Below are 55769 nucleotides of genomic sequence, written 5' to 3' on the forward strand. Positions count from 1 at the left end.
TCGGCATCCAAGGATTCCCACACCGCCGGGTCGGTGGTGGCGGTGCGGGTGATCAGCATCCGCACCACCCGATAGTCGATATCCCCGACCGCGAACCGCGCCGCCACCTGAGGCAGTTTGTCCCGCAGCACCCGGGCATGATGGATCTGGGTGCCGGCCCGACCGCGGCTGATCCGCATCGCCGCCGAAATCTCGGCCCCCACCGCTTCAAACGGATCGGTGGTCCAGAAAATCGACTCGGCCAACTCCTGTTCGCGTAGCGTGTCCAGCGCCCCGATCGCGGCCAACCGGGCCGCGATCGCCACCGACTCGGCCCGCGCCGCAGCGCTGACCGCATCGATCAGGTCGGCAGCGGAACGTTCGAACATATGATCGAGTATGCCACCCCGGTACGACACGCATGGAGGAATCTGAGCGAGAAACCGGCCGCGGATCAGTGGCGGAACACCCGGACCCGCGTCAGACTCACGTCTCCGCTACCGGCGAACCTGCGGCACAATGAAGCCACACTGTCACCATGGGACTCTTCCGCGACGATGGCGAATCGAGCAACGACCTGCGGCGACGCGTCGAGGAACTTGAGCGACGGGTGGCGGCCCTGGAGCGGGCGGCCTCGGTCGCGGGACACCCGGTGTCGGTCTCGTCGGCGGTGCAGCCGATGCAGGGCAACAAGATCGCCGCGATCAAGCTGTTGCGCGATGAGACTGGGCTGCGGCTCAAGGAAGCCAAGGACATCGTCGACCGGCTGGCCTAACCGTCCAGTGCCGCCCGCCAGGCCGCCAGCTTGTCCTCGTAGCGCATCGTCTGTGCGGGGCTGGTCGACGGGGCCCGCACCCAGGGCACGGGAGGAGGGCCGACCAGCCGGCGATAGTTGGTTTCGGCGGCGGCGCCGTTGAAGACCAGCCGCTCCAGCGTGGGATGTCCGGTGAAGAACACCTCAAAGTCGTTGGGCACCATGCTGTCGCGCTCGACAGCCGAGTCGAGGCTGCCCACCCGTCGGCAGGACCGCAGCACGTCCCACACCGCGACGCGGTGGGTGCACAGCGCGGCCACCCGCTCCGGGTACGGCGCATCCGCTCCGAATCCGAAGAGCGAGCCGGTGATCCGCCAGAACGCGTTGCGTGGATTGCCGTAGTACTGGCCGGAATTCAGCGACATCACGCTCGGCATGTTTCCCAGGATCAGCACGCGTGGCGACGCTCCGACGATGGGGTCCAGCCCGTGCAATAGCTCGGTCATGGTGTGGCCAGTAGTTCGGACACGGTGACGAATCGGTAACCAGCCGAGCGTAATTCGCCGATGATCCGGGGCACGGCGGCACGCGAAGCGGTGCGACTGTCGTACATGGCATGCAACAGGATGATCGAGCCCGGTCGCACCTGCGCGCCTGTCTCGGCAACGATTGCGTCGGCATTCGTCTCGGTGGCGGAATCGGGTTCGACGTCCCAGGTGACCATCGTCCGGTCGTGGGTGGCCAGGTATCGCGGCAGGGTCCAGAGCTTCTTTCCGTAGGGCGGACGGAAGGTGATCGGGCCCTGGTAACCGGTGGCCCGGATCATGGCATCGGTGCGTTCGATCTCGTCGGCGACGGTGCCCGGCGACATCAGCACCATCCGCCGATGCGTGTAGCTGTGATTGCCGATCTCGTGGCCGGCGGCGGAGATCGCCGCCCCGTACTGGGGCGCGGCGCTCAATTCGGCGCCGGTGAGGTAGAAGGTTGCTTTGATTCCGGCGTCACCGAGCATCCGCAGCACCTCCGGGGTGTACCCGGTCGGGCCGTCGTCAAAGGTCAGTGCGACCACTTTGGCCGGGGTGTCGACTCGGTCGACCAGTTGTCCGGCAAGGGCGAAGCTGCGTGACTTCGACACCCAGTATCCGGCGGCGAGCACGGTCAGCAGGACGGTCAGCAGGACCGCGAGACTCCACAACCATCGACGCACCCTCGCATGTATACCCCGCAGACACGCGGGCGCCCCGAACGGCAGTGGGGGATTCACGTTCGGGGCGCCATGTCGTGGGTCTTCAGCTCAGGTGATGGACCTCCTGCAGTCCGTACACCGGCGTTGCCAGGCCCTCATAGCGGGCCTTGAGCTGCAACGCCAAATACAGCGAGTAGTGCCGGGATTGGTGCAGATTGCCGCCGTGCAGCCAAAGGTTGGGCTGCTGGGTGGGCTTCCACATGTTGCGCTGTTCGCCTTCCCACGGCCCGGGGTCCTTCGTGGTGCCCGAGCCCAGGCCCCACACCTTGCCGATCCGGTCGGCGACTTCCTGGCTGATGAGATCGGCCGCCCAGCCGTTCATGGAGCCGAATCCGGTGGCGTACACGACTACGTCTGCGGGCAATTCGGTGCCGTCTGTCAGGACCGCCGAGTCCTCGGTCAGCCGGTCCACCTCGCCGTGGGCGAGTTTGATGCTGCCGTCGGCGATCAGCTCACAGGCGCCGACGTCGATGTAGTAGCCCGAGCCGCGACGGAGGTACTTCATGAACAGGCCGGAGTCGTCGTCCCCGAAGTCCAGATCGAATCCGGCGGCTTCCAAACGCGCATAGAAGTCCTTGTCGCGCCGCCGGATTGCGTCGTAGACGGGTCGCTGGAAATCGGCCATGATGCGGTACGGCAGGGATGCGAAGGTCAGATCGGCCTTCTCGGTGGTCATCCCCGCCGCGACGGCCCGCTCCGAGTACAGGTCACCGAGGCCCAGCTCCATGAGCGATTCCGATCTCACGACGTGTGTCGAGGAGCGCTGCACCATGGTGACGTCGACGTAATTCTCGTACAACGCTTTACAGATGTCGTGGGCCGAGTTGTTGGATCCGATCACCACCACGCGTTTGCCTACATACTGATCGGGTCCGGGGTGGTGGCTGGAATGGTGCTGCTCGCCGCGGAAGATCTCCTGGCCCGGCAGCGTGGGGATGTTGGGCTTGCCCGACATGCCCGTTGCGAGGACCAGCTGAACTGGGCGCAGCGTCACCGGCTCGCCGTTGCGGTTCACCTGGACGGTCCATCGCTGTTCGTCTTCGTCGTAGGCCGCCGACAGACAGGCCGTCGAACTCCAGTACGGCACTTCCATGACCCGGGTGTAGAACTCCAGCCAGTCGCCGATCTTGTCTTTGGGCGCGAACACCGGCCAGTTGGCCGGGAACGGCAGATACGGCAGGTGGTCGTACCACACCGGGTCGTGCAGGCACAGCGACTTATAGCGGTTGCGCCACTGGTCGCCGGGGCGCTCATGTTGGTCGACGACGATCGCGGGAACGCCGAGCTGGCGCAACCGGGCACCCAGTGCGATACCCCCCTGGCCACCGCCGATCACCACGATGTAGGGCTGCTCGGTGTAGCCGAGCGTGAGGTCCTCGTCGAGGCGCTTCTCGGCCCAGGACCGCCGGTCCGGATCGGAGCCGTGCACCGCGCCCAGTGGCCGGCTCGCGCCCTTGGGCTCTTCGTGGCCCTTGAGTTCCTGCAAGGTCGTCAGGAGGGTCCAGCCGAGCTCGTCGCGTAGCCGCAGGTGGCCCTTGCCTCGGCCCACCGCGGTCTCGAACTCGATGAATGCCGAGGTGACGACGTGTTCTCCGTCGAACTCCTCGGTGGGGGTCTCCGCCATGCGGAACCTGCAGGGGTCGGTGTCGTGCAACCGTGCGGTCAGCATGTCGGCGATGCCTTCGCGGCCCTCGACGGTCTTGAGGTTCCAGGTGAAGGCGACCAGGTCACGCCAGAAGCTGTCGATCGCGAACTTTCCGACGACGCGTGCGACGTCCCGGTCGGCAAGTGCGGATTCGAAATCGGCCAGCCAGGCGTCCACCCGTTCTTGTGGTGACAGTGTGGCCAGCGGTGCGGCGGTGGTCTGCGTCATGTGGCCCAGCCCACACCGTGTCAAACGCCGCAACAAGGGTTGCACGGGGTTGCAATCCACCCGACGTTTGCCTGTGCAAATTGCGGCCGCAACGTGTTGCAACCCTTACCGCGCACACCTTCGGGCGCCTAGAACATCCCTATGAAAGCTGCCGTGTACTACGGACCGAACAAGGTCGAGATCGCCGATGTCCCTGAGCCTGACCCCGCCCCGGGGACCGTCAAGATCAAGGTGGGATTCAATGGCATCTGCGGCACTGACCTGCATGAATACTATGCGGGTCCAATCTTCGTGCCGACCGGGCCGCACCCGTTGACCGGCCGGCAGCTGCCGCTGACCATGGGCCACGAATTCTCCGGAACCATCACCGAGACCGGCGCGGGCGTCACCGACTATGCCCCGGGCGACCGGGTCGCGATCGAGCCGATTTACCGGTGCGGACAATGCGCACCCTGCCGCGCCGGCGCTTACAACATCTGTCAGCAGATCGGCTTCCACGGCCTGATGTCGGATGGAGGCATGGCCGAATACACCGTGGTGCCGGTGAATATGCTGCACCGCCTTCCTGACAACGTCTCCCTGGAGCTCGGTGCGCTGGTCGAGCCGATGTCGGTGGCCTACCACGCCGCAACGCTCGGTGAGGTCGGGCCGCTGCACACCGCCGTGATCTTCGGGGCCGGGCCGATCGGAATCGGGCTGTGGTTCGCGCTGCGAGGCAAGGGCCTCGATGACGCGTTTGTTGCCGAGCCCTCGCCCACCCGCAGGGCAGCGATCGAGTCACTTGGTGCCCGAACCCTGGATCCGACCACCATCGACGTCCCGGCCTTCATCGCCGATCACACCGCCGGACGCGGGGCCGACGCGGCGTTCGACGCCGCCGGGGTGGCCCCGGCGATCGCGGCGGCCACTGCGTGTGTCGGTGCGCGAAAACCGACGGTCAGCGTCGCGATATATGAAAAGCCGCTGGCGACACCGTTGCTCAATCTGGTGATGAACGAATCCAGGATCCAGGGTTCCCTGTGCTACACCTCGGCGGACTTCGAGGCGGTTATCGAACTCATGGCGGTGGGCAGGTACGAAACGAGGGGATGGGTCACCCCGATCGCGCTCGACGACGTGATCGATGAGGGATTCGAGGCCCTGCACGCGGGCGAGAAGATGAAAGTGCTGGTCGACCCGAGCGGGGTGCCGATTGGCGCCCAGATGTGATGTGGAGCACAATCGGCGGTGATGGCAGGTTCCTCAGTACCTGAGCCCGCGGTGTCACCTGGTGAGGACCCGCGGCAGTACGCCATGCTCTTGTCGGCGGTTTACGACGCCACGATGTCGGGTGATCGTGCGCCGGCCCGCCCCCGGGCAGTGATCGAAGATTCCTGGAACAGGCTGCGGGCCAAGGGGATTAACCCGGATCACCACATTCCGCCACAGGTCGAGACCACTGGGCTGGACTTGCTGCGGCAACAGTCCGGTCTGATCGCGGTGCTCGAGGACGTGTCGCACGGGCTGGATTCGGTGATCGAAGAGGGCGACAACATCCTGGTGGTGGCCGATGCTCGGGGCCGGGTGCTGTGGCGCTCGGGTTCACCGCGTGGGCTCAGCCTCGCCGATCGCCTCGGGTTCGTCGAGGGCGCCACCTGGAGCGAGAACGCGGTGGGAACCAACGGGATCGGTACCGCGCTGGCGTCTCATCGTGCGGTGCAGATCTTCTCGGCCGAGCATTTCCTGCGCAGCCATCATCCGTGGACGTGTGCCGGGGCGCCGATCAAGGATCCCCGCACGGGTCAGGTCATCGGCATCGTGGATGTGTCCGGCCCGGCCTCCACTGTGCATCCGACGACGGTGGCGCTGGTGGATCTGGTGGCGCGACTCGCCGAATCGCAACTGCGCGAGTCGCATGACAGAACTTTGAACCGGCTGCGCACGGTGGCGGCGCCCATCCTGGCCCGGGTCGGCAGCCCGGCGCTGGCTGTCGATGCCGAGGGATGGGTCGCTGCGGTGGACTCTTTACCGTTGCACAACCGGATCTTGTTGCCCGAGAACGGGTTACCCGGACGGGTTTGGATCCCCGCGTTGGGAATGTGTGATGTCGAGGCACTGCCGGGCGGGTGGCTGGTGCGGGTGGTCGATGACGCTGAGCCGACTGCGTCGCCGTCGCGGGTCATCCTCGATCTGCGTGACGGCGAGCCGTCGCTTCAGATGGCCGGCCAGTTCGGCAGCTGGCGTCGCAGCATCTCCAGCCGCCACGCCGAGATCCTGTTGGTCCTGGCCACCAACCAGCAGGGCCGGACCGCCCCGGAGCTGGCGGAGGATCTCTATGGGGATCGGTCCAGAGTGGTGACGGTGCGCGCCGAGATGTCGCGGCTGCGTAAGCAGTTCGGTGGCCTGGTGGCCGGCAAGCCGTACCGCTTCGGAGATTCGGTGATCGTGGACGTGCGTTATCCCCGGGACATGTCGGCATTGTTGGCCGCCTCGACCGCTCCGGCCGTCCATGCGGCTCGTGGGTATACCTTGACCTGATGGTCGCGGACCCCACGCTCCTTGACGGGCTCGACGGCGAGGCCGCTGCCCAGCGTGCCGAGCTGGTGGAATGGCTTCTGTCCCGCGGCATCACGGCCGACCAGATCCGCCAGGCAGTCACCCCGATGTTGCTTGCCTCACGCCGTGTGGCCGGGGACGACGGCACGTACGTTTCGACTCGCGACATCAGCGATGAGACCGGCCTGGACGTCGCGTTGGTGCAGAGGCTGCAACGCGCGATGGGGCTGGCGACCGTCGACGACCCCGACGCGGCGGTGCTGTTGCGGGCCGACGCGGAGGCGGTGGGCTTCGCCGAGCGGTTCCTGGAACTCGGTATCGCGCCTGACCAGATCGTGTTGATCACGCGAGTGCTCTCCGAAGGGCTGGGGCGCGCCGCGGAGGTGATGCGTTACGCGGCACTGGCGGCGGTGTTGACGCCCGGTGCCACGGAATTGGAGACCGCCCAGGCCAGTGAGGCGCTGGTGGCCGAGGCGGCGCCGCTGATCGGGCCGATGATTCGGGACATGCTGTTCGTGCAACTGCGCCACACTATGGAGACCGAGGCGGTCAACGCGTCCGAGCGGGCCGAGGGGGTTCTGCTGCCAGGCGCGCGATTGGTCACCATCGCGTTCGCCGACATTGTCGGGTTCACCCGGTTGGGCGAGGTGGTGCCGCCCGAAGACCTTGAGCGGCTGGCGAATCGGCTGGCCGACGCGGCCCGCGAGGTGGCTGTCGGCCCGGTCAGGCTGATAAAGACCATCGGCGACGCGGTGATGTTCGTCAGCGCTGATCCGGCGGCCCTGCTCGAGGCGGCCCTGCGGTTGGTTGCCGCCACCGAAACCGATGAGGAGTTCCCGCGGTTGCGGGTCGGCTTGGCGACCGGGCCAGCGGTAAGCCGGGCCGGTGACTGGTTCGGAAGTTCGGTGAATCTGGCCAGCCGGGTTACCGGCGCGGCCCGGCCGGGCAGTGTGCTGGTGGCCGAGTCCACCCGGACGGCGATCGTCGAGGGGCAACGGGGCGGGGATCGCTTCGGCTGGTCGTTCGCCGGGGCCCGGCACCTCAAGGGCGTCAAGAGCGACGTGAAGCTCTTCCGCGCCCGGCCGGCATAGAGCTTTATCGAATCTTCATCGAACGACTAGGACAGCCACATCGAGTCCCGGGACGCTAGAGGCATGTCCAAACTGATGATGCTGAGTGCCGGCGCGGCCGTCGCGACGGCCCTGGTGGCCGGCTGTAGCAACCAATCCACCGATGCGGCGACGACGAACACCTCGACCACCTCGGCCGCGGCCAGTTCTCCGGCAGCCACCGAGGCCCACAACGATGCGGACGTGATGTTCGCCCAGCACATGATTCCGCACCACCGGCAGGCCGTGGAAATGAGTGACGTGCTGCTGGCCAAGCAGGGCATCGATGCGCGGGTGATCGATCTGGCCACCCAGATAAAGGGTGCCCAGGCCCCCGAGATCGAGCAGATGCAAGGCTGGCTGAAGCAGTGGGGCAACCCGCCGATGCCGCCGATGCCGCAGCAGGGTCACGGCGACATGGGACACGGCATGCAGGGCATGCAAGGAATGGTGTCGGAGACCGACATGACCGCGCTGCGCAACGCCCAGGGCCCCGAGGCGGCCAAGCTGTACCTGACGCACATGATCGCTCACCATGAGGGCGCGATCACCATGGCTCAGGATGAGATCAACGACGGTCAGTATCCGGCTGCGGTCGAGATGGCCCATGCCATCGTGAAGACGCAACAGCAGGAGATCGACACCATGCGCCAGATCCTGGGATCGCTCTAACCGGTCGGCAGGATGATCGTGAAGGTGGCGCCGGTGCCCGGGCTGCTGACGGTGATGCGGCCGCCGTGTGCCTCGACCAACGCCTTCACGATCGCCAGCCCGATGCCGGACCCGCCGTGGTCACGGTCGCGGGCCGCGTCGGCCCGGTAGAACCGTTCGAAGACGTGGGACAGATGCTCGGCAGGGATGCCTTCACCGCTATCGGTCACCGTGAGCGTGACGTTCCGGTCGGGGCCCGCGGTGGCGTCGATCGTCACTCGCCCCCCGGCCGGGGTGTGGCGCAGCGCGTTGTCGAGCAGGTTGCCCAGGATCTGAGCCAGCCGGTGCGGATCGGCCCACAGCGACGGCAGGCCCTCGTCCACTCGCCAGCTCAGTGTGACGCCCTTGTCGTCGAACCGGTCTTGAGCCGCGGCGGCGGCCGCGGCCACCACAGCTTTCGCTGCCAGGGGTGCCGGGGTGATCGTGGCCGGGCTTTCCTCGGCCTTGGCCAGGGCTGCGGCGTCCCCGGCGAACCGTACCAGCCGGTGGGTCTGTTGGCGCAACATCGAGACGGTCTCGGGGTCAAGGGTTCTCACACCGTCCTCGATGGCTTCGAAGTAGGCCTCCAGAACCGAAACGGGAGTGCGGATCTCGTGAGCAAGGTCGCTGAACAGTCTGCGTCGGCTGGCGTCCACGTCTTCCAGACGTCCGGCCATCTGATTGAAAGAACTCGCCAGCGAGTCGAACTCGTCGCCGAGGTGGGCCGGTGGCACTCGCGAGTCGTAGTGGCCGTCGGCGATGGCCGTCGCGGCCTGCGAGACCTCGGTCAGCGATCGCTGCAGGCGCCTGCCGACATACCAGGTGACCACCAGGGCTGCCAGGATCGCGACGCACGAAGCCACCCCGATCGAGATCACCGTGGCGTAGACGTAGGCCTCCTCGGCGTGCATCTGCTCGGCCGAATCGCCGGATACCCCTGCGCGGTGCAGATGTTCACGGAACAAGGGCGGCCCCACGATGGCGGCCACGAGTCCGGTGGTGCCCGCTCCGGCGAGCAGTACCAGGGCCTGGGCGGAGAGCAGTCGGGTGCGCAGGCCGACGGTCATCGCTGGGCTTCCTGCCCGGTGCCCATCCGGTACCCGACCCCGCGCACCGTGATCACGTACAGCGGGTCGGCGGGGTCGTCGCCGAGCTTGCGGCGAAGGTGACCGATATGGACGTCGACGAGGTGTTCGTTGCCGACATAGGTGGTTTCCCAGACCGATTCGAGGATCTGTCGGCGGCTGAGCGCAACCCCGGGCCGGGCCGACAAGGCGGCGAGTACGTCGAATTCGGTGCGCGTCAGCATGATCGGCTCGTCGTGCAGGAAAACCTGGCGTCCGTCGACGTCGATGCGCAGCGCGCCGACCACCCGGCCGTCGGTCGCGGTGGGGGAGGAGACGCGTGGCCGGCGCAGCATGGCCCGGATCCTGGCCACCAGCTCGCGTGGGCTGAAGGGTTTGGTCATGTAGTCGTCGGCGCCCACCGACAAGCCGACGATGGTGTCCATCTCGGTGTCGCGGGCGGTCAGCATCACCACGTAGGCGTCGGAGAACGTGCGCAGCGATCGACAGACTTCCACGCCGTCGATGCCGGGCAGACCGAGGTCGAGGATCACCACGTCGGGGTCGACTTCGCGGGCCACCCGCAGGGCTTCGGGGCCGTCATGGGCCAGTGCCACCTCGAAGTGTTCGCGGGTGAGATAGCTGGCGACCACCTCGGCGAGCGGGGCTTCGTCATCGACCACCAGGGCCCGGTAGCCGCCCGGATTGTGCTCCATGAGCCCATAGTGCAGGAGTGGGCCGGGGCACATAGAGATTTAATACCCTAGGGGGGTATAGTATCGAATCGAGAACGAAGCCGATCGAGGAGGAACTTGCATGAGCACCCAGACTGTCACCGTCAGCGGCATGACCTGCGGACACTGTGCGACTTCGGTGCGTGAAGAGGTGGGTGCCCTTCCTGGTGTGCGCACCGTCGAGGTCGATCTGGCGACCGGTCTGGTGACCATCGACAGCGACAGCCAGGTCGATGCCTCCGCCATCATCGACGCCGTCGCCGAGGCCGGCTACGCGGTCGCGAGCTGAGCGGCCTGAGTAGGAGCCGATCATGAGTGCACCGCGGAAACTCATCGGGTTCGTCTTCGGGCTCGCCCTGGTGTTCGCCGTATCCTTCGGGATCGGTGCTGCGGTCACGCCGAGCAGTGCCCCGGCCGAGGGGCACGCCTCCGGCCACGATGAGACGTACACGCTTCAACTCGACGAGACTGCGCTGCCCTCCGGCACCTCGGTGCCGCTGCGGTTCCACATCTTGGACGGCTCTGGCGCCCCGGTCGCCGACTATGTCGAGAGCCACGAAAAGCTTCTGCATCTCATCGTCGTGCGTCGCGATCTCGCCGACTATCAGCACGTGCATCCGGTGCTCGATGACTCCGGCACCTGGAGCGTGCCCCTGAACCTGGCCAAACCCGGTGAGTACCGGGTGTTCGCCGATTTTGCGCCTGCCAATGGCCACGCGGTCACGGTCGGTGCGGACCTGACGGTCGCCGGGAACTACCGGCCGCAGCCCCTGCCCGCACCGTCGGCCACGGCGATGGTCGACGGCTACACCGTCACGCTCGACGGAGTGGGCAAGGCAGGGCAACCATCCGAACTGACACTGTCGGTAAACCGGGCCGGTAAGCCCGTCACGGACCTGCAGCCGTACCTGGGCGCCTATGGGCACCTGGTCGCCGTGCGCGCGTCGGATCTGGAATATCTGCACGTCCATCCGATGAGCGACGCGGCCGACCCGGACACCGCGTCGGGTCCGCAGATCGCCTTCCACACCACGCTTCCCAGTGCCGGCACCTACCGGCTCTTCCTGGATTTCAAGCACCGCGACGCGGTGCACACCGCCGAATTCACCGTTGAGGGGGCATCGTGAGTACCGCCACCGGCCATGTCGTACTCGAGATCGGTGGGATGACGTGTGCCTCGTGCGCCGGACGCATCGAGCGCAAGCTCAACAATCTCGACGGCGTCACCGCGACGGTGAACTTCGCCACCGAGAAGGCCACCGTCGACGTCGCGGGTGAGGTGACACCCGAGGAGCTCATCGAGGCCGTCGAAACCGCCGGCTACACAGCGCAATTGCCTGCCGGCGAATCGGACGACAATCACGTCGAAGACGATCCGACCGCGGCATTGCGCACCCGGCTCCTCGTTTCGGCGGCGCTGACCGTTCCCGTGGTGGTCATGGCGATGGTGCCGGCGCTGCAATTTACGTACTGGCAATGGCTCTCGCTGACCCTGGCCGCGCCGGTCGTGGTGTGGGGCGCGCTTCCGTTCCACCGGGCAGCCTGGACGAATCTGCGGCATGGCGCCGCCACCATGGACACCCTCATCTCGATGGGCACCATTGCGGCGTTCGGCTGGTCGCTGTATGCACTGTTCTGGGGAACCGCCGGGACGCCGGGGATGACACACCCGTTCTCGCTGTCCATCTCGCACTCCGACGGCACCGGCAACATCTACCTGGAGGTCGCCGCGGGCGTCACCACCTTCATCCTGGCCGGCCGGTACTTCGAGGCCCGGTCCAAGCGGCGTGCCGGAGCCGCTCTGCGCGCGTTGCTCGAACTCGGCGCCAAAGACGTTGCCGTCATGAGAAACGGTGTGGAACAACGCATTCCCATCGACTCGCTCTCGGTGGGGGATGAGTTCGTGGTCCGGCCCGGCGAGAAGATCGCCACCGACGGTGAAGTGGTCGAGGGCGCCTCAGCCGTGGACGCCTCGATGCTGACCGGCGAATCGGTACCGGTCGAGATCGGCCCCGGTGATCAGGTCGTCGGCGCCACGGTCAACGTCGGCGGCCGGCTCGTGGTGCGGGCCAAGCGAATCGGTTCCGACACCCAGCTGGCCCAGATGGCCCGATTGGTCGAGGATGCCCAATCCGGCAAGGCCCAGGCGCAACGCCTGGCCGACAGGGTTTCCGCGGTCTTCGTGCCCATCGTCATCGCGCTTGCGGTCGGGACCCTCGGCTTCTGGCTGGGCACCGGGGGATCGGTGGCCGCGGCGTTCACCGCCGCAGTGGCGGTGCTGATCATCGCTTGCCCGTGTGCGCTGGGCCTGGCGACCCCGACGGCCCTGCTGGTCGGCACCGGGCGCGGGGCCCAACTCGGCATCCTGATCAAGGGGCCGGAGGTGCTGGAGTCCACCCGCCGCGTGGACACCGTGGTCCTGGACAAGACCGGGACGGTGACGACCGGTGCGATGACGCTGCTGGACGTGATCACCGCGGACGGTGAAGATGCCGCCGACGTGCTGCGATTGGCCGGTGCTGTCGAGGACGGCTCGGAGCATCCGATCGCACGGGCGATCGCCAAGGGCGCCCGTGACAAGGTCGGGAACCTGCCCGCGGTCGAGGATTTCGCCAATGTGGCCGGAGTGGGGGTGCAGGGCGTCGTCGACGGCCATGCGCTGGTGGTGGGACGGCGCCAGTTGCTGGCCGACTGGGGCCAGCAGTTGCCGTCCGGTCTCGATACCGCGATGCACGAGGCACAGGCGCTGGGCCGCACGGCCATCGCGGTAGGGTGGGACGGACAGGCGCGCGCGGTGCTGGTCGTCGCGGACGCAGTCAAGCCGACCTCCAAGGAGGCGATCGAGCAATTGCGCGGCCTCGGTCTGGAGCCGATCATGCTGACCGGGGACAACGAGGCGGCAGCGCATGCGATCGCCGAACAGGTTGGTGTGCAAGAGGTTTACGCCGAGGTGCTGCCGCAGGACAAGGTTGACGTGGTCAAGCGCCTACAGGACGAAGGCCGGGTGGTGGCCATGGTCGGCGACGGCGTCAACGACGCCGCTGCGCTGGCCCAGGCCGACCTGGGCCTCGCGATGGGGACCGGTACCGACGTGGCGATCGAGGCCAGTGACCTGACCTTGGTGCGCGGTGATCTGCGGGCGGCCGCCGATGCCATCCGGTTGTCGCGGCGCACCCTGGCCACCATCAAGGGCAACCTGTTCTGGGCCTTCGCCTACAACGTCGCCGCGTTGCCACTGGCCGCAGCGGGGTTGCTCAACCCCATGCTGGCCGGCGCCGCCATGGCGTTTTCCTCGGTGTTCGTGGTCAGTAACAGCCTGCGCCTGAGGCGATTCCGATGAAGCGGCCGGCAGCCGTGATGGCGTTGTTCCTGTGGGCGACGGCGGTTCTCGGGCTGGTGCAGACGACGGATCGCGATCACCCGGTGCATCTGCCGCATCCGGTTGCCGCAGCGATCGGCGCTGACAGCGCCGACCTGATGCTCGACCATCCACATGTCGGGGTTGATCCGGCAACGCATATGCCGGATGGATTCACCGCCGCCGTGTTGCCCAGGACGTCCCTTGTCCTGCCGGTTCTCTCGATGGTGGTGTTCATCGTCGGCTGCGCGGTGTTGTGTGCGTGCGCTGCGGTGCGTACACCGCGCGGTCCACCCGACCGCCGGATTCCACTCGCCGGACAGCAACTTCTGCTCCGGTTCTGTATCGCGCGCCGCTGATCTGACAGTGCCCCGACGCTGTCCAGATCAGTTGCCGTGCGCGGCGCGGCACCGAGATACAGAAACGACGATTCCATGAACCATGCACTGTCCTCCCGTTCGTTCCACGTGCTACGCCGAAACCGTGGGCCCGGCACCATGGTCGGGCACACACCCACCCTGTGGGTCACCACTCCGTTCGCCGATGCCGGCCGCGGATTCTGGGCGAAACTCGAAGGTTTCAACCCCGGCGGCATGAAGGATCGGCCTGCCATGCACATGGTGGAACAGGCCCGTGCCCGCGGTGACCTGAATCCTGGCGGGCGCATCATCGAGTCCACCAGTGGCACTTTGGGTCTGGGGCTCGCGTTCGCGGGCACGATGTACCACCACCCGGTGACCTTGGTGACCGACCCAGGCTTGGAACCCATCATCGAGCGGATGCTGACCGCTTACGGTGCCCAGGTTTCGATGGTCACCGAACCAAATCCCACCGGGGGCTGGCAGCAGGCACGGCGGGACCGCGTGTCCGAACTGCTCGCCGCTGACGAGACGGCCTGGTATCCGGACCAGTACAACAACCCCGACAATGTCGAGGCTTACCGGCCGCTGGCGCTGGAACTCAATGCTCAGATCGGCCGTGTCGATGTGCTGGTCTGCTCCGTGGGCACCGGCGGGCATTCGGCCGGAGTGGCCCGGGTACTGCGCGAGTTCAACCCGGAGATGCGGCTGATCGGGGTGGACACGATCGGCTCGACGATCTTCGGGCAACCGGCTGCGACGCGCGTCATGCGGGGTCTGGGCTCGAGCATCTATCCCCGCAACGTCGACTACGGCGCTTTCGACGAGGTGCACTGGGTTACGCCGGCCGATGCGGTGTGGGCCGCCCGGACGCTGGCGTCGACGTACTACTCGAGCGGCGGTTGGAGCGTCGGGGCGGCCGGCCTGGTCGCGGGTTGGGCGGCCCGAAACCATCCGGCCGGCACCACGATTGCCGCAGTGTTCCCCGACGGTCCGCAGCGCTATTTCGACACGGTGTACAACGACGACTATTGCCGTGAGCTCGGTCTGCTCGACCACCGACCGGCCGATGAACCGGAGACCATCGCCGATCCCGGTGACCGAGTGGTGCAATCGTGGACCCGATGTGAGACGGTCGCTGACCCGATGGGGTTGGCCGGATGATCGGGCTGATCAGACAGTTCCGCAGTTTCGACCTGCCCAGCCGGCTGTTGATGGTCAACCAGTTCGGCATCAATCTCGGCTTCTACATGTTGATGCCGTACCTGGCCGGCTATCTGGCCGGGCCGCTCGGTCTGGCGGCGTGGGCGGTGGGCCTGGTACTGGGTGTGCGCAACTTCTCTCAGCAGGGCATGTTCATCGTCGGCGGCACCCTGGCCGACCGCCTGGGTTACAAGCCGCTGATCGTCGCGGGGTGCCTGTTGCGCACTGCCGGATTCGGACTGCTCGTCGTTGCCGACTCCCTGCCTGCGATGCTGATCGCCTCGGCGGCAACCGGTTTCGCCGGAGCGCTGTTCAATCCTGCGGTGCGCGCCTATCTGGCCGCCGATGCCGGTGACCGGCGGGTCGAGGCCTTCGCCACGTTCAACGTGTTCTACCAGGCCGGCATTCTGTTGGGCCCGCTGGCGGGAATGGCTTTGTTGGTCTTCGATTTCCGGGTGACCGCTGCCGCTGCGGCTGCTGTTTTCGCGGTGCTCACGGTGGCCCAGTTGCTGGCCCTCCCGCGACACCGTGCCGAGCCCGCGGCGCAGCCGAGTTCGGTGCTCGAGGACTGGCGCAGCGTCGTCGCCAACCGCGGGTTCGTGTTGTTCGCGGTGGCGATGATCGGCTCCTACGTGCTGTCGTTCCAGGTGTACCTGGCGCTACCACTTCAGGCCGCGGTGTTGCGTCCCGGGAACGAAACAGCTTTGGTAGCGGCCGTATTCGTGGTGTCCGGGCTTATCGCGGTGGGCGGTCAGCTTCGCATCACCAGGTGGTTCTCGGACCGCTGGGGGCCGCGTCGCAGTCTGGTGGTCGGCTTGCTGGTACTGGCCGCGGCCTTCGTCCCACTGGCTGTGGTTCCTGATGGGGACAGGTTCGGCACCACCGCCGCGGTGGCCGCGCTGATCGGCTCATCGGCGCTGCTCGCTCTCGGATCGGCCGCGGTGTTCCCGTTCGAGATGGACACCGTCGTGGCGCTGTCGGGGGATCGGCTGGTCGCCACGCACTACGGCTTCTACAACACCGTCGTCGGGGTCGGGATCCTGGTGGGCAACCTGGCCACCGGCTCACTGATCGGCGCGGCGCGCGCCGCGGGCCTGCCCGAATTGGTGTGGCTGGGGCTCACGGCAATCGGGCTGGTGTCCGCGGCGGCGCTCTACCTGCTGGTGCGGGACGGTGGAAAGCTGGCGCCGAGTGCGCCGCTCACTGCATCGGAACCGTGACACCCTCCGACGGCTGCACGATCACAAAGCCGTTGCCGTGGAACGCAACCTGAAGGGCCTCTCCGGAGCCTCGCCCGATCAGCGCCCCTGCCTTGAAGCTGGTCTTCAGCTGGGTTTGCAGGTGTGCCGACCAGGCCACCACGGCGTTGGTGTCGGCGAAGGTGGGGGCCTCGGCGGCATCGAGCACCACGGGCGGGCCGTCGGTGGTCAGCGCTACCCACCCGGTGCCGCGCAGTGTGGTGTTGAACAGGCCGCCGGTGGCGATGCTGCCGCCGCGGACCCGTTCGATGTTCCAGTCCAGGCTCGATGAGAAGGCCAGCACGTTCTTGCCACTGATCGACAGACCCGAGTTGGACAGCTGGAGCAGGTGGACGTCGAAACCCTGATCTGCCAGGAACACATCGCCTGAGCCTTGGCAGCGCATCAGCGGCAGGCCTTCGCCGGTGAGGGCTTTCTTGATGAACTTCGACGCGCCGCCGCCTTCGAAGGCGAAGTCGACATTGCCCTGGTAGGCCACCATCGAGCCCTGCCGGGCCATGAACGGTTCGCCGAGGCGTACCCGCAGCATCTTCCTGTTCTGGTTGGCGATCGGGGTCGCCTCTTTCTCGCTGAACCGGCCGTCGACGAGATCTCCGCTGATGCCGTTGAAACCGTCACCGGTGGGCTGGGCCTGCGGCTGCGGCTGTTGCTGCTGCGGGGGCTGTTGCGGCTGTTGTGGCGCACCGCCGAGCGGCGCCCGGCCGGGCTGGCCCTGATGTGATACCTGATCAGTCCAGGATTGCCCGTCCCACCAGCGGTATTCGTAGCGGCCTTCGGGATCGGGCAGCCAGCCGGGTTGCCAGTTTCCGTTCACAGTCATTCCTCGGATCGTCGGGAGGGAGAAGTCGCCATCAGGCTACAAGTCGCCACTGCGCTACGAATGGGGCGAACCCCTGGCATTCTGATGCCATGGCAAAGGAAATCGACCCGCTCCGCGCCCAAGGTGCGTTGGCGGTCTTGAAGCAGCATCCCGGCATGGCGCTGTTCGCGGTGTCGCCGGCGATCATCCTGCTGGGTGCCGTGTGGTGGATCGCCGGTCCGGGGTGGGCGGGCCTGCTGCTGGTCGTGCTGGTGCTGGCCGGCGGCGCGGCGCTGCTGCTCAAGCGCAACTGACCGCGGCCGCCGAAAAGCGACGTTCGCCGGTGGTGAACGCCACTCCATCAGCGGTGTAACGGTGTAATCATGTAATCATGACTAAACATCAACACCATCGCCGGTCCGCGGACGAGGCCGCCGAATGGTTCGCGGGCAGGCTGCCCGATACGTGGTTCGCCGGCGATCCGACGGTGATCGTCGACCGCGAAGAGATCACCGTCATCGGCAGGCTGCCGGCTCTAGAAGACTCCGAGACCGCAGCCCGCGCCTCCGGTGGGGCCGCGCGATTCCGGGAGGAAACGCGTGGCGAGCGCATGCGCATCGCCGACGAGGCGCAGGGGCGATTCGATCGCAAGGTGTCCTGGGGCGTCGAGGTCAGCACGGGAGTCGACACCGACAATGACGTGGAGCGAATCCTGTTCACGCACATCGCCGTACCGGTGATGACCCGTCTCAAGCAGCCCGAGCGTCAGGTACTCGACACCTTGGTCGACGCGGGTGTGGCGCGGTCCCGCTCGGATGCGCTGGCCTGGTCGGTGCGCCTGGTGGGTCAGCACACCGACGAGTGGCTGGGCAAGCTGCGTGACGCCATGAAAGCCGTCGACGATCTGCGTGCTGAAGGGCCTGGCGTCTAGACCCGCTCGATCGCGACGTATACCGAGCCAAGCGTCGAGGTCTGTGACAGCGGATCGATGGCGGCGCGGTCAGCCAGCAGGTTGCGGTTGACCCCGTAGGACTCAGGTGCGCCACCGTGGCGCGGGTCGAACACCCGTGAGCCCCAGCCGTGGTCGAGCACCACGACCCCGCGGCGCGGTCGGTCGCTGAGGGTGGCTGTCACCTCCAACTGTCCTGTCGGGGAGAACAGCCGGACCCGGTCACCGGCCGCGATGCCCAGCGCCGCGGCGTCCTCGGGGTGCACCAGCATCTCGTTGCCCCTCCCGGCCGGGTGTAGGCCCGGCAATTCGTTGAGCCACGAATTCATCGAATGCCGACGGCGGCGGTTCCCGAGCAGGAACGGGAAACCCTCGGGCGCCACCGGATCCGGTGCCGCGAGCAGTTCCCGGGCTCGCGTCACGAATTCCTCGGGCGCCGCACGCACCTTGTGGTCCGGCGTCCGCAACGCATCGCGGAAGCGGCCGAACCGCCGTGAGCCGAGTACCAGGCCATGTGGGTGGGCTTTGAGCTCGCGCCAGCTGAGCTTGTGCCCGTCGACCTTCCGCGAGGTGAGGATGATCAGGCGGTCCATCCAGTACGGGCCGAACCGCATACCGGGACGCCCGACGCGCGCCGCCAGCCACCGGGTTCCGCGGATGAAACTGTTGAATCCCTTGGCGCCGAACAGCGGCCGGCGCATCGCCAGCGCCAGATCGGTGAACACCCGCCACTCCTCGCGGGCGCCGTCCGGCGCTTCCACAGCCTTCACGCCGTACTGCACATAGGGCTCGTCGTGCATGCCACTGGTGAAGGCCAGCAGGTCGTCGCGTTCGAGCCAGTGCACCGCGGGCAATAGCCAGTGCGCGTGCCGGTGGCTCTCGCGCTGCACCAGATCGATCGCCACCAGCAGGTCCAACTGTGCCAGGGCCGCGTCGAGGCTGTCCCCGTCGGGTCCGGAGACCACGGGGTTGCCCGAGTTGATCAGCAGCGCGCGGATCTGACCACGGCCGGGTGTGGTGATCTCGTCGGGCAGTTCGGCCAATGCGTGCGCACCGGCCACCAGATCACGTCCGGCCAACCGGCTGACGTGCGGGCGTGTGCCGGCCAGGCCGGCCAGCCGCAGCGTGTCGACGTAGCCCGGCTCGAAGCGGCGGCCACCCGGGCGGTCCATTCGTCCGGTGACCAGGTTGAGCACATGGCCCAGCCATTCGGCCACCGTGCCTGCGGCGTGCAGCGACACCCCGGTGCGGGTGATGACCATCGCCCCTGGCGCCGAGGCGAATTCGCGGGCCACCTGTTCGATCACGTCGCGGGCGATATCGCAGCGGGACGCCAGGTCGTCGAGGTCGGCTTCGGTGGTCAGGGTGCGTAGATCGGCGATACCGGTTGCCAGCTCGGTGCAATCGCCGCGGTGTTCGCGCCCCTCGTCGAGGATCACCTTGAGCATCGCCAGCAGCAGTGCCCAGTCCTGGCCGGGACGCACCGGCAGATGCAGATCGGCGGCCTGCGCACTCTCGGTACGGATCGGGTCGACCACCACGATGCGCGCGCCCTGCCGCTGGCGCGAGAGCGCGCGACGCCAGCCGCCGGGCACCGATTCCACCCAATTCCAGGCGCTCACAGCGGGATTGGCTCCGACGATCAGGAAGTAATCGCAATTGTCGACATCGGAAACCGGCACCATCAACGGTGACCCGTACATGGCCTCGGCCACCACATGCAGCGCGTTCTGGTCCACAGATCCGACCGCGTATCGGTTGTGCGTTCCGACGGCGTCCAGCCAGGCATTCATGAACACCAGGTTCGACGACGAGTAGCCGGCCGGATTTCCGTAGTAGGCCGCGACGGCGTCCGGCCCACCGGCGTCGATGATCCGGTTCATCCGCTCGGCGATGTCGGTGATCGCCTCGTCCCAGCTGGCCTCGACGTAGGTATCGCCGACGCGGCGCATCGGTGACAGGATCCGGCGGGGATGCTCCACCATCTGGCCGGCGGTGCGGCCTTTGGCGCAGAAATCGCCCCAGGTGTGGGGATTGAGCTTGTCGGCGGCGATCTTGCGCACCCGGTTGTCCTCGACCGTCACCTCGAGGCCGCAGGAGGCCAGGCAGTACCGGCAGAAGGTGTGCACGGTCCTGGTCGTCATTACACCAACACTACAATTTGTAATGGTGTTTCGGGTGCTAAACCCGGGTCATCTCCCAGTACCGGCCATGCCGCGACATGAGCTCCCCGTGGGTACCGCGTTCGATGATCCGTCCGGCGTCCATCACCAGGATCAGGTCGGCATCGCGGATCGTCGAAAGCCGGTGCGCGATGATGAAACTCGTGCGGTCCCGACGCAACTCGGCCATCGCCTGCTGGATCAGCAGTTCGGTGCGGGTGTCCACCGCGCTGGTCGCCTCGTCGAGCACCAGCACCCGCGGCCGCGCCAGCACCGCCCGCGCGATCGTGATGAGCTGTTTCTCACCGGCACTGATGGCGCCGCCATCGTCGTCGACCCGGGTGGCATATCCGTCCGGCAGGGTGTGCACGAACCGGTCCACGTACGCCGCCCTGGCCGCCGCGAGCACCTCGTCCTCAGAGGGATCCGGGCGGCCGTAGGCGATGTTGTCGTAGATGGTGCCGCCGAACAGCCAGGTGTCCTGCAGCACCATCCCGATCGAGGACCGCAGCGATTGCCGGTTCACCGTCGAGATGTCCACGCCGTCGATCAGGATGCGCCCGGAGTCGACCTCGTAGAAGCGCATCAGCAGGTTCACACACGTGGTCTTGCCCGCACCGGTAGGGCCGACGATGGCCACGGTGCTGCCCGCCTCGGCCACCAGCGAAAGGTCTTCGATCACCGGCGTGTCCGGGAGGTAGCCGAAGTTGACCCGCTCGAACTGGACGCGGCCCGCGCCGATCGCCAGGGCGGTGTCCGGTTCAGCGGACTGCTCCTCGGCGTCGAGCAGGTCGAAAACGCGTTCGGCACTGGCGATCCCGGATTGCAGCGTGTTGTACATCCCGGCCACCTGGCCCAGCGGCTGGTTGAACTGGCGCACGTACTGGATGAACGCCTGGATGCTGCCCAGGGTGATCTGGCCGCCGGCCACCTGCAGACCGCCCACCACGGCGACGGCCACATAGCTGAGATTGCCGATGAACATCGTCGACGGGCCGACCAGGCCCGAGAAAAACTGTGCCCCGATGCTGGACTGGTAGACCTCGTCATTGAGTTCGTCGAAGCGACGCTGCGCGGCCTCGCGGTGCCCGAACGTTTTCACGATCGTGAAGCCGCTGTAGGTCTCCTCGATGTGGGCCGCCAAGCGGCCGGTGTTGCGCCATTGCGCGACGAACAACGGCTGGGAGCGACGGGTGATCCAGCGCGTCACCCACAGGGACAGTGGCACGGTGACGACCGTCAGCAGTGCCAGCAGGGGTGAGATTGTCAGCATCATCACCAGGACGGCGAATACCGTCAGCACCGAGGTCAGCAGCTGGCTGATGGTCATCGACACCGAGCCCTGGATGTTGTCGATGTCGTTGGTGACGCGGCTGAGCACCTCGCCGCGCTGACGGGAATCGAAGTAGGACAGCGGCAGCCGGTGCAGCTTGTCCTCCACCTCGGCGCGCAGCGCCACCATGGTGCGTTGCACCGTCACGTTGAGCAGCCGGGCCTGAAGCCAAACCAGCAGCGCGGCAAGCAGGTACAGTCCCAGCGCCAGGGCCAGGGTGCGGGCCACCGCCGCGAAGTCAACCCCCTGGCCGGGCACCACGTTCATCCCCGAAAGCAGGTCGGCGAACGCGTTGTCGCCGCGGGCCCGGGCTGCCTCGACGGCCTGCTCCTTGCTCAATCCCGCGGGCAGCTCCCGCCCGATCACACCGTTGAACAACAGGTCGGTCGCATGTCCGAGAATCCGCGGGCCGATTACTCCGAGCGCGATCCCGGCCACACCGAGCAGTATCACGGAGATCGCCAGGCCCCGTTGCGGTATCAGGCGTCTGAGCAGCCGCAGGGCCGAGCCACGGAAGTCCCGGGTGCGTTCGGCGGGTGCAACCGGGGTTCCACTGCGGCGCAGCGCGGGCCCGGTCATCGCGGCTCTCCGGCGGTGATGGCCTGCGAGGCGGCGAACTCGGCGTAGGTGGGACAGTCGGTGAGCAGCGACTCGTGGGTGCCGATGCCGACGATGCGGCCGTCTTCGACCACGACCACCTGATCGGCCTCGATCACCGTCGAGATCCGCTGCGACACGATCACCACGGTGGCGTCGGCCGACACTTCGCGCAGGGCGGCCCGCACCCGTGCATCGGTGTGCACGTCGAGTGCCGAGAACGCATCGTCGAACAGGTAGATGGCGGGTCTGCGGACCACGGCGCGGGCGATCGCGAGCCGTTGCCGCTGCCCGCCCGAGAAATTGATGCCGCCCTGGGCCACCGGACGGTTGAGGCCGTCGGGGTGGGCGGCCACGAAGTCGTCGGCCGCCGCGATCCGCAGCGCCTCCCACATCTGTTCGTCGGTGAGCTCCTGCCCCGGTACCGCGCCGTAGCGCAGGTTCTCGGCGATCGTCCCGGAGAACAGGTACCCGCGCTGGGGGACCAGGCCGATGGTCGCCCACAGCTGTTCGAGGTCGAGTTCGCGTACATCGATGCCGTCGACGCGCACCGCACCGGAGCTGACGTCGTAGAACCGGCAGACCATTGCGAGCAGGGTGGACTTGCCCGACCCGGTGGATCCTACGACCGCGGTGGTGGTGCCGCGCCGGGCGTGAAACGAAACCTGCTGCAGCACAGGTCGATCCGCGCCGGGGTAGCTGAACGATGCGTCTTCGAAGGTGATCTCGCCGTCCAGCGTCTGCGGTCGGACCGGATCGACCGGGGTGGTGATGCGGGGTCGAGTGGCCAGCACGCCGCTGACACGTTCGGCGCACACGGAAGCGCGCGGCAGCATGACCGCCAGAACCGCGGCCATCAGCACGGCCATCAGGATCTGCATGAAGTAGGCCAGGAACGCGATGAGAGAGCCGACCTGCATGTGGCCGGCATCGATGCGTAGCCCGCCGAACCAGATCAGCGCGACACTGGACACGTTGATCACCAGCGTGGTGGCCGGCAGCATCAGCGCCTGCCACCGCCCGGCTTCCAGTGCGGTCGCCGACAGGGCCTGGTTGGCATCGGCGAACCGGCGCCCTTCGACGGGTTCGCGGGCGAATGCCCGGATCACCCGGACGCCGGACAGCTGATCGCGCATCACGCGGTTGATCCCGTCGATCAACCGCTGCATGCGACGGTAGATCGGCATCAGGTGTCTGATGATCGCGTAGTTGGTCAGTGCCAGGACCGGCACGCTGACGACGAGCAGCCACGACAGCCCGGCATCCTGGTGCAGCGCCATCAGGATGCCGCCGACCGACATGATCGGGGCGGTGATCAGGATCGTGGCGGTCATCTGCAGCAGCTGCTGGATCTGACCGACGTCGTTGGTGGTACGGGTCAGCAGCGAGGGGGCGCCGAATCTGGCGGTCTCTTCGGCCGAGAAGGAGGTGACGTGGTGGAAGATCGCCGACCGCAGATCGCGACCGAAGCCCATGGCCGCACGTGACCCGAAGAACACCGCTCCGATGGCGCAGGCCACCTGCAGACCGGTCACGGCCAGCATCACCCCGCCGAGTTCGATGATCCGCTGGGTGTCGCCCTTGGCCACCCCGTCATCGATGATGGCCGCGTTGACCGTCGGCAAATACAGCGTGGCCAAGGTGCTGATCACCTGAAGTGTCGCGACGACCGCGAGCAGCCGCCGGTATGGCCGCGCGTACTGTCGCAGCAGCGCCCAGAGCATCTGGCTACTCTCGCACACCTGCCTGTGTGGTTCCGTGTCCCGCAGTCATCGTGTCCGTGTTGGAGAAAGGCCAGGTCAGTCAGCATGTCGGGATGGGGCGTAGGTGTTGCAGCTACAGTGCATGGCGTGACTGCCCGCACGTCCACCAAGCCACTACACCGCAATGCCAGAACCTTGGCGGTACTGGCTGCGGCGATGGTCCCGGTGTTCGCCGGGTGTTCGACCGACGAGCCCGCATCCCCCGAGGTTCCCCAGACCCAGACGCAGAGCGCAGGCGGTGCCGCCAAGCACGGCCCGCATTTTCCGCACTGCGGCGGCGTGACGGACCAGACGGTGACCGAGTTGACGCAGGTGCAGGGGCTGGTCAACACCGCGACCAATTCGTCGGGTTGCCAGTGGCTGCAAGGTGGCAGCATCTTGGGACCGCACTTCTCGTTCACCTGGTTCCGGGGCAGCCCGATCGGCCGCGAGCGCAAGACCGAGGAACTGTCGCGGACCAGCGTGGAGGACATCAACATCGAGGGCCACGGCGGTTTCATCGCGATCGGCGAGAACCCGCTCAAAGCCGGCGACGTGAATCTGTGTGAGATCGGTATCCAATTCGACGACGATTTCATCGAGTGGTCCGTGAGCTTCGACCAGAAGCCCTATCCCGATCCGTGCGAAGTCGCCAAGGAACTGACCCGCCAGTCGATTGTGAATTCCAAATGATGACGCGACGTGGGATCAGAGGACTGACGGCCGTGCTCGCCGGGCTGGCGGCTTTCGCCGGACTGACCGGTTGCACCACCACGGTCGACGGCACCGCCGCCAAGGAGGGGTCCATCAGCGGCCCCAGTAACAACAGGTCCGAGAAGACCTACCCCAACCTCCTCAAGGAGTGCGATGTCCTGACCACGGACATCCTCGCCAAGACGGTGGGTGCCGACCCGCTGGACATCCAGAGCACGTTCGTCGGCGCAGTGTGCCGCTGGCAGGCGGCCAACCCGGCCGGCCTGGTCGACATCACCCGGTTCTGGTACGAGCAGGGCAGCCTGGACAACGAACGTCAGACGGCCGAGCAGCTGCAGTACGGGATCGAGCAACGGCGGATCGCCGGTGTCGATTCGATCATCATGAGGCCCGACGGGCTCAACGGTGCGTGCGGCGTGGCCAGCGACGCGGCCGGTGTGGTGGGTTGGTGGGTCAATCCGCAGGCCCCGGGGATCGATGCCTGCCCCATGGCCATCAAGCTCATGGAACTGACGCTGGCCACCAACTCCTAACGGGGTACGTGGAAGCGCATCAGTGTCGCACCGCCGAGTGCCAGCTGGTCCCATGAGCTGTTGACGCGCACCACCGCGATCGCCGAGGTCGGGAACTTCAGCGAAATACTCTCCGCAGCAGATCGGTTCGAGCCGTCCGACAGCCCGAGAGCGACGGCGGACACGGCGGGCTCGTGCCCGATCACCAACAGCGTCGACGGATCGGTGCCGAAACGCGACGTGGCACCGTTGATCTCGTCGATGACGGTTCCCGGCCGGGCGTCGTAGATGCGCTGGGCGAACTGCACGGGCGCGTCGATGCCGGTGCGCTCCAACGTCTGCCGGGTGCGCGCTGCCGTAGAGCACAGCACCGCGTCCACGGCCGGGAGGTTGGCCCGGATCCAGTCTCCGGCCAGCGCCGCCTCCCTGATGCCGCGCGCGGCCAGGGGACGGTCGTGGTCGGCCACCCCGTCGGGATAGTCCGACTTGGCGTGGCGCATCAGCAGCAGGGTTCTCATCGGACTGTCGGGGGCGGCCATTCTCAACAGAGTAGGCAAGCCTGAGGCCATGCCGCTGCAGGTCCCGAGACTTGTCGGCCCGCAGTTTTACACTCGCCTTGCTTGGTGAGAGACACTGAAGGGACGGGGCCGATGCGTTTTCTGCACACCGCCGACTGGCAACTCGGCATGACCCGTCACTTCCTCAGCGGTGAGGCCCAGCCTCGTTACTCCGCGTCGCGCCGCGAAGCGGTGGCGGCGCTGGGCCCGGTGGCCGCGGCCTCGGGCGCGGAGTTCGTCGTGGTGTCCGGGGACGTGTTCGAGCACAACCAGTTGGCCCCGCGTGAGGTCAGCTTGTCGCTGGAGGCCATGCGCGCCATCGGCGTACCGGTGTATCTGTTGCCGGGCAACCATGATCCGCTCGATGCCGCCTCGGTCTACACGAGCGCACTGTTCACCACCGAATGCCCGGACAACGTCGTGGTCCTCGACCGTGCGGGGGTGCACGAGGTGCGCCCGGGGCTGGAGATCGTGGCCGCGCCGTGGCGGTCCAAGGCGCCCACCTCGGATCTGGTCGGCGACGTGCTGGCCGGTCTGCCGGCCGACGGTGCCACCCGGGTGGTGGTCGGCCACGGTGGCGTCGACCTCCTCGATCCGGACAAGGGCAAGCCGTCGCTGATCCGGCTGGCCACTGTCGAGGACGCGTTGGCCCGCGGCGCGGTTCATTATGTGGCATTGGGGGACAAGCACTCTCGCACCGAGGTCGGGTCGACCGGGCGGGTCTGGTACTCGGGCTCACCTGAGGTGACGAACTATGACGACATCGAATCGGACCCGGGTCACGTACTTGTGGTCGATATCGACGAGACCGATCCGCAGCGCGGCGTTCGGGTTGCGTCCGAGCGAGTGGGCCGGTGGCGGTTCATCACGCTGCGCCGTGAGGTGGACACCGATCGCGATGTGGCCGATCTGGATCTGAATCTGGATCTGTTGGAGGACAAGGAACATACCGTCGTACGGCTGGCCTTGACTGGCTCGCTGACCGTGACTGACAAGGCCGCGCTGGACGCCTGCCTGGATCGCTATGCCCGGTTGTTCGCGGCGCTCACGCAGTGGGAGCGGCACACCGAGATCGCGGTCCTGCCCGCCGATGGCGAATTCGACGACCTGGGTATCGGTGGGTTCGCGGCGGCCGCGGTCGATGAGTTGGTGGCCACCGCTCGCACCGACGGCGCCGCGGCCGACGACGCACGCGCGGCACTGGGGCTGTTGCTGCGTCTGGTCGACCGGGGGAGTGCGGCATGAAACTGCATCGCCTGGTCCTGACCAACTACCGCGGCATCACCCACCGCGAGATCGAATTCCCGGATCACGGTGTGGTGGTCGTCAGCGGCGCCAACGAGATCGGCAAGTCCTCGATGATCGAGGCGCTGGATCTGCTGCTGGAAGCCAAGGACCGCTCGGGCAAGAAGGAAGTCAAGCAGGTCAAGCCGACCCACGCCGACGTCGGTGCCGAGGTTGCCGCCGAAATATCCACCGGCCCTTACCGTTTCATGTACCGCAAGCGTTTTCACAAGCGTGCCGAGACCCAGTTGACGGTGCTGGCGCCGGTCCGCGAGCAGCTCAGTGGCGATGAAGCGCACGAGCGGGTGCTGGCGATGCTCGCCGAGACGGTGGACACCAGCCTGTGGCAGGCCCAACGGGTGCTGCAGGCCGGCTCGACGGCTCCGGTCGACCTGTCGGGGTCGGATGCGCTGGCCCGGGCGCTGGACGTGGCCGCGGGCGAGGCGGTGGCACTCTCCGGGGACGAGCCGCTGCTGATCGAGCGGATCGATGCGGAGTACTTGCGTTACTTCACCGCCACCGGCCGGCCCACCGGCGAGTGGGCGGCAGTGACGAAGCGGCTCGCCGCCGCCGAGGAGCAGGTGGCGCAGTGTGCGGCCGCCGTGGCCGAAGTGGATGACGCGGTGCGCCGGCACGCCCAACTCAGCGTGGAGGCCGCGGATGCGGCCGCGCAACGCGAAGAGGCACGCGCAGGCCTGGCCGCCGCGCGCAAGGCCGCCGACGCGGTTGCCGCACTGGTCCAGCGGCTCAAAGAGGCCGAGGTGGTTGCCGAAGCCGCCCGGGTGGCGCAGGCCGCATCGACCGCGGCGCTCACCGAACGCCGCCGGCTGCGTGCCGAACTCGACGAGCGTGCCGCCACCATCGCCGAACTACAGTCCGCGCTTGCCGTGGCCGACAACGAAACCACCACGGCGCGTGAAGTTCACGAGGCCGCCGAGGAAGCGGCTGAACAGGCCCTGGTGGCCGTACAGGAGCACGAATCCCGGGTGGAGGCAGCGCGCACCACCCTGACCCGGATGACCGAACGTGACGAGGCTGACCGGCTGGCCACCCGGTTGAGCAAGATCGATACCGCTGTACGTGACCTCGACCAGGTCACCCGCGAACTCGCTGAGATCGCGCTCGACGACGCCGGCATGCGGGCCATCGAAGCGGCCGCGGTGGCGGTGGAACGTGCTGCGGGGCAGGCTGAATTGGCTTCGGCCCGAATCGAACTCGTGGCAGCCGCCGACCGTGACGTCCGGGTGGACCAGGCGCAGGTGCCCTTGGCGGCCGGGCAGCCATGGTCGGTCAACACCACCGCGGACACCGAGATCGACGTGCCCGGGGTGCTGACCGTTCGCGTGGTGCCCGGCGCTCCGGCAGCGCAGACCCGGGCGCGTCTGGACGAGGCGCAGAATGTGCTGACGGCCGCGCTGGCCGCGGCCGGGGCCGACGATGTGGACACCGCGCGCGCTCTCGACGTCCGCCGCCGGGAACTGCTCGGAAGCCGGGATCGGTTGCGCGCCACCGTGGATGCTCTCACCGGGGACGATGACCTGACGGTGCTGCGGGCGCGGCTGACCCAGCTGCAAGCCGGTCAGCCCGATGAGGCGGGGCTGTTCGAGCTGTCCGGGCCCACCGATGTCACCACTGCTCGCACCGACCTCGACACCGCGGTGGCGGCGCACCGTCAGGCGGTGGCTGACTGCGAGACCAGCCGCAAGGTGGTGGTCGCGGCAGCCAAGAAGTTGTCGGAGAAGTCGACCCGCTGCAGCGTGTTGCGCGACAAGCTCACCACCGCCCAGGCCGAGCTGACGGTGGCCGGCGGTCGCCTGGAGCTCCAGCGCGCGCAGACCAGCGACGACGAGCTTGCCGTGAGAGCCCAGGGTGCCGACGACGAGGCGGCCGCCACCGCGGGTCGGGTGACGGCGCTGCAGACCGAATTGTCGGCAACAGAACCTGATTCGGTGCGGTCTGCGCTCGACGAGGCAGCGCGCCGCGCCGAACACCTGGACAACCGGCACGAGATCGCGGTCGAGGGACTGCGCGAGGTGGCCGCCCAGCTCAAGGTGTACGGCACGCAGGGGCGCAAGGGGCATCTCGATGCTGCCGAGACCGAACGCGAACACGCCCACGCCGAGTATCTCCGGGTGCACCGCCGGGCCCGCGCGGCCGAGACGCTGCGGTCGGTGATGGCGCGTCACCGCGACGCGACCCGGCAGCGCTATGCCGATCCGTTCCGCCTCGAGGTGCAGCGGTTGGGCCGGCTGGTGTTCGGTGATGACTTCGAGGTCGACGTCGACAGTGATCTCAACATCCGCACCCGCACACTGTCCGGTCGGACGGTCCCGTACGAATCGCTGTCCGGCGGCGCCAAGGAGCAGTTGGCCATCGTGGCGCGGCTGGCCGGGGCCACGATGGTGGCCAAGGAGGACAGCGTGCCCGTCATCATCGACGATGCGCTCGGTTTCACCGACCCGGACCGGTTGACCAAGATGGGCGCGGTGTTCGACGCCGTCGGCGGGGACGGGCAGGTCATCGTGTTGACCTGCAGCCCGGAGCGCTACTCGAGCGTCGGCGCGGCGCACCACATCGAATTGACCATATAGCCGCTCCGGCCGCATACACTCCGCCACGTGGAGGCTGATTACGTCGTGGTGGGGACCGGTTCGGCCGGTGCGGTACTGGCGAACCGGCTGAGCGCACACCCGAAGCTGAAGGTGCTGGCGCTGGAGGCCGGACCGCGCGACCGCAACAAGTTCATCCACATCCCGGCCGCGTTCTCGAAATTGTTCCGCAGCGAGGTCGACTGGGATTATCTGACCGAGCCGCAACCCGAGCTCGACGGTCGCCAGATCTATTGGCCGCGCGGCAAAACCCTTGGCGGCTCGTCGTCGATGAACGCGATGATGTGGGTGCCGGGCTTTCCCGCCGACTATGACGAATGGGGCGATCGGGCCGGGGCGGGCTGGAACTACGCCGGCCTGGAGAAGTATCTGCAGCGGATCGAAGCCGGCCCGCTGGTGATCGAGGCGCAGCGCAGCCCACGAAGCTCGACGGCCGCATGGCTGGCCGCGGCCGAGGAGTGCGGACACACCGGGTTCCGTGAGACCAGGGTGACCCAGCGTCGCGGCGCCCGATGGAGCACCGCCGACGCATACCTCAAACCGGCCTTGCGGCGGAACAATCTCGCCCTGATCACCGAGGCCACCGCCACGCGGGTCATCTTCGCGGGCAACCGGGCCGTCGGCGTCGAATTCGACAAGGGCGGAGTTCGGGATGTGGCCACCGCGCGCCACGAGGTCATCCTGTGCGGAGGCGCGATCAACTCGCCCCAACTGCTGATGCTGTCCGGAGTTGGCGACGAGGGCCAGTTGGCGCGCCATGGTATCGAGGTAACCCGGCACACGCCGAGCGTCGGCACCAATCTCCTTGACCACCTGGTCGTTCCGCTGGGCTTCGACGTCCGCAATGACAGCTTGTTCGCCGCCGAGAAGCCGCTCGAACTCGTCAACTATCTGGCCCGGCGGCGGGGCATGCTGACCTCGAACGTCGGAGAGGCGTACGGATTCGTCCGCAGCACACCGGATCTGGACCTGCCCGATCTCGAACTGATCTTCGCTCCGGCCCCGTTCTTCGAAGAAGGTATCGGCGACCCGTACGGCCATGCCGTCGTGATGGGCCCGATTCTGCTCAAGCCCCGCAGCCACGGCACCGTCACGCTGCGGTCCGCCGACCCGATGGACAAGCCGATCATCGACCCGCGCTACCTCAGCGATGCGGCCGACCGCACCGCGCTGATGGCCGGTCTGCGGATAACCGCCGAGATCGCCCGGTCCCCGGCCCTCGCGAACGTGGTCGGTAAGGTGGCCCGGCCGCTCGACGCGTCCACGCTCGACGACGAGACGCTCACCCGTGCCCTGAATTCGTTGTCGCACACGCTGTATCACCCCGTCGGTACCTGCCGGATGGGAACTGACGAGGACAGCGTGGTCGACCCACAGCTGCGAGTCAGGGGGATCGAGGCGTTGCGGGTCGCCGACGCGTCCGTGATGCCCACGCTCATCCGTGGTCACACGCATGCGCCCAGCGTGCTGATCGGAGAGAAGGCCGCTGAGCTGATCACGGGTTGATCTTGGATCAGTTTGATCCTTCGACCATGCCGTCGCGTTCGAACTCGATCTTCACCATCTATCTGATCTGAGTGTTGCGCGGCACAATGGACCGCAATGACGATGAACGCCAAGCGCAGACGGGTGCACGACAAGCTCGCCGCGCTACCGGGGGTGCGGGCGGTGCGACGCCCGGTCATTCCCGGTTCCGACGAGCATTTCGACCTGTTCTACGTACGGGCCGGGCGTAAGTCTGCACATCCGGTGGTGATCATCCCGGGCGGTCCCGGTGTGGCTTCGATCCAGCCCTACCGGGCGCTGCGCCGGCGTGCGGCTGCCGCCGGATTCGACGTGATCATGATCGAGCACCGGGGAATCGGGATGTCGCGGCACACCGACGCGGGGGCCGATCTGCCTAGGGAGGCCATCACCGTCGAGCAGGTGGTCGACGATATCGCCGCGGTGCTCGACGACGCCGGCGTGCACGAGGCGGTGCTCTACGGCACGTCGTACGGCAGCTATGTCGCCGCCGGGTTCGGGGTGCGCCACCCCGACCGGATCGCGGCGATGGTGCTCGACTCGCCGCTGCTGTCCACCGCCGACATCGAGGCCATGCGCAGCGCCATCCGCGGTCTGCTGTGGGAAGGCACCGATCCCGAGACCGCGGACCTGGCCCCCAAGGTCCGGCGCCTGGTTGCCGACGGGGTACTGGCCCCCAGAGGGGGAGAGCTGGCCGGCCTGCTGTATGGGTTCGGCGGCCCCGCGATGTTGGACCGTCAGCTCGATCTGCTGTTGCGCGGGCGCACCCTGGTGTGGTCGGCACTGGCGCGGCTGAGCCGGCTGTCGACGCGAAAAGCGCCGTACCACAACGAGGTCGACCTCGTCGGCCGGATCGCCTTTCGTGAGTTGAACTACGCCGGGTCCCCCGATGGGTTGCCACTGGACCCGGCTCTGGAGATGGCCGACATGATCGGCAACGCGAAGTTCTACGAGCCTTTCGAGTCCGAGCCCTTCGATCTCCCGGCGGAGTTGCCCGAGTTCCACTGGCCTACGGTCGTGGTGTCCGGCGGCCGGGATCTGACCACGCCGCCGGCCGTGGCCGAGCGGATCGCGGCACTGGTGCCCGGGGCTGTGTTGGTACGGATGCCGACCGTGGCGCACAGCGTGCTCGATACCAGGGAGCAGGCGGCGTTCGCGGTGATCCGGGCGGTGCGTGACGGTGCGGCGGAACAACTCTCGGCCACCGCCGACGAACTGGACGACCTGCCCTCGCGCGGTGTCATCCGGGTGGCGGTGTCGGCGATCGCGGTGGCGACTGCCTTGGAGGCGGCAATCAATCGTCCGTGGCGATGATGACGGTGGCCACGCCCCGGTTGCGGCAGACGGCGATGAACTCGTGGAACCCGTTGAGACCGACGACCCATCCGTCTGGATGTTCGTTGTCCTTCCGCGGCAAGCTGAGCCGGTAGATCTCGTCCGCGGTGCCCAGGATCGGCGACGTCCACGCCATGATCAACTCGCGCGACAACAGCAGGCTGCTGCTGACCCACGGGTTCAGGTTGGTCGCGGGCCATGACCACAGCGTCGCCACCGCATCGGCATGTGAACATCGCTGGAAGCCATCAACTTTGAGGGAATCCATCCGGTATGGACCATGCCTGGAGCCGGGTACGCCAGTCCACGGGGAAGCGCAGTCGTGGTGGTAGCGGGGATGGGCCAGGACGCTGTTGATCAGATCGGTCCCCGACATCGCGGCCGGAAACGCGAACGTCAGCAGGGTGCACCAGCTGTACATCCCCGGAGCCATGTGCACGGTGGTGTCTTCGATCAGTTCGACGTGCACGGACGCGGCTACTTGAGGAAACCGACCTTGGTGTAGTCGGTGTCGGCCAGTCCGGGGGCTCCGAAGTTGGCCAGGCTGCTGCGCACCGCCACGTTGCCCGGTGACTGGAACAGCGGGAGGCTGAACACCTCCTCGAACAGCATCCGGTCCAGCTCGTTGGCCAGCACCAGCGCCTTGGCCGGATCCAGTTCTTCCAGCGTCTGCTCGATCTTCGCGTCGATCTCGGGGCTGCCGATCTTGCCGAAGTTACTGGCACCGTCCTGGGCGTAGATCTGGGTGAGCGAGCTCAGCGGGAAGGCGTCACCGAGGAAAGCGAACTGGGCGATGTCGAAGTCGCCCTTGATGATGTAGTTGCTGAAGAAGCCGGTCCCCGGCTTGGTGTCCAGCTGCAGGTTCACCCCGATCTGACCGAGCATGTTCTGCGCGATCTGGGCCACCTGGCGAGTGCTGCCCGCGTCGTAGAACACGTTGCGGATGACGAGTTCCTTACCGTCTTTCTCTCGGAATTGGCGTCCTTCAGGCACTTTCCATCCCAGCGCATCGAGTTCGGCCTTGGCTTTCTCAGGGTCGAAGGCCACTGACTCGGCGTTGTCCTGATAGCCCTGCTGACCCGCGACGAAGATGTGATTGTCCAGGGGCACCGGGTTGTCGGTGAGTCCCCGCTGGGTGATGTTGGCCAGTGCCTGACGGTCGATGCCCTTGGCGACCGCACGGCGCAGGGCCGGGTCGGCCAGGATCGAACCGGGTGCACCGTTGAAGGTCAGGTGGTACCAGCTGGCCGAGGGGGCGCGACGGATGCTGATACCCGGGGTCTTGCGAGCGATGGTCAGTTCGTCCAGCGAGCCGGTGCCGGTGGCGTCGATGGTGTTGTTCTGCAGCGCCGGGATGCGTGCGGAGTCATCGAGCACCAAGTAGGTGATGGTGTCCAACAGCGGCGGGGCACCCCACCATTTCGGGTTGCGGCTCAACGTGATCCGCTGCGCGCCCCGGTCGATGTTGGACACCAGGAACGGGCCCGCCGATGGCCCCGGCTGGTTCAGCTGAGCCTTGTTGAACGCCTCCGGGGTCGCGGTCATGCTCTTGGGCAGCAGCCGGCCGTTGCCGGCGAACATGCCCTTCCAGTCGGCGTACGGCTTGGCGAAGGTCATCACCGCCTGGCGGTCGTCGACCCCGCGGGTCACCGACGCCACCCGCTCACAGCCGTTGGGCGCGGCGATGACGAACGCCGGGTCTTTGCCGCTGTTGGCCTCGACCTGGGACTTGATGTCCTCCCAGGTGATCGGCGTGCCGTCGGACCACACCGCCTTGGGGTTGATCGTGTAGGTGACCACCTGGGGGTTGGTGCCCGTCAGCTCGACGTTGGTGAAGTAGTCGGTGTTCACCGTCGCCGATCCGTCGGCCGCGATCACGAAGGCGCGCGGCATGGTGGGCCTGGTGAGCGAGCCGACATCGCCGGTGTTGCCGTCGATGTGCAGCGGGTTGAAGTTCGACGGGAACTCGGTCAGGGCCAGGCGCAGGTTACCGCCGTGCCGCAGGTTCGCGACGTCCTGCGGATTGATGTCGTTGGTGGTGCCGATCTCGGCGGTACCGCCGGCCGAGGGGGTCTCCTGATCTCCGCCCGAACACCCGCTCAGGGCGAGTCCGGCAACAACGGTGGCGACAGCCAAACGGCGGATCTTCAATCCGTTCATCCCGCCGATGCTAGAGGTACCCGGGCCACTATGGGGTGAGGACTCGGACAGCGCCGGTGGGGACCGGGTTTTTCGACGCGGAGACCGCGACGTGCAGGATACTCACCTTGCCGGTCCGGGCTGTGGCACCGCAGCCAGCAACTTGCGGGTATAGGCGTGCTGTGGGTCGGCGAACACCGCATCCCCGGCCCCTTGTTCCACGACCGAGCCTTTGTACATCACCACGACGTCGTGGGCCAGGTGCTTGACCACCGACAGGTCGTGCGACACGAACAGATAGGCCAGGCCGAACCGGTCCTGCAGGTCGAGCAGCAGGTTGATGATCCCGGCCTGGATGGACACATCCAGCGCGGAGACCGGCTCGTCCAGAGCGATGATCTTCGGCTGCAACGCCAGTGCCCGGGCGATCCCGATGCGCTGCTTCTGACCGCCGGAGAACTCTGCCGGGTAGCGGCTGGCATCGGCGTGCCGCAGGCCCACCAATTCCAGTAGCTCGGCCACCCGGTCATTGACCCGTGATTTGTCGATTCCGTTGGCTGTCAACGGCTCTGCCAACACATCGAACACCGGCAGTCGCGGATCGAGTGAGGCCACCGGGTCCTGGAACACCACCTGGAGCTCGGTTCGCAAGGCGCGGCTGGTCTTCCGGTTCAACGTGGCCACGTCGGAGCCGAGCACTTCGATCGAACCCGATTGCGGCGCGGACAGATTCAGAATCTGGTGCAGGGTGGTGGACTTTCCGGAACCGGACTCGCCGACGATGCCGAGGGTTCGGCCGCTGCGCAGGTCGAAGCTGACGTTGTCGACCGCCCGGACCTCGCCGATCTGCCTGCGTAGCACCACGCCCTTGGTCAGCTTGTAGGTCTTGGTCAGCTCTCGCACCCGCAGCACCACATCGGGCTCGGCAGAAGGCCTTTCAACGTCGCCGCCGGTCCTGGGCACCTCGTATATCTCGGCAGCGCTGCGACCGGCCACATGATCTGTGCGGATGCAGGCTGCGTGGTGATCCGCCGCCAGTTCGATGAGTTCGGGTTCGGCGGCCTCACATCCATCGATGGCCAGCGGGCAGCGTGGGGCGAACGGGCAACCGGTCGGTGCCACGGTGAGCGAAGGCGGTGCACCCGGGATAGGCACCAGCCGGGTGCCCTGCGGGGCATCCAGTCGCGGCACCGAACCGAGCAGACCGACGGTGTAGGGCATCCGCGCGCGTTCGTAGAGCCCGGCCACCGGGGCGTCTTCGACGGCCCGCCCGGCGTACATCACCAGCGCCCGGTCGGCGAACTCGGCGACCACACCGAGGTCGTGGGTGATGATCAACACGCCGGCGCCGGTGACGTCGCGAGCGGTCTTGAGCACGTCGAGGATCTGAGCCTGCACCGTGACGTCCAGCGCGGTGGTGGGCTCGTCGCAGATCAGCAGATCGGGGTCGTTGGCGATGGCGATGGCGATCACCACCCGTTGGCGTTCGCCGCCGGACAACTCGTGCGGGAATGCTCGAGCGCGTTGTTCGGGTTGGGCGATACCGACCAACTCGAGCAATTCGACCGCACGGATCCGTGCCGCACGCCGACCCAGATCGCGATTGTGCACCGTGAGTGCCTCGGCGATCTGGTCGCCCACCGTATAGACAGGGGTCAGGGCGGACATCGGGTCCTGGAACACCGTCCCGATGGTGTTTCCCCGGATCCGGGACAGCTCTGCGTCGGACAATCCGAGCAGTTCCTCGCCGCGCAGCCGCACCGATCCGGAGATCTCGGCGAATTCGGGAAGCAATCCGACGACGGCCATGGCGCTGGCCGACTTTCCGGCCCCGGATTCACCGACGAGCGCGACCACCTCGCCGGAGTCGACGTGAAAGTTCACCCCCCGCACCGCATGTACGGCGCCGGTGTCGGTCGGGAAGTCCACTCTAAGACCGGACACTTCCAGCAGCCGGGTCATCGCGCCGCCCCCTTGCGGCGCCGGAGCCGGCCGCTGCCAGGGTCGAAAGCATCCCGTAAGCCGTCGCCGGCGAGGTTGGCGCACAACACGATCAGAACCAGCATCCCGGCCGGGAACAGAAACACCCACGGGAACGTGGTGGTGGATTTGGTGCCGTCGGCGATCAGCGTGCCCAGCGAAACATCGGGAGCTTGGATGCCGAAACCCAGGAAGCTCAAACCTGTCTCGCCCAGAATCGCCAGACCGACGTTGAGCACGGTGTCGATGATCAACAGCGACGCCACGTTCGGCAGGATGTGACGTGCGATGATCCGCCAACTGCGCACGCCCATATACCTTGCCGCGACGACGAATTCGCGTTCCCGCAGGCTCAGCGTCATGCCTCGCACGATCCGCGAGCTGATCATCCAGCTGAACAGCGAGAACAGCACGATGAGCCAGAACACCCGGTCGGACTGGCCCAACCGCGGCGTGACGATCGCGATGAGAATGAAACTCGGCACCACCAGCAGCAGGTCCACGACCCACATCAGCGCGGTGTCGCGCCAGCCGCCGAAGTATCCGGCGACCGCGCCGACCGTGGCGGCGATAACGGTCGAGATGAACGCCACACAGACCCCGATCAGCATGGATTTCTGCATGCCCCGCAGGGTTTGGGCGAAGATGTCCTGTCCGAGTGCGTTGGTGCCGAACCAGTGGTCCGCCGAAGGTGGCTGCTGCAGCGCGTAGTAATCGAGATCGGTGTAGCTGTAGGGCAGCAGCGGCGGCAACGCATAACATCCGACGAACAGCACCACCAGCAGCACCAGTGACACCACCGCGGGTTTGTTGCGCAGGAATCGACGGAGCACCAGGACGCGCCGCGTGGCGAATTCCTCGGTGTGCACACCGGACTGGGCTGAGGTGGTCGTCGCGTCGCTCATCGCACCCGCACCCTCGGGTCGAGTGCCGCGTAGATGACATCGGACAGCAACCCGGCCAGCAGCACCACCGACCCGGAGAACACCGTGATCGCGGCGATGATGTTGGTGTCCTGGGTCGCGATGCCCTGTACCACCCACTCGCCCATACCGTGCCAGCCGAAGATCTTCTCGACGAACACCGCGCCGGTGACCAGACCGGCCACGCCATAGGCGAACAACGTGGCCATGGGGATCAGCGCGGTCCGCAGCCCGTGTTTGAACAGTGCCTGGCCGCGGGTCAGCCCCTTGGCCCGTGCCGTGCGGATGAAGTCCTGGCCCAATACATCGAGCATCGCGTTGCGCTGATAGCGGCTGTAGCCGGCGATGGCGCCGAGAGCGAGGGTGAAGGTCGGTAGTGCGAGGTGCTGAAGCCGGTCTACGAACTGGTCCCAGGCGCCGCCGACCGGCACTGGCGCGGTTTCCCCCGTGTACTCGAATATCTGCACGCCCAGGACCGAGTTCACATTGAGCGCGGCCAGGATCAGCAGATTGGCGATCACGAAGGTCGGTGCGCTGAGCACGAGCAACGAGAGCAGCGTGATGAATCGGTCAGAGAGCCGGTACTGCCGGATGGCGCCCCACGCGCCGAGCACGACACCGATCACGGTGCCCACAACCGAACCGAGGACCAGCAGTCGCAGGCTCACACCGATGCGTCGCCACAGTTCATCGGAAACTGGCTGTCCGGTGACGGTGGTACCGAAGTCGCCGCGGACCGCGCCGGTCGCCCAGTCGAGGTAACGCAGGGGAAGTGGCTTGTCGAGGCCGAGTTCTGCGGCCTTGGCGTCGATCGCGGACTGTGGTGGCCGCGGGTTGCGCTGCAGCAGGCTGTCGAGCGGCTCGAATGTCAGCGACGTCAGCGTGAAGGTGAGAAACGACGCCAGGGCCAACAACACGATGTAGTTGAGCAGCCGGCGCGCCAGAAAGCGCGTCATCCGGTCGGTCCTGGCCACGGCTGCATGCCAGACAGGGTAAAGCAGCCGGGAACGTGGGTAACTGACAGTTGGGCCACAGCCTCGACATAGAAATCGGGCGTTCACTGAGATTCATGAAGGTCAGCGGGCTCAAGAAGGTGAAAGTCATCGCCGCGGTGGCCGGCGGTGCGGCAATGGTGGGGCTGGGCGTGTTCGGCGCGGTCTCGGACCTGCACGCGGTTGCCGGGGCGGATTCTCGAGTCTTGGCGTCGGGGTCCCACATGAACCTCGGCCAGACCAGCACCGAGACCACGCCGCCCACCGCGCCCGCGGTGTCGATGGCGGTACCGGCGATGCGCGGCTACACGCCACCGTCGGGATTCGCCACCACACATTGATCGCAGGTGGTGGTTTCACCGCCGGCTGCCGGGGATATACGAGGCGGCGGGAGGTGAGACACATGGGTAGCGCGAAGGAAAACAATCGGCGAAATCTGAAATTGATCTCCGCCGGTGTCGGTGCGATCGGCGGGTTAGCCACAGCGGTGCTGGGGAAAGGCGCGGGCGGTAACCTCACCGGCGCCCCGCAGCGGGTCGAGCCGCCGGCGATCACCACTGGACAGACCGTCACCGAGACCACTGCGCCGTCGGCCCCGGACACGTCGGAGGCCACGCCCAGCGTCTCGGCAACGACGCCGTCGGGATTTGCTACGCCGCACTGATCGGGGCTGGTTCGGGCAGCGGGCCCGGAACGCGGCCGGTTTTCTCGCCGCTGGTTACGCGGTAGGCAGGTCGCTGTGACAGCAGACGAACGCAACAAGCGGACCAAGTACGTGATGGCCGGTGTCGGGGCGATCGCACTGGCAAGCATGGGAGCGCTCGGCGCGACGGTGGGGGAGGTGCCGATCAGCGGGGCGACGGTCGGCCCGATGCCGGCCGCCGGAGCGGGTGAAACCGTAACCGAGACAACGGCTCCGAGTGAGCCAGAAACCTCCTTCGCCAAACCGACGGTGAAGGCGAAACTGCCCGACGGGTACGGCAACTAGGGCAGCGGCTGCCGACTTTCACAGCTGGCACATAGACAGCGCTCAGTCCAGGCCTAGCGAGCGGGAGAATACTGAGCCGGTGGGCACGACGACCAATGGCACCGAATCCGAGTCTGGGCGTGCCGTCATGCGGCGGGCCGACGGAAACCCGATCCAGGTCCTGGTGGTCGATGATGAGCCCGTACTGGCCGAACTGGTCTCGATGGCGTTGCGTTACGAGGGCTGGGACATCACGACGGCCGGGGACGGCGCGAGTGCGATAGCCGCGGCCAGGGGTAACCCGCCGGATGTCGTGGTCCTCGACGTGATGTTGCCCGACATGAGCGGCCTGGACGTCCTGCGCAAACTGCGTGAGCAGATCCCCGGGCTGCCGTTGCTGTTGCTGACCGCGAAGGATTCGGTGGAAGACCGGATCGCCGGCCTCACGGCGGGCGGTGACGACTATGTCACCAAACCGTTCAGCCTGGAGGAAGTGGTGCTGCGGTTGCGCGCGCTGCTCCGGCGCACCGGGGTGACCAGTGAAGACGGCGGGGCCAAGATCGTCGTGGGCGATCTGGTACTCGATGAGGACAGTCACGAGGTCACCCGCGGTGGAGACCCGATCACCCTGACGGCCACCGAGTTCGAACTGCTGCGGTTCATGATGCGCAACGCCAAGCGGGTGTTGAGCAAGGCTCAGATCCTCGACCGGGTGTGGAGTTACGACTTCGGCGGCCGGTCCAACATCGTCGAGCTGTACGTCTCGTATCTGCGCAAGAAGATCGACAGCGGACGCGAACCGATGATCCACACACTGCGCGGTGCGGGTTATGTTCTCCGCCCCGCGCGCTGAGGTGACTGCGCCGACCGCAAGCGCCGGCCGGTGGTGGTCACCGCGAACCTGGTCCCTGCGCGCCCGGTTGGTGGTCACGCAAGTCGTCCTGCTGGCTGTGGTGTGTATCAGCATCGGCGTAGCCACAGAGTTTGCGCTACAACGGTTTCTGATGAATCAGCTCGACGATCAGCTGATCGAGGCCGGTCGTCGCTCGGCGGCGATCTTCGAATTGCCGCCCCCGCCCCCGGGGTCCCCGCCGCCCCCGGGTATGCGTCTACATCGTCACCGGGCACCGTTCGACCCCGAAGAGGGGCCCGGCCCCGGATTTCTCAACGCCCCGGGGCAGGCCGCGCGCACGGTCGGTGCCGTGGTGTCGCCGAACCGGCCGGTGGATGCCGGGGTGATCACCAGCGAAGGAGACCGAGTCCAGGTCAGCGCAGCTGCGGCTGAACAGCTTTCGCGGATTCCGGCGACGCGGGTACCAGAGACCGTCGACGTCGACGGGTTGGGCCGGTATCGGTTGATCGGCCTGCACCCACGCCACGGTGGGCCACAGACCATCGTCACCGGCCTGCCGACTGCCATCGTCGACGACACGCTGCTGTGGGTGCTCGGAATGTTCGGTGTGCTCGCCGCCGTCGCACTCATCGCCGCGACCGTGGCCGGAATCCTGATCATCCGGCACCAACTTGCGCCACTGTCAAGGGTTTCGGCAGCGGCACGTCGGGTCGCCGATCTCGAACTCGACCGTGGCGAGGTGCGGCTGCCCACGCCGATCGTCCCGGTCGACCCGGCAGGCGTGCACACCGAAGTCGGGCAGCTCGGCACCTCGCTGAACCGGATGCTCGACCGCATCGCCAGCGCGCTCTCGGCGCGCCACGCGAGTGAGACCCGGGTCCGCCAGTTCGTCGCCGATGCCAGCCACGAGTTGAGGACCCCGCTGGCGGCCATCCGGGGCTACACCGAACTCGCCCAGCGCAGACACGATGACCTGCCCGCCGACGTGGCCCACGCGATGAACCGGGTGGAGTCCGAGACGACGCGGATGACACAACTGGTCGAGGACATGCTGTTGCTGGCCCGCCTCGACGCCGGCCGGCCGCTGGAAAGCGACAGGGTCGACGTATCGCGGCTGGTCGTCGACTCGGTCAGTGACGCTCACGTCGCCGGCCCCGACCACCAGTGGTCACTCGATCTGCCCGAGGACCCCGTGGTCGTCGAGGGCGATGAGGCCCGCCTGCACCAAGTGCTGGCGAACCTGCTGGCCAACGCCCGCACCCACACTCCCGGGGGCACCTCGGTCACGGTGTCGCTGAAGCCCGACGACGAAGATGCGGGTGCGGTGCTGATCACCGTCGCCGACAACGGTCCCGGCATACCGCCGGCGCTGCTGCCCGACGTGTTCGAGCGGTTCGCCCGCGGCGACTCGTCGCGCTCGCGACGCGAAGGCAGCACAGGGCTGGGCCTGGCGATCGTCGACGCGGTGGTCAAGGCACACGGGGGCGCCATCGAAGTGAGCAGCACGGTGGGTCGTACCGAGTTCGTGGTGCGGCTTCCCCGGTCGAGCTCACAGCGCACACACAGGACGGACCAATCGGAGACCTAGCGGCCACGACAAACATGAAGTGGTGACGCTGGTCCTTCCCGTCGAGCAGACAGGTACTCGCACAAGCCCCGCGCCGGTAGCGCGATTCTCCGTCTGTTCGCACCGGCTGGCCCTCGGTGTGCTGTTGGCCGCGACCGCCGTGCTCTACCTGTGGAACCTGTCGAGCAGTGGGTGGGCCAACGCGTTCTACTCGGCCGCAGCACAGGCCGGGGCGCAGAACTGGTCCGCCATGCTGTTCGGGTCCAGCGACGCGGGTAACGCCATCACCGTCGACAAGACTCCCGCGGCGTTGTGGATCGTCGACATCACGGTGCGCTTGTTCGGGCTGAACTCCTGGAGCATTCTGGTTCCGCAGGCTCTGATGGGTGTCGCAGCGGTGGCGCTGCTCTATGCCGCGGTGCGGCGGGCCGCCGGGCCGTGGGCCGGGTTGCTGGCCGGCACGGTGCTGGCGCTGACGCCGGTGGCGGCGTTGATCTTCCGGTTCAACAATCCCGACGCGCTCCTGGTGCTGCTGCTCGTGACGGGCGCGTACTGCGTGCAGCGCGGAATCGAAAAAGACTCCAGCCGTTGGTGGTTCGTCAGCGCGGGGGCGGCAGTCGGGTTCGGTTTCCTGGCCAAGATGTTGCAGGCGTTCCTCGTCCTGCCGGCCTTCGTGGCGGCGGTGGTGGTCGCCGGAGACCGCTCGTTGGGCCGGCGGATGCTCGATGTGGTCACCGCCGGGGCAGTGATGCTTGTCAGCGGCGGCTGGTATCTGGTGCTGGTCGAGCTCTGGCCGACCTCGGCCCGGCCTTACATCGGCGGTTCGCAGAATGACAGCATCATCGAATTGGCTTTGGGCTACAACGGTTTGGGCCGGCTCACCGGAGATGAAACCGGCGGCCTGGGCAACCTCAACTTCGATGTCGGGCCGGGCCGGCTGTTCGGATCGCAGATGGGCGCCGGCATTGCCTGGCTGCTGCCGGCGGCCCTGGTCTGCCTGGCGGCCGGCGTCTACCTGACTCGCCGCGCGACCCGCACCGATCCGGCCCGTGCCGCCCTGATCCTTTGGGGTGGCTGGCTGCTGGTCACTGCGGTCGTCTTCAGCTTCATGAACGGCATCGTGCATCCCTACTACACCGTGGCGCTGGCACCGGCGATCGGCGCCGTGACCGGCATCGGCGCAACGTTACTGTGGCGGCATCGCTCCGACATCCGTGCCGCGACGGCGATATCGGGTGCCACGCTGGCGACTGCGATCCTGGCGGCAGTGCTACTGGGCCGCCACGACGATCCATATCCGTGGCTGCGGGTCGCGGTGGCGGTCGGCGGGGTCGGTGCGGCGGTGTTACTGCTCTTGGTGGGGCGGTTGGACCGCCGGATGGTCCGGGCGACTGCGGTGCTGGCCGTCGTGGCCTGCCTGGCCGGCCCGGCTGCGTACTCGATCGCCACCGCGGCCAGCCCGCACCAGGGGGCCATACCGTCCGTCGGGCCGTCGCGCGGAGGCGGTTTCGGCGGGCTGTTCGCTGCCCCGGAACCCGGACCGGTGCTGACCGCGACCCTGGCGAAGGACGCCGTGCATTATCGCTGGGTTGCGGCCGTGGTGGGTTCATCGAACGCCGCGGGATACCAATTGGCCACGCGCGCACCGGTAATGGCTGTCGGTGGGTTCAACGGCACCGATCCGGCGCCGACGCTTCAGGAGTTCCGGGAACTGGTCGATGACGGGGCCATCCACTACTTCATCCGGTCTCGCATCATGGCCGGCCGATTCGGCGGACACATCCCCAGCGGCAGCCGGGCCGCCACCGAGATCGCCGAATGGGTGCAGGCCCACTACAACCCGATCAACGTCGATGACACCACCATCTACGACCTGACTCGACGTGCGACGAACACATAGCAGGCGCATAGCTTCGCCCCACTCAGATCACAAGCCGCCGGAGAACGATGAAGTCATGACAACCTTGGTCCACGATCCCGAGCAGCGGTTCCACTTCGCGTCACGGCCCAATGCCGCATTGGCTGCCCGCGAGGCCGGGGTCCCGGTGCTCGACGTCGTCGTGCCGGTGTACAACGAGCAGGCCGCGCTTGCCCATTCGATACGGCGGTTGCACCGCTACCTGGACGAGAACTTCGCCGTGCCCGTCCGCATCACCATCGCCGACAACGCCAGCACCGACCACACCCCGCGCATCGCGGCCGATCTGGCAGCCGAATTCGACGAGCTGCGGGTGGTGCGACTGGAGGAGAAGGGCCGCGGACGCGCACTGCGCACCGTCTGGTCGGCCTCGGATGCGCCGGTCCTGGTCTATATGGATGTGGACCTGTCCACCGATCTGGCCGCGCTCGCGCCGCTGGTGGCACCGTTGATCTCCGGTCATTCGGACCTGGCGATCGGCACCCGACTGGGCCGCGGCTCGCGGGTGGTGCGCGGGGCGAAGCGCGAGTTCATCTCACGCTGCTACAACTTGCTTCTGAAATCGACTCTGGCCGCGCGGTTCTCAGATGCCCAGTGCGGATTCAAGGCGATCCGCGCCGACGTCGCCCACCGGCTGCTGCCTCATGTTGCCGACACCGGATGGTTCTTCGACACCGAGCTGCTGGTGCTGGCCGAGCGCAGCGGTCTGCGTATTCACGAGGTTCCGGTGGACTGGGTGGACGATCCGGACAGCCGGGTGGACATCGTCGCCACCGCCACCGCCGACCTCAAGGGGATCGGCCGATTGCTCCGTGGATTCGCCAACGGTTCGATCCCGGTGAACACCATCGCGGCCCAGCTCGGGTCGTCACGGAAATCGGCTGCACCCCAATCCTTGTTGCGCCAGGCGGTGCGCTTCGCCGCCGTCGGCGTGGTCTCCACGCTGGCCTATCTGTTGCTCTTCACGGCACTGCGCGCCGGTGTCGGTGCCCAGGCGGCCAACTTGGTGGCCCTGTTGGTGACCGCGATCGGAAACACGGCCGCCAACCGGCGATTTACGTTCGGTATCGCGGGAGCGGGCAACATCACCCGCCACCATCTTGAGGGGCTGACGGTGTTCGCGATCGCACTGACCATCACCAGTGGATCGTTGGGCCTCCTGCACATCGTCGCTCCGGTGCCGCACCGCGGCGTCGAAATCGCGGTATTGGTGGCGGCCAACCTGCTGGCCACCGTGATGCGCTTCGTCCTGCTGCGGGGATGGGTCTTTCACCCTTCGCGGACGCGGCGCGCCATCGGGCCGAATCAGGAGACAGGACTATGACGACAACAGTTGACCCGGCGCCGGCCTCCGCGGATCCGACCGCCGTACCCGCGAAGACCGTGACCCCGAGGTGGATCCGGCCCTCGTACTGGGCACTGCTGACCGGCACCGCGGTGCTCTACCTCTGGGCGCTCGGTTCGTCCGGGTGGGCCAACAGCTACTACGCCGCCGCGGCGCAGGCCGGTACGCAATCCTGGAAGGCCTGGCTGTTCGGTTCGCTGGACGCCGGCAACGCCATCACGGTCGACAAGCCACCGGCCGCGATGTGGGCGATGGGGTTGTCGGGCCGGCTGTTCGGCTTCGACGAGTTCACCATGCTGTTGCCGCAGGCTCTGATGGGCGTGGGCACGGTGGCACTGCTGTATGCCACCGTGAAGCGGACCAGCGGCCCGGTTGCCGGGCTGATCGCCGGAGCGGCGCTGGCCCTGACACCGGTCGCGGCCTCGATGTTCCGCTACAACAACCCCGACGCGCTTCTGGTGTTGCTGCTGGTGCTGGCGGCCTACCTCATGGTGCGGGCGGTCGGGCCGGTGTCGGCCAGAGCCAGCGCTGGATGGGTGGCACTGGCCGGATGTGCGCTGGGATTCGCCTTCCTGACCAAGATGTTGCAGGCCTTCCTGATCGTGCCGGGTCTGGCGCTGATGTTTGTGGTCGCGGCGCCTGCCGTCGGCATAGGGAAACGATTGGGCACCTTGCTGATCGGCGCGGTCACGATGGCCATCTCATCGGGCTGGTACATCGCGCTGGTCGCATTGTGGCCTGCCGATGCCCGGCCGTATATCGCCGGCTCGACCGACAACAGCCTGCTGCAACTGGCATTCGGCTACAACGGTCTGCAGCGCATCCTGGGGCAAGAGGGTCGAGGACCCGGCCACGGCCCTGGACCTGGCCATGGTCCCGGCGGCGGTGCCAACCTGATGTTCGGCGGTGATCCGGGGATCGGCCGGATGTTCGGAATGTCCATGGGCACCGAGGCCTCGTGGTTGTTGCCTGCCGCGCTGGTCGGTCTCGTGGCGGCGCTGTGGTTGACGCGTCGCACCGCGCGGACCGCGAGCCTGCGGGCCGGCCTGCTGATGTGGGGTGGTTGGCTCCTGATCACCGCCGTGGTGTTCAGCTTCATGGACGGGATCATCCACCCCTACTACACCGTGGCGCTGGCTCCGGCCGTGGCCGCGGTCGTGGGGATATCGGTGACCGAATTATGGTCTCTGCGAGAGCGATCGGCGGGACGGCTGATACTTACGGTGATGCTGGCCGGCACCGGAGTGTGGGCGTTCGTACTGCTCGACCGGACCCCCGACTGGTTGCCGGCGCTGCGCTGGATCGTTCTGATCGGTTCTCTGTTGACCGCGGTGGCCCTGGTTACGGTGGCCCACCGTCCGGGCAAGCTGCCTGCGGTGGCGGCGATGGCGGGAATCATCTTCGGACTGTCGGCAACCGCGGCCTACACCGTCGAGACGGTGGCGGCCGGACACAGCGGCGGGCCGATCGCCATGTCGGGTCCGAAGCGGGATGCCGGCTTCGGCGGGCCAGGTGGACCTGGCGGACCACCGCCGGGCTTCGGGCGCGCCGACGATCCGGCCCTGGCCGAGCTCATCGCCGGTGCCGATGGTCGGTGGGCCGCCGCGAGCGTGGGGTCGATGATGGTCAGCGATCTCGAGCTCAAGACGGGGGAGTCGCTGATGGCGATCGGCGGGTTCACCGGTAGCGACGATTCGCCCACGCTGGCCCAGTTCCAGCAGTACGTCGCCGACGGCCAGGTCCGCTATTTCCTGGACCGGCCCGAGGGGGGTCGTGGTGGGCCGCCGCGCGAAGAGCACGGCAGTGCCGCGCAGATCACTGATTGGGTGAAGGCGACCTTCGCCAAGATCGTGGTCGGCAACACCCCGGTGTACGACCTCGCGTCGCCGCGTACCTGACCACGGCAATGACACCCCGTGATTGACACCGCGGCGGCCCGGCGGATAGATTCCGGGTCATGCTTGCAATTCTGGCCATTCCTACCAACTTAACGGGGAAGCGATGACCGCCGCACAAAAATCCGATCAGCAGGCGGTCCGCGCCGGCAATTACGAGCTGAGCCACCTGCGCGCGCTGGAGGCCGAGGCCATCCACATCATCCGCGAGGTCGCCGCGGAGTTCGAGAAGCCAGTGCTGCTGTTCTCCGGCGGCAAGGACTCGATCGTGATGCTGCACCTGGCGGTCAAGGCCTTCGCACCGGGCCGGTTGCCGTTCCCGGTCATGCACGTGGACACCGGCCACAATTTCGACGAGGTGTACGAAACCCGCGACGAGCTTGTCGAGCACTACGGCGCCCGCCTGGTCGTCGCCAAGGTGCAGGATGACATCGATGCGGGGCGGGTCGTGGAGACCATCCCGTCACGTAACCCGATCCAGACCATCACGCTGCTGCGCGGCATCCGGGAGAACAAGTTCGACGCGGCATTCGGTGGGGCACGGCGCGACGAGGAGAAGGCCCGCGCCAAGGAGCGCGTGTTCTCCTTCCGCGACGAGTTCGGCCAGTGGGACCCCAAGGCTCAGCGCCCCGAGCTGTGGAACCTGTACAACGGTCGCCACCACAAGGGTGAGCACATCCGGGCCTTTCCGATCTCCAACTGGACCGAGTTCGACATCTGGTCCTACATCGGCGCCGAGAAGATCAAGCTGCCCTCCATCTACTACGCGCACCAGCGCAAGGTGTTCGAGCGCGACGGCATGCTGCTGGCGGTGCACAAGTACATGCAGCCCCGCAAGGACGAACCGGTGATCGAGAAGACCGTGCGATTCCGCACCGTCGGTGACGTCACCTGCACCGGCTGTGTCGAGTCCACGGCCGCAACGGTTTCCGAGGTCATCGCCGAGACCGCGGTGTCCCGGCTCACCGAGCGTGGCGCCACCCGGGCCGATGACCGGATCTCCGAGGCCGGAATGGAAGATCGCAAGCGCGAGGGGTACTTCTGATGAGCACGTTGTTACGCATCGCCACCGCGGGATCCGTCGACGATGGCAAATCCACGCTGATCGGCCGGTTGCTGTTCGACTCCAAGGCGGTGATGGAGGATCAGCTGGCCGCCGTCGAGCGGACCTCCAAGGAGCGCGGCCACGACTACACCGACCTGGCGTTGGTCACCGACGGTCTGCGGGCCGAGCGCGAGCAGGGCATCACGATCGACGTCGCCTACCGCTACTTCGCCACGGCCAAGCGCAAGTTCATCATCGCCGACACTCCGGGGCACATCCAGTACACCCGCAACATGGTGACCGGAGCCTCCACCGCACAGTTGGTCATCGTGCTGGTCGACGCGCGCCACGGCCTGCTCGAGCAGTCCCGTAGACATGCGTTCCTGGCCTCACTGCTGGGCATCCAGCACATCGTGCTGGCCGTGAACAAGATGGACCTGATCGATTGGGACCAGGAGCGGTTCGAGGCGATCCGTGACGAGTTCCATGCGTTTGCCGCGCGGTTGGATGTGCACGATGTGACGACGATCCCGATGTCGGCACTCAACGGCGACAACGTGGTGACCAAATCCGATGTCACGCCTTGGTATGAGGGTCCGTCGCTGCTGAGCCACCTCGAGGACGTCTACATCGCCGGTGACCGCAACCTGGTCGACGTGCGCTTCCCGGTGCAGTACGTGATCCGCCCACAGACGCACGAGCACGCCGATCACCGTAGTTACGCCGGCACCGTGGCCAGCGGTGTGCTGCGCCCCGGGGACGATGTGATCGTGCTGCCGGCCGGAAAGCCCACTCGCATCACTCAGATCGACGGCCCCAGTGGCGTCGTCGAGGAGGCGTTCCCTCCGATGGCGGTGTCGATCAGCTTGTCCGACGACATCGACATCTCCCGCGGCGACATGATCGCCCGGCCCAACAACCAGCCCCGGGTCACCCAGGAGTTCGACGCCACGGTGTGCTGGATGGCCGACGGATCGTCACTGGAGCCCGGTCGCGAATACCTGATCAAGCACACGACCCGCACCACCAGGGCCAAGATCACCGGGCTGGACTATCGCCTGGACGTCAACACCCTGCACCGGGACAAGTCCGCTACGGCGCTCAAACTCAATGAGCTGGGCCGTGTCTCGCTGCGTACCCAGTCGCCGCTGCTGCTGGACGAGTACAGTCGCAACGGCTCCACCGGATCGTTCATCCTGATCGACCCCAACACCAACGGCACCGTCGGCGCTGGCATGGTGTTGCGCGACGCCCGCAACGAGACCGCGAGCCCCAACACCGTCCGGCACGAGTCACTGTGCACCACCGAGGATCGGCTCTCGAAGGGCCGGACCGTGTGGTTCACCGGCCTGTCCGGCTCGGGGAAGTCCTCGGTGGCGATGCTCGTCGAGCAGAAACTGCTCGAAAAGGGCGTTCCGGCATACGTTCTGGACGGAGACAACCTGCGCCACGGGCTGAACGCGGACCTTGGCTTCTCGATGGCCGACCGCGCCGAGAACCAACGTCGGCTGGCCCACATCGCGGCGATTCTGGCCGACTCCGGCCAGGTTGTACTGGTGCCCGCGATCAGTCCGCTGGAGGAGCACCGGGCACTCGCGCGCAAGGTTGCCACGGACGCCGGTCTCGAGTTCTTCGAGGTGTTCTGCGACACCCCGCTGGAGGACTGCGAACGCCGCGACCCCAAGGGCTTGTACGCCAAGGCGCGGGCCGGCGAGATCACCCATTTCACCGGCATCGACAGCCCGTACCAGCGGCCGAAGAACCCGGATCTGCGGCTGACACCGGAGCACAGCACCGCTGAACTGGCCGACATGGTGATCGAGCTGTTGGAACTGCCGTCGTGAACGATCACGAACTGGCGGCCCGGCTGGCCACCCGGGCCGGGGATCTGCTGCTCGACGTCCGCGCCGACTACGCCGATGCCCCGGCCGCCGAGCGGAAGGCCGCCGGGGACAAGCAGTCCCACGACTTCCTGATGGCTGAGTTGGCCAAGATGGTTCCCGCCGACTCGGTACTGTCGGAGGAGGCCACGGCCGATGAGCGCGCCGACCCGGCCCGGTTGAGCGCCGAGCGGGTGTGGATCGTCGACCCGCTCGACGGCACCCGGGAGTTCTCCGAACTCGGCCGCGACGACTGGGCTGTGCACGTGGCGCTGTGGAGCGCAGGTGAACTCGTGGCCGGGGCGGTCGCGTTGCCCGCCCAGAACACCACGCTGTCCACCCCTGAGGTGGCTGCACCGCGTCCGTTCGACGGCCCGCCGCGAGTCGTGGTGTCGCGCACTCGGCCACCCGCGGTGGCGCTGGCGGTGCGCGAGGCGCTCGACGGAACATTGGTCGAAATGGGTTCGGCCGGAGCCAAAGTCGCAGCGGTCATCCGCGGGGTGGCCGATGTCTATGTGCATGCCGGTGGTCAGTACGAGTGGGATTCGGCTGCACCCGTCGCGGTGGCCCGCGCGGCCGGCCTGCACACCTCACGCATCGACGGTTCGCGGCTGGTCTACAACTCGGCCGACCCCACGCTGCCCGATCTGATCGTCTGCCGGCCCGAGCTGGCCGAACGGGTGCTGGCGGTCACTACCGGATAGTCGGCACACCGACGGGGAGCTCGTCGGTTCCGACATTGGCGCAGGCGAGCTTTAGTTCGTAGAGTGCGCTGATCGAATTCTGGTACCCGCCCATGTAGTTCTTGTCGGGCCACCCGTTCGGCGGCGCACTGTGGTTGCCCTGGCCGAACTGGTGCAGCGCGTCGGCGAATGCCAGCGCTTTCCGCCTCAAGTCGGGGTCTTCGATCGATGCCGCTTCATCGCGGGCCGCGACCGCCGCGGCGGCGGCTTCTCGGGGTGCGTTCGGATCGCCGGCACCGTCTTTTCCCGCCGAAACGCCTGGGATGACCAAGTGGTGGGCGACCTGATCGACGCGTTGGCAGTCAGCGCTGGGCTCGTCACTGTCCTCGGTGGCGTAGCCGACCACAACCATGATCAGCATCACCGGCGCCGCGACTGCCAACATGACCAGCCTGATCTTGGCCCCCGACCAATCCGGTAGTCCCATCATTGGAGCCTAAACGCGGCGACGGGTCACTAGGCTCGGCAAAATGAGCCGCCCTACCTTGCGCGAATTGGCCAGTCTTCCCGCCATGCCGGCCCGCCTCGCCGATTCCACCCTGGTCCTGATCGACTGCCAGAACACGTACACCCAAGGAATCATGGAGCTCGAAGGGGTGCAGGCCGCCCTGGAGCAGGCGGCGCAACTGCTCGATCGGGCCCGCAGCGCGGGTATCCCGATCATCCACATCCAGCATTCCGACGGTCCGGGCTCGCTGTACGACGTCGAAGGGGAGAGCGGTGCAATCGTGGCATCGGTGGCGCCGCGCGCGGGGGAACCCGTGGTGGTCAAGCAGTTCCCCAATTCGTTCGTGCAGACCGACCTCGACGATCGACTGAAGGGCCTGGGCGCGTCGAACCTGGTGCTCGCCGGTTTCATGACGCATATGTGCGTCAACTCCACCGCGCGCGGCGCATTCAACCTCGGGTATGCCCCCACGGTGGTGGCCGCCGCCACCGCCACCCGCACGCTGGCGGGCCCCGACAGTGCACCTGTGCCTGCCGCGATCATGCAGTCGGCGAGCCTGGCCGCGATGTCGGACCTGTTCGCCGTCGTCGTGCCGGATGCACAGGCAGTCCCGGACTGAGGCCCGCGGTTACGGGTGCCGGCAGGTCTCGTACTTGTCCACCAGCGCCTGTTCGGCCGGAGGTGGCTGATACACCAGCAGGTCGCGGGCTGTGCATCCGCCGACGGTGACGGTGATGGGACCGGTGGCCTGGCCGCTGCCGGTGATGTGCCCTTGTATCTGGTCGCTGGCGGTGTAGAGCGTCGGCTCGCCAAGCGTTGCCACGAGCGGCAGGTGACGTTGCGCGAGTTCGGCGGCGTCTGCCGGGTCGTGGGAACGGGTCTGTTCGGCCAGCCATACCGGTGCTTGCACGCGGCCGTTGATCGTCAGCTTGTTGGTGTGCGGGACGGCCTGATCGGCGTTCAGCTGCTTCCAGACGTCGAGTTCATGCGCCGTCGGGAAGCGACGGGTGCTCTTGATGTCGGCTGGGTGGTCGTCACCCGCGCTGATCGTCCAGGTCAGGTTGGCCAGATCGGCGAATTTTTCGGACAGCGTGCTGACGGCGGCGGCGACGTCGCGGTAATCGGCGGCATCGGCCAGTCGAATCGAGCCGACATCGGAATGCCCCCATTCCTGCACCGGGAACCGGCCGTCGGGGTGGGTGACCGTGGCACGTAGACGTACTGTGGCCGCGGGGAATTCGCGTTGCAGGCCGACCCAGTTGCGTGCCTGCGAGAGGATCTGCTGGTCGTTTCCGAGGGGCAGCCTGCCGCTGTCGATTGCGAAGACATTCGAGCCGTGGTGCGCGGTGAGCTCGGTGTGGTATCCGGTGTAATTGACCATCGTAAGGCCCTGGAGATACCGGGATACCATTGCGACGAACTGGTTTTCGGTGATCCCGGGCTCGGTCTCGACGTCAATGGTGAAGCGCACCAGGTCTTGGGCGGGGCGGTTGGCGACGGTGTGGTGGACCGTCTGAACTCCGGGCATCTGGCCGAGCAGTCGAGCCAGGCGTGCGACATCTGCGCTGCGGTCGGGCGGGCCGGCCTGGCATGCGGTCAGGACTGCGGTGAGGATCACGAGGCCGGCGGTGATCGCCCCGGAGCGCCAAGGATTCCGGTGCGTCACGCGGTGGATGACCGTTTGGCAAACCGCACGAACGGTATGCGTTCTCCTGCCGCCCGGAAATCGGCTTCGGAACCGTCGACCGAGAATCCCATCAGCCGTGGCAACAGATACTTGGCGGCCAACCGGTGCTGTGTCGCGTATCGCGCGAAAATGTCCGCGCCTTCAGCCTGGTCCACCGGGTGGGCGGTCACCGGCAAGGTTCGCCTGCCGACCTGGATCGTCACGTCGGGAGTGTGCAGAACATTGCGATACCACGCCGCGGTGGGGCCCCAGCCCGATGCGACGACGAAACTGTCGGTGGCCTTGTCGTGGTCGACAACTTCGAGGACCACCTCACGTTGCTTGCCGGTGACCCGCCCGATGTGGTGCAGCAGCAGGATGCGTTCGCCGAGAAGCCAGCCCAGTCTCCACCGATAGAGCTGGATGGGGGCGCGGTACAGGAGTCTGCTCAATCCACTGGGCGGACTGACGTTTTTGATGATCTTCATGACTGCCGTCCCTTCCTCGGAATTGCAAGCTAGTGCAATTATTGCATACTGCAATGGTGCTGAAACCAACCTGTCCGCACCTGGCGCCGGCTCAGATCCCCCTTCTGTGTGCTCGATGGCTGCGCGAGGGCTCGGCCGCGCTCGTCCCGATGGCCGTGGTGGTGGGCGCAGTCACGGGGCTGGCGGCCGTGGCGTTTCGTTGGCTCGTCACGACCTTCACCCGCATGTTCACCGGCTACGACGATTATTCGGCACTGGGGCGCGTGGCGAGCACGCACTGGCCGTGGCTGGGATTTTGGTTCTTGCTGCTGGCCCCGGTGATTGCCGGCGCCGTCTACGGGCCGATTGTCCATCGATTCGCGCCGGAGGCGCGCGGCCACGGTGTCCCGGAAGTGATGTATGCGGTCAGTCGCCGTGGTGGCCGGATTGCGCCGCAGGTGACGTTGGTGAAGGCCCTGGCGTCGGCTCTGTGTATCGGCGGCGGTGGGTCGGTCGGCAGGGAAGGGCCGATCGTGCAGATCGGCTCGGCCGCCGGCTCGACGCTCGCCCAGTTGCTTCGTCTGAACACGTCCCGGGTGCGATTGCTGGTGGCTTGCGGTGCCGCGGGCGGGATTTCGGCAACTTTCAACACCCCGCTGGCCGGACCGTTCTTCGCGATGGAACTCATTCTTCGTGACTTTGCCGCCGAATCGTTCGGCGCGGTGGTGCTTTCCAGTGTCACAGCCAGTGTGGTGGGCCGCGCACTGCTCGGCGACGAACCGTTCCTCGCGCTGCCGGCGTTCGCGGTGCACAGCCCCGTCGAGTATTCGCTCTACATCGCCCTCGGAGTCGTCGTCGGGATCGTCGGCGTCCTCTTCTCCAAATTGCTGTATCTCGTCGAGGACGTGTGCGACTGGGCTTGGCGCGGTCCAGAATGGGCGCGCCCCGCCGTCGGCGGGGTGTTCCTGGGCGGCATACTGATCGCAGTACCGCAGCTCTACGGGGTCGGATACCCGGTGTTGCAAGACGCGGTTGGGGGCCGGTACCTCCTCGGGATGCTGCTGTTGCTGATGGTCGGGAAGATGTTCGCGACCAGTCTGACGATCGGAATCGGCGGTTCAGGTGGCGTTTTCGCGCCGACGTTGTTCATCGGCGCCATGGCAGGCACCGCGTTCGGGACCCTGGTTCACGAGGCCTTTCCCAGCACCACCGAGGCGGCAGGGGCATACGGATTGATAGGCATGGGCGCGGCACTCGGCGGCGCCACACGAGCACCGATCACCGCGGTCATCATCCTCTTCGAGCTGACCGGACAGTATTCGATCATCCTCCCGCTGATGGTCGCGGTGGCCATCGCCGCCGGGACCGGCAGGCTCCTTTCCAAGGAGACGATCTACACGGCCAAACTGTGGCGCCGGGGTGTTGACCTGGATGCACCGCCTGCGGTGCCGGCAACGGTGCACGACCTGATAGGGCCGGCCCCTGATCCGTTGCCGGAGAACACCTCCCTCAAGGCCGCTGTCGACCGCTTCGCCGCGGAGCCTGGTGACATGCTGCCGGTGGTCACAGCCGACGGCGCGTACCGCGGTTGCGTATCAGCACGGGACCTCACCGCGGCACTGGGCCACTCGAATCCGCCCGAATCCATTACCGACCTCGTGTGGCATCCGCCATCGATCAACATCGCGGATACCACGGCACCGGTGACCACCTCCGGTGGGACCAACCTGATCGGCTGGATAACAGGTGAATCCGTGACAGGCCGTCGGCACTCCGAGACCAGGGGGCGCGCATGAACCGTATCTGGTTCAGATCAATCAGTATTCTCACAGCGGCAGTTGGGGTTTCGGTCGTCGCAGGGTGTGGTGGCGTTACCGTCCCCGCTGCGAACAGCGCGCGGCCGCACCCAGCGTCGGGCTTCGGACAATCGATGAACACCCTCACCGCGCAGCAGTTGGTCAACGCGATTACAGATGCCGGCCTACCGGTGCCCGGCTCACACGACGTCAGTGGTCTGCGATGCCCGCAAGTAGGGTGCCTCGACGACATCGAATCAGACACCATCTCTGTGATGACGTTTCCCAGCACCGGTCGGGCCGAGCTCTACGCTGGTTCGATCCCGGATATGTTTCAGATCGCGAATGTCGTCGTCAGGTTCGATGCGTCCGTCCCGCCAGGCAACCGGCGAAGCTATGAGACCGTCCTGGCGCGCACGCTCGAATGACCTCAGAGGTCGCTGTGGGCCGGAGGTTCACCGCCGGCTGCGGTAAACGCCGTGAGCGCGGTGACCAGCCCGCGGCGTTCGCGCGCCGGCATGGTTTCGACCACACGGGCAATTTCTGCGCGGCGGCGGGCCGTCACGGTGTCCACCACTTCCCGCCCACGCCGGCTCAACTCGGCAACCAGTTCGCGGCGCGAGCTCGGATTTGGCCTGCGGTCGATCAACCCCGCTGTGACCAGCCGCTCGACCATGCGGCCGACGGTCGAAGGTTGAACGTCGAGTAGGCCGGCCAGGGTCGCGAGGTTCGACGGACCGCGGCTGGAGAGGATCACCAATGCGCGAAACTGGGGGACGGTGATCGACTCGCCCAGTTCGGCGATCGAGCGTGCCGATATGGCGACCAACAGCCGCGACGCGGTGACCAAGGCGTCGGTGATCGC

Annotated in this window: 53 protein-coding genes (1 of these 53 running past the window's edge); 33 read left to right on the plus strand and 20 right to left on the minus strand. The window is 67.0% G+C overall.

Annotated features, from left to right (window positions below; all coding sequences use genetic code 11):
• A partial coding sequence (locus tag BKG60_RS13145; protein ID WP_120764907.1) for a DUF222 domain-containing protein occupies window positions 1–368 on the minus strand: 368 nt, incomplete at its 3' end.
• A gap of 149 nt (window positions 369–517) precedes the next feature.
• On the opposite strand from BKG60_RS13145, the gene BKG60_RS13150 reads away from it, so the two are divergent.
• Window positions 518–754 carry a ribosomal protein L7/L12 gene (locus BKG60_RS13150; RefSeq protein WP_070188646.1) on the plus strand — a complete coding sequence of 79 codons (237 nt, stop codon included), beginning with the start codon at window positions 518–520 and terminating at the stop codon, window positions 752–754.
• Here BKG60_RS13150 and BKG60_RS13155 read toward each other — a convergent pair.
• The 3 genes from BKG60_RS13155 to BKG60_RS13165 form a co-directional block, all read right to left on the minus strand.
• The gene (locus tag BKG60_RS13155) at window positions 751–1239 is read right to left on the minus strand and encodes a DNA-deoxyinosine glycosylase (protein WP_070946962.1); all 489 of its coding nucleotides are present in this window, start codon (window positions 1237–1239) and stop codon (window positions 751–753) included. The two genes, BKG60_RS13150 and BKG60_RS13155, sit on opposite strands and share 4 nt — an antisense overlap.
• Window positions 1236–1940, minus strand: coding sequence for a polysaccharide deacetylase family protein (locus BKG60_RS13160; RefSeq protein ID WP_070946963.1), 705 nt, complete (start codon window positions 1938–1940; stop codon window positions 1236–1238). Before BKG60_RS13160 ends, BKG60_RS13155 begins: the two co-directional genes overlap by 4 nt.
• 82 nt (window positions 1941–2022) lie before the next feature.
• On the minus strand, window positions 2023–3852 hold the full coding sequence (locus tag BKG60_RS13165; RefSeq protein ID WP_070946964.1) for a flavin-containing monooxygenase: 1830 nt from the start codon (window positions 3850–3852) through the stop codon (window positions 2023–2025).
• Between the two features lie 141 nt (window positions 3853–3993).
• Here BKG60_RS13165 and BKG60_RS13170 point away from each other — a divergent pair, with 141 nt between their 5' ends.
• The 4 genes from BKG60_RS13170 to BKG60_RS13185 all read left to right on the plus strand — a co-directional run bounded on the left by BKG60_RS13170 (window position 3994) and on the right by BKG60_RS13185 (window position 8168).
• Window positions 3994–5061, plus strand: a complete 1068-nt coding sequence (locus BKG60_RS13170; RefSeq protein WP_070946965.1) for a 2,3-butanediol dehydrogenase — start codon at window positions 3994–3996, stop codon at window positions 5059–5061.
• A gap of 21 nt (window positions 5062–5082) precedes the next feature.
• Window positions 5083–6369 (plus strand): GAF domain-containing protein, encoded by a 1287-nt coding sequence (locus BKG60_RS13175; protein ID WP_070946966.1) that lies wholly within the window; start codon window positions 5083–5085, stop codon window positions 6367–6369.
• Window positions 6369–7478 carry an adenylate/guanylate cyclase domain-containing protein gene (locus BKG60_RS13180; protein ID WP_070946967.1) on the plus strand — a complete coding sequence of 370 codons (1110 nt, stop codon included), beginning with the start codon at window positions 6369–6371 and terminating at the stop codon, window positions 7476–7478. The genes BKG60_RS13175 and BKG60_RS13180 overlap by 1 nt, the downstream gene beginning before the upstream one ends.
• Window positions 7479–7541: 63 nt before the next feature.
• Window positions 7542–8168 carry a DUF305 domain-containing protein gene (locus tag BKG60_RS13185; RefSeq protein ID WP_070946968.1) on the plus strand — a complete coding sequence of 209 codons (627 nt, stop codon included), beginning with the start codon at window positions 7542–7544 and terminating at the stop codon, window positions 8166–8168.
• Here BKG60_RS13185 and BKG60_RS13190 read toward each other — a convergent pair.
• Both BKG60_RS13190 and BKG60_RS13195 read right to left on the minus strand, forming a co-directional pair.
• The gene (locus BKG60_RS13190) at window positions 8165–9253 is read right to left on the minus strand and encodes a HAMP domain-containing sensor histidine kinase (protein WP_070946969.1); all 1089 of its coding nucleotides are present in this window, start codon (window positions 9251–9253) and stop codon (window positions 8165–8167) included. The two genes, BKG60_RS13185 and BKG60_RS13190, sit on opposite strands and share 4 nt — an antisense overlap.
• Entirely contained in the window at window positions 9250–9966 is a 717-nt protein-coding gene (locus tag BKG60_RS13195) for a response regulator transcription factor (protein WP_083339430.1), read from the minus strand. Before BKG60_RS13195 ends, BKG60_RS13190 begins: the two co-directional genes overlap by 4 nt.
• Window positions 9967–10066: 100 nt before the next feature.
• On the opposite strand from BKG60_RS13195, the gene BKG60_RS13200 reads away from it, so the two are divergent.
• From BKG60_RS13200 to BKG60_RS13225, 6 genes are all read left to right on the plus strand, one after another.
• A complete protein-coding gene (locus tag BKG60_RS13200; RefSeq protein ID WP_070946971.1) occupies window positions 10067–10273 on the plus strand; it encodes a heavy-metal-associated domain-containing protein in 207 nt (68 codons plus the stop codon).
• A 22-nt stretch (window positions 10274–10295) separates the two neighbouring features.
• Window positions 10296–11111 carry a hypothetical protein gene (locus tag BKG60_RS13205; RefSeq protein ID WP_070946972.1) on the plus strand — a complete coding sequence of 272 codons (816 nt, stop codon included), beginning with the start codon at window positions 10296–10298 and terminating at the stop codon, window positions 11109–11111.
• Window positions 11108–13324 (plus strand): heavy metal translocating P-type ATPase, encoded by a 2217-nt coding sequence (locus BKG60_RS13210; protein WP_070946973.1) that lies wholly within the window; start codon window positions 11108–11110, stop codon window positions 13322–13324. The genes BKG60_RS13205 and BKG60_RS13210 overlap by 4 nt, the downstream gene beginning before the upstream one ends.
• A complete protein-coding gene (gene lpqS / locus BKG60_RS13215; protein ID WP_070946974.1) occupies window positions 13321–13701 on the plus strand; it encodes a putative copper homeostasis (lipo)protein LpqS in 381 nt (126 codons plus the stop codon). The genes BKG60_RS13210 and lpqS overlap by 4 nt, the downstream gene beginning before the upstream one ends.
• Window positions 13702–13776: 75 nt before the next feature.
• Window positions 13777–14865: a PLP-dependent cysteine synthase family protein gene (locus BKG60_RS13220; protein ID WP_070946975.1), complete on the plus strand. Its 1089-nt coding sequence runs from the start codon at window positions 13777–13779 to the stop codon at window positions 14863–14865.
• A complete protein-coding gene (locus BKG60_RS13225) occupies window positions 14862–16124 on the plus strand; it encodes an MDR family MFS transporter (protein WP_070946976.1) in 1263 nt (420 codons plus the stop codon). The genes BKG60_RS13220 and BKG60_RS13225 overlap by 4 nt, the downstream gene beginning before the upstream one ends.
• Here the strand turns inward: BKG60_RS13225 and BKG60_RS13230 are convergent.
• Entirely contained in the window at window positions 16105–16983 is an 879-nt protein-coding gene (locus tag BKG60_RS13230; protein ID WP_070188661.1) for an AIM24 family protein, read from the minus strand. The two genes, BKG60_RS13225 and BKG60_RS13230, sit on opposite strands and share 20 nt — an antisense overlap.
• Window positions 16984–17072: 89 nt before the next feature.
• On the opposite strand from BKG60_RS13230, the gene BKG60_RS13235 reads away from it, so the two are divergent.
• Together BKG60_RS13235 and BKG60_RS13240 are read left to right on the plus strand one after the other, a co-directional pair.
• Window positions 17073–17276 (plus strand): hypothetical protein, encoded by a 204-nt coding sequence (locus BKG60_RS13235; RefSeq protein WP_070188662.1) that lies wholly within the window; start codon window positions 17073–17075, stop codon window positions 17274–17276.
• Between the two features lie 77 nt (window positions 17277–17353).
• Entirely contained in the window at window positions 17354–17893 is a 540-nt protein-coding gene (locus tag BKG60_RS13240) for a hypothetical protein (RefSeq protein ID WP_070188663.1), read from the plus strand.
• Here BKG60_RS13240 and BKG60_RS13245 read toward each other — a convergent pair.
• Genes BKG60_RS13245 through BKG60_RS13255 form a run of 3 tightly spaced genes read right to left on the minus strand, consistent with a single transcriptional unit; the run spans window position 17890 to window position 23727 of the window.
• Window positions 17890–20055 (minus strand): molybdopterin-containing oxidoreductase family protein, encoded by a 2166-nt coding sequence (locus tag BKG60_RS13245; protein ID WP_070946977.1) that lies wholly within the window; start codon window positions 20053–20055, stop codon window positions 17890–17892. The two genes, BKG60_RS13240 and BKG60_RS13245, sit on opposite strands and share 4 nt — an antisense overlap.
• A gap of 37 nt (window positions 20056–20092) precedes the next feature.
• Window positions 20093–21985, minus strand: a complete 1893-nt coding sequence (locus BKG60_RS13250) for an ABC transporter ATP-binding protein (protein WP_070188665.1) — start codon at window positions 21983–21985, stop codon at window positions 20093–20095.
• Window positions 21982–23727 carry an ABC transporter ATP-binding protein gene (locus BKG60_RS13255; protein WP_070188666.1) on the minus strand — a complete coding sequence of 582 codons (1746 nt, stop codon included), beginning with the start codon at window positions 23725–23727 and terminating at the stop codon, window positions 21982–21984. The genes BKG60_RS13250 and BKG60_RS13255 overlap by 4 nt, the downstream gene beginning before the upstream one ends.
• 117 nt (window positions 23728–23844) lie before the next feature.
• On the opposite strand from BKG60_RS13255, the gene BKG60_RS13260 reads away from it, so the two are divergent.
• Both BKG60_RS13260 and BKG60_RS13265 read left to right on the plus strand, forming a co-directional pair.
• Window positions 23845–24438: a DUF3558 domain-containing protein gene (locus BKG60_RS13260; protein ID WP_070946978.1), complete on the plus strand. Its 594-nt coding sequence runs from the start codon at window positions 23845–23847 to the stop codon at window positions 24436–24438.
• Window positions 24438–24992, plus strand: a complete 555-nt coding sequence (locus BKG60_RS13265; RefSeq protein WP_070946979.1) for a DUF3558 domain-containing protein — start codon at window positions 24438–24440, stop codon at window positions 24990–24992. Before BKG60_RS13260 ends, BKG60_RS13265 begins: the two co-directional genes overlap by 1 nt.
• Here the strand turns inward: BKG60_RS13265 and BKG60_RS13270 are convergent.
• The gene (locus BKG60_RS13270; protein ID WP_239252906.1) at window positions 24989–25510 is read right to left on the minus strand and encodes a SixA phosphatase family protein; all 522 of its coding nucleotides are present in this window, start codon (window positions 25508–25510) and stop codon (window positions 24989–24991) included. The genes BKG60_RS13265 and BKG60_RS13270 overlap by 4 nt on opposite strands.
• Window positions 25511–25621: 111 nt before the next feature.
• On the opposite strand from BKG60_RS13270, the gene BKG60_RS13275 reads away from it, so the two are divergent.
• From BKG60_RS13275 to BKG60_RS13290, 4 genes are all read left to right on the plus strand, one after another.
• On the plus strand, window positions 25622–26773 hold the full coding sequence (locus BKG60_RS13275; protein WP_070946980.1) for a metallophosphoesterase family protein: 1152 nt from the start codon (window positions 25622–25624) through the stop codon (window positions 26771–26773).
• Window positions 26770–29403 (plus strand): AAA family ATPase, encoded by a 2634-nt coding sequence (locus BKG60_RS13280; protein ID WP_070946981.1) that lies wholly within the window; start codon window positions 26770–26772, stop codon window positions 29401–29403. The genes BKG60_RS13275 and BKG60_RS13280 overlap by 4 nt, the downstream gene beginning before the upstream one ends.
• A gap of 27 nt (window positions 29404–29430) precedes the next feature.
• Window positions 29431–30927: a GMC family oxidoreductase gene (locus tag BKG60_RS13285; protein WP_070946982.1), complete on the plus strand. Its 1497-nt coding sequence runs from the start codon at window positions 29431–29433 to the stop codon at window positions 30925–30927.
• Between the two features lie 96 nt (window positions 30928–31023).
• Window positions 31024–32259 (plus strand): alpha/beta fold hydrolase, encoded by a 1236-nt coding sequence (locus tag BKG60_RS13290; RefSeq protein WP_070946983.1) that lies wholly within the window; start codon window positions 31024–31026, stop codon window positions 32257–32259.
• On the opposite strand, the gene BKG60_RS13295 is transcribed toward BKG60_RS13290, so the two are convergent.
• From BKG60_RS13295 to BKG60_RS13315, 5 genes are all read right to left on the minus strand, one after another.
• Window positions 32240–32749 carry a hypothetical protein gene (locus tag BKG60_RS13295; protein ID WP_070946984.1) on the minus strand — a complete coding sequence of 170 codons (510 nt, stop codon included), beginning with the start codon at window positions 32747–32749 and terminating at the stop codon, window positions 32240–32242. The genes BKG60_RS13290 and BKG60_RS13295 overlap by 20 nt on opposite strands.
• Window positions 32750–32757: 8 nt before the next feature.
• Window positions 32758–34440, minus strand: coding sequence for an ABC transporter family substrate-binding protein (locus BKG60_RS13300; RefSeq protein WP_239252908.1), 1683 nt, complete (start codon window positions 34438–34440; stop codon window positions 32758–32760).
• Between the two features lie 102 nt (window positions 34441–34542).
• Window positions 34543–36381 carry a dipeptide ABC transporter ATP-binding protein gene (locus BKG60_RS13305; RefSeq protein ID WP_070946985.1) on the minus strand — a complete coding sequence of 613 codons (1839 nt, stop codon included), beginning with the start codon at window positions 36379–36381 and terminating at the stop codon, window positions 34543–34545.
• Entirely contained in the window at window positions 36378–37304 is a 927-nt protein-coding gene (locus tag BKG60_RS13310) for an ABC transporter permease (protein WP_070946986.1), read from the minus strand. The genes BKG60_RS13305 and BKG60_RS13310 overlap by 4 nt, the downstream gene beginning before the upstream one ends.
• On the minus strand, window positions 37301–38278 hold the full coding sequence (locus BKG60_RS13315) for an ABC transporter permease (RefSeq protein WP_070188678.1): 978 nt from the start codon (window positions 38276–38278) through the stop codon (window positions 37301–37303). Before BKG60_RS13315 ends, BKG60_RS13310 begins: the two co-directional genes overlap by 4 nt.
• Window positions 38279–38391: 113 nt before the next feature.
• Between BKG60_RS13315 and BKG60_RS13320 the strand changes: the two genes are divergently transcribed.
• The 11 genes from BKG60_RS13320 to BKG60_RS13370 all read left to right on the plus strand — a co-directional run bounded on the left by BKG60_RS13320 (window position 38392) and on the right by BKG60_RS13370 (window position 50488).
• Entirely contained in the window at window positions 38392–38655 is a 264-nt protein-coding gene (locus BKG60_RS13320; RefSeq protein WP_070188679.1) for a hypothetical protein, read from the plus strand.
• Between the two features lie 62 nt (window positions 38656–38717).
• Complete coding sequence (locus BKG60_RS13325; protein WP_234998555.1) at window positions 38718–38978, plus strand: hypothetical protein; 261 nt, start codon at window positions 38718–38720, stop codon at window positions 38976–38978.
• A 75-nt stretch (window positions 38979–39053) separates the two neighbouring features.
• Window positions 39054–39302, plus strand: coding sequence for a hypothetical protein (locus BKG60_RS13330; RefSeq protein WP_234998556.1), 249 nt, complete (start codon window positions 39054–39056; stop codon window positions 39300–39302).
• Window positions 39303–39429: 127 nt separating this feature from the next.
• Window positions 39430–40134 (plus strand): response regulator transcription factor, encoded by a 705-nt coding sequence (locus BKG60_RS13335; protein ID WP_070188687.1) that lies wholly within the window; start codon window positions 39430–39432, stop codon window positions 40132–40134.
• Window positions 40112–41722, plus strand: coding sequence for a sensor histidine kinase (locus tag BKG60_RS13340; RefSeq protein WP_070946826.1), 1611 nt, complete (start codon window positions 40112–40114; stop codon window positions 41720–41722). Before BKG60_RS13335 ends, BKG60_RS13340 begins: the two co-directional genes overlap by 23 nt.
• Before the next feature lie 19 nt (window positions 41723–41741).
• The gene (locus BKG60_RS13345) at window positions 41742–43601 is read left to right on the plus strand and encodes a glycosyltransferase family 39 protein (RefSeq protein WP_120764909.1); all 1860 of its coding nucleotides are present in this window, start codon (window positions 41742–41744) and stop codon (window positions 43599–43601) included.
• 55 nt (window positions 43602–43656) lie between these two features.
• On the plus strand, window positions 43657–44943 hold the full coding sequence (locus tag BKG60_RS13350) for a bifunctional glycosyltransferase family 2/GtrA family protein (protein WP_075909677.1): 1287 nt from the start codon (window positions 43657–43659) through the stop codon (window positions 44941–44943).
• A complete protein-coding gene (locus tag BKG60_RS13355; RefSeq protein WP_075909678.1) occupies window positions 44940–46862 on the plus strand; it encodes an ArnT family glycosyltransferase in 1923 nt (640 codons plus the stop codon). Before BKG60_RS13350 ends, BKG60_RS13355 begins: the two co-directional genes overlap by 4 nt.
• Before the next feature lie 103 nt (window positions 46863–46965).
• A complete protein-coding gene (cysD, locus tag BKG60_RS13360) occupies window positions 46966–47904 on the plus strand; it encodes a sulfate adenylyltransferase subunit CysD (protein WP_070946823.1) in 939 nt (312 codons plus the stop codon).
• A complete protein-coding gene (cysC, locus tag BKG60_RS13365; RefSeq protein ID WP_070946822.1) occupies window positions 47904–49748 on the plus strand; it encodes an adenylyl-sulfate kinase in 1845 nt (614 codons plus the stop codon). The genes cysD and cysC overlap by 1 nt, the downstream gene beginning before the upstream one ends.
• Window positions 49745–50488, plus strand: a complete 744-nt coding sequence (locus BKG60_RS13370) for a 3'(2'),5'-bisphosphate nucleotidase CysQ (protein WP_075909679.1) — start codon at window positions 49745–49747, stop codon at window positions 50486–50488. Before cysC ends, BKG60_RS13370 begins: the two co-directional genes overlap by 4 nt.
• Here the strand turns inward: BKG60_RS13370 and BKG60_RS13375 are convergent.
• Window positions 50478–50954 carry a hypothetical protein gene (locus BKG60_RS13375; protein ID WP_131827518.1) on the minus strand — a complete coding sequence of 159 codons (477 nt, stop codon included), beginning with the start codon at window positions 50952–50954 and terminating at the stop codon, window positions 50478–50480. The two genes, BKG60_RS13370 and BKG60_RS13375, sit on opposite strands and share 11 nt — an antisense overlap.
• A 43-nt stretch (window positions 50955–50997) precedes the next feature.
• On the opposite strand from BKG60_RS13375, the gene BKG60_RS13380 reads away from it, so the two are divergent.
• Complete coding sequence (locus BKG60_RS13380; protein ID WP_075909681.1) at window positions 50998–51594, plus strand: cysteine hydrolase family protein; 597 nt, start codon at window positions 50998–51000, stop codon at window positions 51592–51594.
• Window positions 51595–51603: 9 nt separating this feature from the next.
• Here the strand turns inward: BKG60_RS13380 and BKG60_RS13385 are convergent, their stop codons facing one another.
• Both BKG60_RS13385 and BKG60_RS13390 read right to left on the minus strand, forming a co-directional pair.
• Complete coding sequence (locus BKG60_RS13385; protein WP_070185677.1) at window positions 51604–52641, minus strand: hypothetical protein; 1038 nt, start codon at window positions 52639–52641, stop codon at window positions 51604–51606.
• Window positions 52638–53129, minus strand: a complete 492-nt coding sequence (locus BKG60_RS13390) for a nitroreductase family deazaflavin-dependent oxidoreductase (RefSeq protein WP_070185678.1) — start codon at window positions 53127–53129, stop codon at window positions 52638–52640. The genes BKG60_RS13385 and BKG60_RS13390 overlap by 4 nt, the downstream gene beginning before the upstream one ends.
• A gap of 53 nt (window positions 53130–53182) precedes the next feature.
• On the opposite strand from BKG60_RS13390, the gene BKG60_RS13395 reads away from it, so the two are divergent.
• On the plus strand, window positions 53183–54904 hold the full coding sequence (locus tag BKG60_RS13395) for a chloride channel protein (RefSeq protein ID WP_120764910.1): 1722 nt from the start codon (window positions 53183–53185) through the stop codon (window positions 54902–54904).
• A complete protein-coding gene (locus BKG60_RS13400; RefSeq protein WP_131823443.1) occupies window positions 54901–55332 on the plus strand; it encodes a hypothetical protein in 432 nt (143 codons plus the stop codon). The genes BKG60_RS13395 and BKG60_RS13400 overlap by 4 nt, the downstream gene beginning before the upstream one ends.
• A gap of 2 nt (window positions 55333–55334) precedes the next feature.
• Here the strand turns inward: BKG60_RS13400 and BKG60_RS13405 are convergent, their stop codons facing one another.
• Window positions 55335–55769: the 3' portion of a MarR family winged helix-turn-helix transcriptional regulator gene (locus BKG60_RS13405; RefSeq protein WP_070185680.1), read on the minus strand. 42 nt of this gene lie beyond the right edge of the window; the window shows 435 of its 477 coding nt (coding positions 43–477); the start codon falls outside the window, past its right edge — the gene reads right to left on this strand; it ends in the stop codon at window positions 55335–55337.

Origin of the sequence: Mycobacterium syngnathidarum (assembly GCF_001942625.1) — a bacterium.
Taxonomy (GTDB): Bacteria; Actinomycetota; Actinomycetes; order Mycobacteriales; family Mycobacteriaceae; genus Mycobacterium; species Mycobacterium syngnathidarum.

Excerpts from the sequence above, each read along its gene's own strand:
- BKG60_RS13190 (WP_070946969.1), bottom strand. The coding sequence starts at position 9,253 with ATGACCGTCGGCCTGCGCACCCGACTGCTCTCCGCCCAGGCCCTGGTA.
- BKG60_RS13175 (WP_070946966.1), top strand. The coding sequence starts at position 5,083 with ATGGCAGGTTCCTCAGTACCTGAGCCCGCGGTGTCACCTGGTGAGGAC.
- BKG60_RS13380 (WP_075909681.1), top strand. The coding sequence starts at position 50,998 with ATGAGCCGCCCTACCTTGCGCGAATTGGCCAGTCTTCCCGCCATGCCG.
- BKG60_RS13170 (WP_070946965.1), top strand. The coding sequence starts at position 3,994 with ATGAAAGCTGCCGTGTACTACGGACCGAACAAGGTCGAGATCGCCGAT.
- BKG60_RS13350 (WP_075909677.1), top strand. The coding sequence starts at position 43,657 with ATGACAACCTTGGTCCACGATCCCGAGCAGCGGTTCCACTTCGCGTCA.
- BKG60_RS13240 (WP_070188663.1), top strand. The coding sequence starts at position 17,354 with ATGACTAAACATCAACACCATCGCCGGTCCGCGGACGAGGCCGCCGAA.
- BKG60_RS13250 (WP_070188665.1), bottom strand. The coding sequence starts at position 21,985 with ATGACCGGGCCCGCGCTGCGCCGCAGTGGAACCCCGGTTGCACCCGCC.
- BKG60_RS13200 (WP_070946971.1), top strand. The coding sequence starts at position 10,067 with ATGAGCACCCAGACTGTCACCGTCAGCGGCATGACCTGCGGACACTGT.
- BKG60_RS13400 (WP_131823443.1), top strand. The coding sequence starts at position 54,901 with ATGAACCGTATCTGGTTCAGATCAATCAGTATTCTCACAGCGGCAGTT.
- lpqS (WP_070946974.1), top strand. The coding sequence starts at position 13,321 with ATGAAGCGGCCGGCAGCCGTGATGGCGTTGTTCCTGTGGGCGACGGCG.
- cysC (WP_070946822.1), top strand. The coding sequence starts at position 47,904 with ATGAGCACGTTGTTACGCATCGCCACCGCGGGATCCGTCGACGATGGC.
- BKG60_RS13280 (WP_070946981.1), top strand. The coding sequence starts at position 26,770 with ATGAAACTGCATCGCCTGGTCCTGACCAACTACCGCGGCATCACCCAC.
- BKG60_RS13375 (WP_131827518.1), bottom strand. The coding sequence starts at position 50,954 with ATGGGACTACCGGATTGGTCGGGGGCCAAGATCAGGCTGGTCATGTTG.
- BKG60_RS13310 (WP_070946986.1), bottom strand. The coding sequence starts at position 37,304 with ATGAGCGACGCGACGACCACCTCAGCCCAGTCCGGTGTGCACACCGAG.
- BKG60_RS13355 (WP_075909678.1), top strand. The coding sequence starts at position 44,940 with ATGACGACAACAGTTGACCCGGCGCCGGCCTCCGCGGATCCGACCGCC.
- BKG60_RS13300 (WP_239252908.1), bottom strand. The coding sequence starts at position 34,440 with ATGAACGGATTGAAGATCCGCCGTTTGGCTGTCGCCACCGTTGTTGCC.
- BKG60_RS13205 (WP_070946972.1), top strand. The coding sequence starts at position 10,296 with ATGAGTGCACCGCGGAAACTCATCGGGTTCGTCTTCGGGCTCGCCCTG.
- cysD (WP_070946823.1), top strand. The coding sequence starts at position 46,966 with ATGACCGCCGCACAAAAATCCGATCAGCAGGCGGTCCGCGCCGGCAAT.
- BKG60_RS13155 (WP_070946962.1), bottom strand. The coding sequence starts at position 1,239 with ATGACCGAGCTATTGCACGGGCTGGACCCCATCGTCGGAGCGTCGCCA.
- BKG60_RS13395 (WP_120764910.1), top strand. The coding sequence starts at position 53,183 with ATGGTGCTGAAACCAACCTGTCCGCACCTGGCGCCGGCTCAGATCCCC.
- BKG60_RS13320 (WP_070188679.1), top strand. The coding sequence starts at position 38,392 with ATGAAGGTCAGCGGGCTCAAGAAGGTGAAAGTCATCGCCGCGGTGGCC.
- BKG60_RS13235 (WP_070188662.1), top strand. The coding sequence starts at position 17,073 with ATGGCAAAGGAAATCGACCCGCTCCGCGCCCAAGGTGCGTTGGCGGTC.
- BKG60_RS13180 (WP_070946967.1), top strand. The coding sequence starts at position 6,369 with ATGGTCGCGGACCCCACGCTCCTTGACGGGCTCGACGGCGAGGCCGCT.
- BKG60_RS13270 (WP_239252906.1), bottom strand. The coding sequence starts at position 25,510 with ATGGCCGCCCCCGACAGTCCGATGAGAACCCTGCTGCTGATGCGCCAC.
- BKG60_RS13255 (WP_070188666.1), bottom strand. The coding sequence starts at position 23,727 with ATGCTCTGGGCGCTGCTGCGACAGTACGCGCGGCCATACCGGCGGCTG.
- BKG60_RS13340 (WP_070946826.1), top strand. The coding sequence starts at position 40,112 with ATGTTCTCCGCCCCGCGCGCTGAGGTGACTGCGCCGACCGCAAGCGCC.
- BKG60_RS13150 (WP_070188646.1), top strand. The coding sequence starts at position 518 with ATGGGACTCTTCCGCGACGATGGCGAATCGAGCAACGACCTGCGGCGA.
- BKG60_RS13245 (WP_070946977.1), bottom strand. The coding sequence starts at position 20,055 with ATGACGACCAGGACCGTGCACACCTTCTGCCGGTACTGCCTGGCCTCC.
- BKG60_RS13265 (WP_070946979.1), top strand. The coding sequence starts at position 24,438 with ATGACGCGACGTGGGATCAGAGGACTGACGGCCGTGCTCGCCGGGCTG.
- BKG60_RS13220 (WP_070946975.1), top strand. The coding sequence starts at position 13,777 with ATGAACCATGCACTGTCCTCCCGTTCGTTCCACGTGCTACGCCGAAAC.
- BKG60_RS13275 (WP_070946980.1), top strand. The coding sequence starts at position 25,622 with ATGCGTTTTCTGCACACCGCCGACTGGCAACTCGGCATGACCCGTCAC.
- BKG60_RS13290 (WP_070946983.1), top strand. The coding sequence starts at position 31,024 with ATGACGATGAACGCCAAGCGCAGACGGGTGCACGACAAGCTCGCCGCG.
- BKG60_RS13195 (WP_083339430.1), bottom strand. The coding sequence starts at position 9,966 with ATGGAGCACAATCCGGGCGGCTACCGGGCCCTGGTGGTCGATGACGAA.
- BKG60_RS13305 (WP_070946985.1), bottom strand. The coding sequence starts at position 36,381 with ATGACCCGGCTGCTGGAAGTGTCCGGTCTTAGAGTGGACTTCCCGACC.
- BKG60_RS13390 (WP_070185678.1), bottom strand. The coding sequence starts at position 53,129 with ATGAAGATCATCAAAAACGTCAGTCCGCCCAGTGGATTGAGCAGACTC.
- BKG60_RS13325 (WP_234998555.1), top strand. The coding sequence starts at position 38,718 with ATGGGTAGCGCGAAGGAAAACAATCGGCGAAATCTGAAATTGATCTCC.
- BKG60_RS13335 (WP_070188687.1), top strand. The coding sequence starts at position 39,430 with ATGCGGCGGGCCGACGGAAACCCGATCCAGGTCCTGGTGGTCGATGAT.
- BKG60_RS13165 (WP_070946964.1), bottom strand. The coding sequence starts at position 3,852 with ATGACGCAGACCACCGCCGCACCGCTGGCCACACTGTCACCACAAGAA.
- BKG60_RS13315 (WP_070188678.1), bottom strand. The coding sequence starts at position 38,278 with ATGACGCGCTTTCTGGCGCGCCGGCTGCTCAACTACATCGTGTTGTTG.
- BKG60_RS13225 (WP_070946976.1), top strand. The coding sequence starts at position 14,862 with ATGATCGGGCTGATCAGACAGTTCCGCAGTTTCGACCTGCCCAGCCGG.
- BKG60_RS13185 (WP_070946968.1), top strand. The coding sequence starts at position 7,542 with ATGTCCAAACTGATGATGCTGAGTGCCGGCGCGGCCGTCGCGACGGCC.
- BKG60_RS13230 (WP_070188661.1), bottom strand. The coding sequence starts at position 16,983 with ATGACTGTGAACGGAAACTGGCAACCCGGCTGGCTGCCCGATCCCGAA.